Genomic DNA, 55,452 nt, shown 5'->3' on the forward strand with positions numbered 1-55,452 from the left:
ACTGAGCCCTGTAGAGTACAGAGCCCGTTCCGCTGTAGCCTAGACAATTACTGTCCAACTTTTGGGGCGCACTTCACTCCGCTATCGGGGGCAAGCCCCCTCCCACAGGGGTTGTAACAGGATCTCGGGGGTTATTTACCGGTCCACTCGGCTACGCGCTCAGGGTGTTTGGCAACCCAATCCTTGGCTGCGGCGTCAGGCTTGGCGCCCTCTTGGATAGCGAGCATGACTTCGCCGATTTCGTCCTTGGAGGCCCACTGGAATTTTTTCAGGAAGGCCGCAACTTCCGGCGCCTTGGCTTCCAGGCCTTTGCTGCCGATGCTGTTGACGGTCTCAGCAGCGCCATAAACGCCTTTTGGATCTTCGAGGAAGCGCAGTTTCCACTTGGCGAACATCCAGTGCGGCACCCAACCGGTGACGGCGATGGATTCCTGTTTGTCTTCGGCACGGGTCAGCTCGGCAATCATCGCCGCACCCGAGCTGGCTTGCAGCTTGTAATCGAGGCCGTACTGCTTGATGGCTTCGTCGGTCTTGAGCATTACGCCCGAACCGGCGTCGATACCGACGATTTTGTTCTTGAAGGTGGTGTCAGTCTTGAGGTCTTCGATGGACTTGGCCTTGACGTACTCCGGCACGATCAAGCCAATCTTGGCATCCTTGAAGTTAGGACCGTAGTCGACAACCTTGTCTTTGTTCTTGGCCCAGTATTCACCGTGAGTCACGGGCAACCACGCCGAGAGCATGGCATCGAGCTTGCCGGTTGCTACGCCCTGCCACATGATCCCGGTGGCAACCGCCTGCAGTTTCACGTCATACCCGAGCTTTTCCTTGATCACCTCGGCCGCCACATGGGTGGTGGCTACGCTGTCGGACCAACCGTCCACGTAACCGATGCTCAGGGTTTTGCTGTCGGCGCTGGCCAGTGTAGAGCTCATCGCAACTACCAAAGTGGCAGCTGCGCCCAAGAGTCGTCGCATCTTCATCGTACTTCCCCGAAAGTGCTGCGCTCGGCGGATGCCGAGCGACGTCAACCTGTTGTTGTGTAGTGCACCGCGCCCCTTTCACGCGCATCGATCCAGCGGCTGCGACATCAGTGGAGTGCTGACCCTTGGATCATCGGCCTGCGCCGGCCTTCGACCTGCTCTGTCAGCGACCTCTTACAAGCAGGAAACGACATCACATAGCCAGCAGGGCGCTTAGCTGAACGAGCGTTCAAAAACCCGCCCGAACTTTGCATGTCAAAATCGTGCAACCACCCTTGAGCCACACAATTGCGGGTAAGATGCGCGCCTTTGCTTTCCAGATAAGCCGACCATGACCGCGACTGCCCGCTTCCCTGCCCTGCCCTATGTATTCGCCCTGATCCTTGGCCTGCTGGCCCTTGTCGGCTACTGGTACGGCCTCGGCCGACCGGTGGTGCTGCCGGACGTCGCCAGCGCCAGCCACAAGCTGCAATGTGCGTCCTACACGCCTTTCGACAAAGACCAATCCCCCTTCGACCAGCCGTTCACGCTGCGCCCGGCGCGCATGGACGCCGACCTGGCCTTGCTGGCTACCCGCTTCGAATGCATCCGCACCTACTCCATGACCGGCCTGGAAGGCTTGCCGGCCCTGGCGCGCAAGCACGGTTTGAAGCTGATGATCGGCGCGTGGGTCAGCGCCGACCCGGTAGCCACCGAAAAGGAAGTCGATCTGTTGATCGCCGCGGCCAACGCCAACCCGGATGTGGTCAGCGCTGTGATCGTCGGCAACGAGGCGCTGCTGCGCAAGGAAGTCACCGCCGGGCAACTGGTGAAGCTGATCCAGAAAGTCAAAAGCCAGATCCAGCAACCGGTCACCTACGCCGACGTCTGGGAATTCTGGCTGCAACACCCGGAAATCGCCCCAGCGGTGGATTTTCTGACCATTCACCTGCTGCCCTACTGGGAAGACGATCCGTCCGGCATCGACCAGGCGCTCAAACATGTGGGCGATGTACGACAGACCTTCGGCAACAAGTTCGCGCCCAAAGACGTGCTGATCGGCGAAACCGGCTGGCCCAGCGAAGGCCGCCAGCGCGAGACGGCGTTGCCGAGCCGGGTCAACGAAGCCAAGTTCATGCGCGGCTTCGTCGCCATGGCCGAGGCCAATGGCTGGCACTACAACCTGATTGAAGCCTTTGACCAGCCGTGGAAGCGCGCCAGCGAAGGCGCTGTGGGTGGTTATTGGGGCCTGTTTGATGCCGATCGTCAGGACAAAGGCATCCTCGCCGGCCTAGTGAGCAATGTGCCGTACTGGCCGTTGTGGCTGGGCGTCGGCGGCGTGATCCTGCTGGGCACGTTGGTGCTCGGCGGTCGCGTTCGCAGCCCCCGTGCCGCGCTGGCCCTGCCTTTACTGGGCGCTATCGCGGCATGCTCGATCGGCACCTGGGCCGAGCTGACCCGCCTGACTGCGCGCTTCAACGATGAGTGGGTGTGGGCTGGGCTGCTGCTGGCACTGAACCTGCTGGTGTTGGCCCATGCCGCGCTGGCCCTGAGCGCTCGCGAAGGGTGGCGCGGGCGCATGTTCAATTGGTTGGAACAACGCGCGGGCTGGCTGGTGGCATTCGCCGGCTTCGCGGGCGCGGTCATGATGCTGGCGCTGGTGTTCGATCCGCGCTATCGCAGTTTCCCCAGCGCCGCACTGGTATTGCCGGCGCTGGTGTACCTGGCACGCCCGGTAACCGGCCCACGTCGGGAGATTGCGCTGCTGACCTTCATCATCGGCGCCGGCATTGCGCCGCAGCTATTCCGTGAAGGCTTGCTGAACCAACAGGCGTGGGGTTGGGCAGTGGTCAGCGGGTTGATGGTGGTCGCGTTGTGGCGGTGCTTGCGGGTGCGCAGGGCTTAATACTGCCATCGGGGGCAAGCCCCCTCCCACACTTGATTGGGTTTACACATTTCCAATTGTGAATACCGGCGAATGTGGGAGAGGGCTTGCCCCCGATTGACCCGATCAAACGCCCCGAGGCTGTCTGACCAACCGCAACCCCGCAATCACCACCGCAAACACCGCAAAGGTTGTGTTGTACAACGCCAGCGCCGGCAGCCCGAACACCAGCCCCGCTACCGCGAGGCCCCACCCAGTGCGACCCGCTACAAAAAATGCGAGCACCGAGGTCACCAGCGCCGCCCAGCCCAGCACTTTGAAATGGATCATCAAACCCAGGTTCGAGCGCAGCTGGCATTCCCAGCGACTGGCCTCGTCGACGCAAATGCCGACCCACCGGCCGTCCTCCATAAAGCCATAACGCGCGGCATAGCTGGCAGCCAGCCAAAGTGGCAAGGCAATAAGCAGCAGAATCAATGGCAAACGACGGGACATGGAGCACTCCGAAAGGCAAAAACGGCGCTCAGCTTAATGCGCCAACGGCCGTTAGCAAGGTGCATACACACAATTAGTGTTCAGCAGGGGCTGGCAAAGTGTATCGTCTGGCTACTATTACCCCGAATCCGACGGTTTTTTACGACTTTTCGCACCGAGTGCTGGCACTTCGGTGGTACGGCGGTGGTCATAGCCTGCGAACTTCATTCAGCACGTTTCCTCTTAGGGATTAAGTCATGCTCCGTTCCTTGCGCTGTGCTGCCTTACTGGGCAGCCTTTTTTTGAGTGCGTCAGCACTGGCCGTCGATATCGACCAAGCCAGCTATGGCTACCCTTTGACCAACCCGTTCGAAGCGACCATCGCCACGACCCCGCCAGATCTTCGGCCTAAGCTGCCGACCGACGACGAAATCAACCAGTCCGACTACACCCTGAATATGCGCCCGGAGCGCGAGTTCAGCCTGCCGGACAATTTCTGGGCGGTGAAGAAACTCACCTACCGTATCGCCAAGCAAGACCGCGCCGCGCCGTTGATCTTCCTGATCGCCGGCACCGGCGCGCGCTATGACAGCAGCCTCAACGAGTACCTGAAAAAGCTGTACTACCAGGCCGGCTACCATGTGGTGCAACTGTCGTCGCCCACCAGCTTCGACTTCATCGCCTCGGCATCGCGCTTCGCCACCCCCGGCATCAGCCAGGAAGACGCCGAGGACATGTACCGCGTAATGCAAGCCGTACGCGCCCAGAACGCCTCGTTGCCGGTCACCGACTTCTACCTCACCGGCTACAGCCTCGGCGCTCTGGATGCGGCGTTCGTGAGCAAACTGGACGAGACCCGTCGCAGCTTCAATTTCAAGAAAGTGCTGCTGCTCAACCCGCCGGTGAACCTCTACACCTCGATCACCAACCTCGACAAATTGGTCCAGACCGAGGTCAAGGGCATCAACAACACCACCACCTTCTATGAACTGGTGTTGAACAAGTTGACCCGCTACTTCCAGCAAAAGGGCTACATCGACCTCAATGACGCCCTGCTCTACGACTTCCAGCAGTCCAAGCAGCACCTGACCAACGAACAGATGGCCATGCTGATCGGCACCTCGTTCCGCTTCTCGGCGGCCGATATCGCCTTCACTTCGGACCTGATCAACCGTCGCGGCCTGATCATCCCGCCGAAATACCCGATCACCGAAGGCACCAGCCTGACGCCGTTCCTCAAGCGCGCGCTGCAATGCGACTTCGATTGCTACCTCACTGAACAAGTGATTCCAATGTGGCGCGCCCGCTCCGACGGCGGCAGCCTGTTGCAACTGGTCGACCAGGTCAGCCTGTACGCGCTCAAGGACTACCTGCACGCCAGCCCGAAAATCGCCGTCATGCACAACGCCGACGACGTGATCCTGGGCCCGGGCGACCTGGGCTTCCTGCGTAAAACCTTCGGCGATCGCTTGACCGTCTACCCCCTGGGCGGCCACTGCGGCAACCTCAATTACCGCGTCAACGCCGACGCCATGCTGGAGTTCTTCCGTGGCTAAATATCTTCTGCTGCTCGCTGCCCTGATGTGCGCGGGCGTGGCCAATGCCGATAACAGCAAGGCTCACGAGCCGACGCAGCTGGGTGATGACGGTTTCAAGCAACCGCTGACCAAGCTTAAATTCAACCCCGGCCTGGACCAGCGCGAGTTCGAGCGCTCCTCGCTCACCGCCCTCAATGTGTATGACCCGCTGGAGTCCTGGAACCGTCGCGTCTACCACTTCAACTACCGTTTCGACCAATGGGTGTTCCTGCCCGTGGTCAACGGTTACACCTACGTGACCCCCAGTTTCCTGCGCACCGGCGTGAGTAACTTTTTCAACAATTTGGGCGATGTGCCCAACCTGTTGAACAGCCTGCTGCAACTCAAGGGCCACCGTTCCCTGGAAACCACCGGGCGTCTGCTGCTCAACACCACCGTCGGCATCGCTGGCCTGTGGGACCCGGCTACCGCCATGGGCCTGCCGCGCCAGAGCGAAGACTTCGGCCAGACCCTGGGTTTCTATGGCGTGCCTGGCGGCGCATACGTGGTACTGCCGATCTTCGGCCCGTCGAACCTGCGCGACACCGCTGGCTTGCTGGTGGATTACACCGCCGAGTCGCAGATCAACTTCCTCAACGTCTCCGAAGTCAGCTCCAACCACCCGGAAATCTGGGCCCTGCGCGCGGTGGACAAGCGCTACCAGACCAGCTTCCGCTACGGTCAGATGAATTCGCCGTTTGAGTATGAAAAGGTGCGCTACATCTACACCGAATCGCGCAAGTTGCAGATTGCCGAGTAAGTGACGCGCACAAAAAGGCCATTCGATTGAATGGCCTTTTTTTGTGTCCGACCGTGGCTGAAATGACATGGTTTGGAACCTTTCTTACCGATTCGCCACGCAAAGTCCGGTATCACGACCAGACAGGCCTGACAACTATCCGGCCGAGGCTCTATTACCAACCTTGAACTTTGCAGTGGACATTCCCTATGACGTTATCCGTTAACGCCCTCAGCACCTTCGCGCCAACCCCCTCCTTCGCACCGGCAACCGCCCCTGAGCCAGCAGCCCACATTGACGTGGGCACCCCACGAGGGGCTTATGGCCGGCCAGCCGGCGATAACCGCAGCGCGCAAGAGATTTTCAAAGACAACCCGATTCTGAAAGATGTGCTCAAACGAGACGGATCTTTCTCAAGCGATTTTCTCAACCAGCTCAAGCAACAGACTGGCGATTGGAGCTCCGCCAACACCAACCCCGAATCACGCGCGAATGCCGCCTATAACCTGGCCGAAGTGGTTAACTACGTCGACGGCCGCGAAGGACTCAAACGGCAGGACGCTTCGCAACAGCACGATCAACACCTGCAGGGGTTTGGCCAATTCGGCAGTGTTTCGGCAGGTTCCGAAGCGCAGCTATTCAAGGCATTCAGCGTAAAGGGTTACGCAGCGTTGAAATAACCTGACTCTGCAGCAAGCGTGTGGTGGGCGCTGAACTCATGCCTTCACGACTTGCCACAGCTTGCTTGCGGTCGACACCAGCGCCAGCACAATCGCCCCGGCAATAATCCCCGCAACCGCATTAAGCAGCGTCGGCATCAACCACGCCACGGCGCCCGTGCTCTGGCTGACCGTCTCGATCCAGTGATGCACCACCGGCACGCCATGGGTCAGGATGCCGCCGCCCACCATGAACATCGCCGCCGTGCCGATCACCGACAGGCTCTTCATCATGTACGGCGCCGCGCGCAGGATGGCGCCACCGACGCTGCGGGCCATCTGGCCGGGTTTCTGGCTCAGCCAAAGGCCCAGGTCGTCCAGCTTGACGATGCCCGCCACCAGCCCATAGACGCCGATGGTCATGACAATCGCAATGCCCGACAGCACGACCACCTGCTGCATCAATGGCGCAGCGGCCACGGCGCCCAGGGTGATCGCGATGATCTCGGCCGAAAGAATGAAGTCGGTACGCACCGCGCCTTTGATCTTGTCCTTTTCAAAGGCCACCAGGTCGGTGGCCGGGTCTGCAACGGCCTTCGTCAGTTGTTCGTGCTCGGCCTGGTCTTCGGCCTTGCTGTGCAGAAATTTATGCGCCAGTTTCTCGAAGCCCTCGAAACACAGAAAAGCACCGCCCAGCATCAACAAAGGGGTGACTGCCCAGGGGACGAAGGCGCTGATCAACAGCGCGGTGGGCACCAGGATCAATTTGTTGATAAACGAGCCCTTGGCCACCGCCCACACCACCGGGATTTCCCGCTCGGCGCGCACACCGGACACCTGCTGGGCATTGAGCGCCAGATCGTCGCCGAGCACGCCGACGGTTTTCTTCGCGGCCATCTTTGTCATCAGAGCGACATCGTCGAGTACCGTGGCGATATCGTCGATCAACGCCAGCAAACTGCTTCCTGCCATGAAACGCACTTCCGTAAGAGAAAAGATGACGCGAGCATAGCGCGGCGCAAGGCGTTGCGGACACATTGTTGAGGCTCGCGGATACCCGGTGCTACCATGCCCGACCGCCTGCACTGGCAAGGAAAACCCTGGTTTATGAGCACCATTCGCGAGCGCAACAAAGAAAAAATCCTGCGGGCGGCCAGCGAGGAGTTTGCCGACAAGGGCTTCGCCGCGACCAAAACCAGCGACATCGCCGCCAAGGCCGGGCTGCCCAAGCCCAACGTCTACTACTACTTCAAATCCAAGGACAACCTCTACCGCGAGGTGCTCGAAAGCATTATCGAGCCGATCCTGGCTGCGTCCACGCCGTTCAACCCCGAGGGTGAGCCGGCGGTGGTGCTGAGCAATTACATCCGCTCGAAAATACGCATCTCCCGCGACCTGCCCTTCGCCTCCAAGGTGTTCGCCAGTGAAATCATGCACGGCGCCCCGCACCTGAGCGCCGAACAGGTCGAGCAGCTCAACGCCCAGGCCAAGCACAATATCGACTGCATCCAGAGCTGGGTGGATCGCGGATTGATCGCGGCAATCGACCCCAACCACCTGATGTTCAGCATCTGGGCCGCAACGCAGACCTATGCCGATTTCGACTGGCAGATTTCCGCGGTGACCGGAAAAGCCAAGCTGGATGAGGCCGATTATGAAGCGGCGGCGCAGACCATTATCCGGTTGGTGCTCAAGGGCTGTGAGCCGGACTGATACACCGCAGAGCCGGTGCCCATCGGGGGCAAGCCCCCGATGAGGCCCTGAAAGTCACACACTGTTCAAGCCGACACCCCCGCATCCGCCATTAACCCCACCCCCTCGATCGCCGTGATCGCACACTGCTCGTCAATATCCGACGTATCCCCACTAATCCCGATCGCTCCCAGCACCCCACCGTCCTGACCGCGAATCAACACGCCACCCGGCGCCGGCACCACGCTGCCCTGCCCCAGGCTGTTCAGCGCAGCGATAAACGCCGGACGTTGTTGCGCGTCCAGCGCCAGCAGGCGCGAACCCTTGCCCAGCGCAATCGCGCCCCAAGCCTTGCCGATGGCGATCTGCGGGCGCAGCAGGCTGGCGCCGTCTTCGCGTTGCAGGGTGATCAAATGGCCGCCGCTGTCGAGCACTGCGATGGTCAGGGGCGCGGCGCCAATCATACGGCCCGCAGTAAGGGCCTGGCTGGCGAGTTGAGTGGCGGTTTTCAAGGTTAAAGCGCTCATGGTGCCGTCCTTCTTTTGTTATTGGGAAAGCGATGGAGGTCTGATTGATCAGATGCTCGATCATACAAATAGAACACAATGATTTACTATTTTGTATACAATATTTTCCCACAAACCCACCACACGTCGAAAAAAGGCGTTCCGCCGAGCATGATCGGTCACGAATAAAATGCGTTGACCTGCACAGCTCGCCGTGAATACACTTTGGACAGACACCACTTGTATACAATTACAAAACGCAAGAGGCACCAAAATCATGAGCAAAATGAGAGCAATCGAAGCCGCCGTCCTGGTGATGCGCCGTGAAGGTGTGGACACTGCCTTCGGTATCCCCGGCGCCGCGATCAACCCGCTGTATTCGGCTTTGCAGAAAGTGGGCGGCATCGATCACGTCCTTGCTCGCCACGTTGAAGGCGCCTCGCACATGGCCGAGGGTTACACCCGCACCAAGGCCGGCAATATCGGTGTGTGCATCGGCACGTCGGGCCCGGCGGGCACCGACATGGTCACCGGCCTCTACAGCGCCTCGGCCGACTCGATCCCGATCCTGTGCATCACCGGCCAAGCGCCCCGTGCCCGTATGCACAAGGAAGATTTCCAGGCCGTGGACATCACCAGCATCGTCAAGCCGGTGACCAAATGGGCGACCACCGTGCCCGAACCCGGCCAGGTGCCCTACGCGTTCCAGAAAGCTTTTTATGAAATGCGCTCCGGCCGCCCCGGCCCGGTATTGATCGACCTGCCGTTCGACGTGCAAATGGCTGAGATCGAGTTCGACATTGACGCTTATCAGCCACTGCCCCTGGCCAAGCCGCTGGCCACCCGCGTACAGGTGGAAAAAGCCCTGGCCCTGCTCGACCAGGCGGAACGCCCGCTGTTGGTCAGCGGTGGCGGCGTGATCAACGCCGACGCCAGCGAGCTGCTGGTGGAGTTCGCCGAACTGACCGGCATCCCGGTGATCCCGACCCTGATGGGTTGGGGCACGATCCCCGACGATCACCCGCTGATGGTGGGCATGGTCGGTCTGCAAACCTCGCACCGTTACGGCAACGCGACCATGCTCAAGTCCGACGTGGTGCTGGGCATCGGTAACCGCTGGGCTAACCGCCACACCGGTTCGGTCGAGGTATACACCGAAGGCCGTAAGTTCATCCACGTGGACATCGAGCCGACGCAGATTGGCCGCGTTTTCACACCGGACTTGGGCATCGTGTCCGACGCCGGTTCTGCCCTGACGATGTTCATTGAAGTGGCCCGCGAATGGAAAGCCGCCGGCAAGCTCAAAGACCGCAGCGCCTGGCTGCATGATTGCCAGCAACGCAAGGCCACCCTGCAGCGCAAGACTCACTTCGATGCGGTGCCGGTCAAGCCGCAACGGGTGTACGAAGAGATGAACCACGTGTTCGGCAAAGACACCTGCTACGTCAGCACCATCGGCCTGTCGCAGATTGCCGGCGCGCAGTTCCTGCACGTCTACAAGCCGCGCCATTGGATCAATTGCGGCCAGGCCGGCCCGCTGGGCTGGACGATTCCGGCTGCGCTGGGGGTGGTCAAGGCCGACCCGAGCCGCAAAGTAGTGGCGCTGTCCGGCGACTACGACTTCCAGTTCATGATCGAAGAACTGGCGGTGGGCGCGCAGTTCAAACTGCCGTACATCCATGTGGTGGTGAACAATTCCTACCTGGGTCTGATTCGCCAGGCCCAGCGTGGTTTTGAAATGGACTACTGCGTGCAGCTGTCTTTCGACAACCTCAACGCCCCGGAACTCAATGGCTATGGCGTGGACCACGTGGCCGTCGCCGAAGGCCTGGGTTGCAAGGCCCTGCGCGTGTTCGAACCCAGCCAGATCGCGCCGGCCTTGCGCCAGGCCGAGGCCATGATCGAAGAATTCAAGGTGCCGGTGATCGTTGAGATTATTCTGGAGCGGGTGACCAATATTTCCATGGGCACCGAGATCAACGCCGTCAACGAATTCGAAGACCTGGCCCTGGTCGGCAACGATGCGCCGACTGCCATTTCCCTGCTCGATTAAGGAGAACCCTATGCCGCGCTTTGCCGCCAACCTGTCCATGCTGTTCACCGAACAGGACTTTCTCGCTCGCTTCAAAGCGGCCGCCGATGCCGGCTTCCAGGGGGTGGAGTACCTGTTCCCTTACGAGTTCAGCTCTGCCGAGATCAAGGCGCAACTCGACGCCCATGGCCTGACTCAAGTGTTGTTCAACCTGCCGGCCGGTGACTGGGCCAACGGCGAGCGCGGCATGGCGTGCCATCCGGACCGGGTCGAGGAATTCCGCGCCGGGGTCACGTTGGCCATCGCCTACGCCGAGGTGCTGGGCAATACGCAAATCAACTGCCTGGCCGGTATTCGCCCCGCCGGTGTCGACGACCAACAGCTGGAAGACACCTTCGTCGCCAACCTCAAGTACGCCGCCGACAAACTGAAAGCGGCGGGCATCAAACTGGTGATGGAAGCGATCAACACCCGCGACATCCCGGGCTTCTACCTGAACAACACCGCTCAGGCCCTAGCGATCCGCGAGCGGGTGGGCAGTGACAATCTGTTCCTGCAATACGACATCTACCACATGCAGATCATGGAAGGTGACCTGGCCCGCACCATGGCCGCGCACCTGGGTGAGATCAATCACATCCAGCTGGCGGACAACCCGGGGCGCAACGAGCCGGGGACCGGGGAGATCAACTATCGCTTCCTGTTCGAGCACCTGGACCGGATCGGTTACACGGGTTGGGTCGGCTGTGAATACAAGCCGTTGACCACCACCGAAGCGGGTCTTGGCTGGCTCAAAACCCTGCGGGAGGAGGCTTGCACCCGATAGCGGCAGCTCAGTCAACACTGTTTTGCCTGGCACACCGTCATCGGGGGCAAGCCCCCTCCCACATAACAAGAGGATTTCATCATGGCTAAAATCGGCTTTATCGGCACCGGCATCATGGGCCAACCCATGGCCGCCAACCTGCAAAAAGCAGGTCATCAACTGTTCCTCTCCGAGCACCACGGCAAGGCCCCGCAAGCACTGATCGACGCCGGCGCCGTGGCGCTGGCCAGCCCGCAGCAAGTGGCTCAGGAGGCCGAGTTCATCATTGTCATGGTGCCGGACACTCCGCAGGTCGAGGACGTGCTGTTCCGTACCGACGGCGTGGCCGCCGGGCTGTCGCCGAACAAGGTGGTGATCGACATGAGTTCGATCTCGCCCACCGCCACCAAGTCCTTTGCCGCCAAGATCAACGAGCACGGCGCGCAGTACCTCGATGCGCCGGTGTCCGGCGGTGAAGTCGGCGCCAAGGCCGGTACTTTGAGCATCATGATCGGTGGCGAGCCACAGACTTTTGAGCGCGCCCTGCCGCTGTTCCAAGCCATGGGCAAGAACATCACGTTAGTGGGCGGTAATGGCGATGGCCAGACCGCTAAGGTCGCCAATCAGATCATCGTGGCGCTGAACATCCAGGCGGTGGCCGAAGCGTTGCTGTTCGCCGCCAAAAACGGTGCCGACCCAGCCAAGGTGCGCGAAGCGCTGATGGGCGGTTTTGCCTCGTCGAAAATCCTCGAAGTACACGGCGAACGCATGATCAAGGGCACCTTCGATCCGGGCTTCCGCATCAACCTGCACCAGAAGGATTTGAACCTGGCCCTGGCCGGCGCCAAAGAACTGGGGATCAACCTGCCGAACACTGCCGGTACTCAGCAGGTGTTCAGCACCTGTAATGCGCTGGGGGGCGGGAATTGGGACCATTCGGCGCTGATCAAGGGATTGGAGCATATGGCGAATTTCTCGATTCGCGATCAGTAATGCCTTGATCAAATGTGAGAGGGGGCTTGCTCCCGATAGCATGTCTTCTGTAGCTGATAGACCGCTATCGGGGGCAAGCCCCCTCCCACAGGTGGCTCCATTTCAAAGTAGGCCCCATTTCAAAGTAGGGCCTATTCCTAGGCCAAGGCTGAAATAGCTGCACGTCTAATAACAAAAATATCCGGGAGCCCGCTTATGTCGGTCGATCCGCAACACCTGCTTCGCGAGCTGTTTGCCACAGCCATCGACGCCGCCCACCCCCGGCAAGTCCTTGAACCCTATCTGCCCGCCGACCGTAGCGGCCGCGTGATCGTGATCGGTGCCGGCAAGGCGGCCGCCGCCATGGCGCTCGTGGTCGAAAACTGCTGGCAAGGCGAAGTCACCGGCCTGGTGGTCACCCGCTATGGCCACGGGGCTCCTTGCAAGAAAATCGAAGTGGTCGAAGCCGCGCACCCGGTGCCCGATGCCGCCGGCCTGGCGGTAGCCCAGCGCGTGCTGGCGTTGATCAGCAACCTCAGCGAAAACGATCGTGTGATCTTCCTGCTCTCCGGCGGCGGCTCAGCCTTGCTGGCTCTGCCCGCCGAAGGCATCAGCCTGGCCGACAAACAGGCCATCAACAAAGCCCTGCTCAAGTCCGGCGCGACCATCGGCGAGATGAACTGCGTGCGCAAGCACCTCTCGGCGATCAAGGGCGGGCGTCTGGCCAAGGCCGCGTGGCCGGCCACGGTGTACACCTACGCGATTTCCGATGTGCCGGGCGACCAGGCCACGGTGATCGCCTCCGGCCCCACCGTCGGCGACCCGAGCACGTCGCAACAGGCGCTGGCGATCCTCAAGCGCTACCGCATCGACGCGCCCGCCTCGGTGCGCAGCTGGTTGCAGAACCCGGCGTCGGAAACCGTCAAGCCCGGCGACCCGGTGCTTGCCCGCAGCCATTTCCAATTGATCGCCCGCCCGCAGCAATCCCTTGAAGCGGTGGCGGTGAAAGTGCGCCAGGCCGGTTTCAGCCCGCTGATCCTCGGCGATCTGGAAGGCGAAGCGCGGGACGTGGCCAAGGTGCATGCCGGTATCGCCCGGCAGATCGTGCAGCAAGGCCAGCCGCTGGCGGCGCCGTGCGTGATCCTGTCCGGCGGCGAAACCACAGTGACCGTACGCGGCGACGGCCGTGGCGGGCGCAACGCGGAGTTCCTGCTGAGCCTCACCGATAGCCTCAAGGGCCTGCCCGGCGTGTACGCGCTGGCCGGTGACACCGACGGCATCGACGGCTCCGAAGACAACGCCGGCGCGATCATGACCCCGTGCAGTTACGCGCGCGCCGAAGCCCTCGGCCTGTCGGCCAGCGACGAGTTGGATAACAACAACGGCTACGGCTATTTCGCCGCCCTCGACGGGTTGATCGTCACCGAGCCCACGCGCACCAACGTTAACGACTTTCGCGCCATCCTGATCCTTGAGACTGCCCACCATGACGCCTGACAAAAAGGTCAAAATCCTCGCCACCCTGGGCCCGGCCATCGACGGTATCGATGACATCCGCGAACTGGTGGAGGCCGGAGTGAATATCTTCCGCCTCAACTTCAGCCACGGCGAGCATGCCGATCACGCCCAGCGCTACCAGTGGATCCGTCAGGTGGAGCGCCAGCTCAACTATCCGTTGGGCATCCTCATGGACCTGCAAGGGCCGAAGCTGCGGGTCGGGCGTTTTGCCGACGGCTGCGTGCAACTGGTGCGCGGCCAGGCGCTGCGCCTGGACTTGGATGAAACCCCGGGGAATGAGCGCCGGGTCAACCTGCCCCACCCGGAAATCATCGCGGCCCTGGAACCGGGCATGGACCTGCTGCTCGACGACGGCAAACTGCGCCTGCGGGTAGTCAGCAAACACAAGGATGCCATCGACACCACGGTGCTGAACGGCGGCGAATTGTCCGACCGCAAAGGTGTGAACGTCCCACAAGCGCTGTTGGAACTGAGCCCCCTCACCGCCAAGGATCGCCGCGACCTGAGCTTCGGCCTGGAGCTGGGTGTGGACTGGGTGGCGCTGTCGTTCGTGCAGCGCCCGGAAGATATCCGTGAGGCCCGCGAGCTGATCGGTGATCGGGCGTTCTTGATGGCCAAGATCGAGAAACCCTCGGCCGTGCAGCACCTGCGGGAAATCGCCCACCTGAGCGATGCGATCATGGTGGCCCGGGGTGACTTGGGGGTGGAGGTGCCGGCCGAGAGCGTGCCGCAAATCCAGAAAACCATCATTCGCACCTGCCGCGAGTTGGGCAAACCGGTGGTGGTGGCCACGCAGATGCTCGAATCCATGCGTTTCTCCCCGGCGCCGACCCGCGCCGAAGTCACCGATGTGGCCAACGCCGTGGCCGAAGGCGCGGATGCGGTGATGCTGTCGGCGGAAACCGCGTCGGGCGACTACCCGTTGGAAGCCGTGCAGATGATGAGCAAGATCATCCGCCAAGTGGAAAACGGCCCGGACTACCAGACGCAACTGGAGGTCAACCGGCCCAAAGCGGAAGCCACGGTATCGGACGCCATCAGCTGCGCGATCCGCCGCATCAGCAACATCCTGCCGGTGGCGGTGCTGGTGAACTACAGCGAGTCCGGCAGCTCCACCCTGCGCGCGGCGCGGGAACGACCGGTGGCGCCGATCCTCAACCTGACGCCGAACCTGTCCACCGCGCGGCGCTTGAGCGTGGCATGGGGCGTGCATTCGGTGGTCAACGATCGGCTGCGTCAGGTCGATGAGGTGTGTTCGACGGCGCTGGAGATTGCCCAGGCCCAGGGTATGGCAGAGCGTGGGGATACGTTGGTGATTACTGCCGGGGTGCCGTTCGGGCAGCCGGGGTCGACCAACTCGCTGCGCATAGAGGTGTTGATCTAGCGTCTGTAGCGGCCCCATCGGGGGCAAGCCCCCTCCCACATTGGACTGCATTCACAGCTATGACTTTGTGAACCCAATCAAGTGTGGGAGGGGGCTGGCCCCCGATGGGTTTCACCCCAGCCCAACTGAATACCCACCATGCACAACCCAACCTGCCCCGACTGGGCCGAAGCGTTGCTCAACGGCTTCAGCCAGATTTTCCTGCAACGCCATCCCCTGTGCGGCCTGCTCTGCCTGCTGGCGATCCTGATCAGTGCCCCGGCGTTGTTGGGCGGTGCGTTACTCGGTGGCGTCGCCGGTTTGCTCACGGCCCAGCGCCGCGGCTATCCCAAAGCCGAGCGCCAGGCCGGTTTGTATAGCTACAACGGCGTGCTGCTGGGGTTGCTGATCAGCCAGCACTTGCCGTGGTCGGCGATGCTGCCGCCATTGATCCTGGCGGGCGGCGGCGTCAGCGCTATGCTCACGCGGCAATGGTTGAACCACGCCAGCCAGACCGATGACTTGCCGCCCTACACCGCGCCTTTTGTCGGTCTAGGTTGGCTGCTGCTGGGCCGCGCGACGCCCGGCGAGGCGGCCACGCTCAGCGCCGACGCCTTCGGCCTGTTCAGCGCGCCTTTCACCGGCCTGGCCCAGGTCATGTTGCTGGATCAGCCATTGGCCGGCGGCCTGATTGCATTGGGCCTGTGGCTGGCCAATCGGCGCGCCGTGTTATGGGCGTTCATCGGTGCCGGCAGCGGCGCATTGTTCGCCCTGGGGTTGGGTGAAACCACACACGCCCTGCTCGGCCTGCACAGCTACAACCCAGCGCTGGCGGCCCTGGCGTTAAGCCAGATCAGTCGTCGGGCCTGGCTGCCCCTGGCCGGTATCCTGCTGGCGATCCTGCTGACGCCAGGCTTCGCCGCCCTGCACCTGCCGGTACTGACCGCGCCGTTTATCCTCGCGTGCTGGCTGGTGCTCGCCAGCCGCAGGATGCTTCGGAAACCGCGCATGGACAGCCCCTTCGAATCCCCCTAGGCTTGCTCGAAAATCGACTCGGGCAGGATTTATGGACAGCAACAACGATTGGCGTCAGCGTCTCTACGTCATGGTTTTCCAAAGCGACACCGTGGCGGGGCGGCGGTTTGACGGGATCTTGCTGCTGATCATTCTGGCCAGCCTGGTGATCGTGATGCTCGACAGCATCGACCAGGTGCACCAGAACTACGCCGACGTGCTGGCCTATATCGAATGGGGCTTCACCCTGATCTTCGCCATCGAGTACGGCCTGCGCCTGTACTGCTCGCCCAAGCCGTTGCGCTATGCGTTCAGCTTTTATGGGTTGGTGGATTTGCTGGCCATCGTGCCTGGCATCCTTGCCCTGTATTACAGCGACGCGCAGTACCTGCTGATTATCCGCATCATCCGTATGTTGCGGATATTTCGTGTGCTCAAGCTCAGCCCCTACCTCAAGCAAGCCAATTACCTGATGTCGGCACTGCGCGGCAGCAAGCAGAAGATCGTGGTGTTCCTGGTCAGCGTGTGCACCCTGGTGACCGTGTTCGGCACCCTGATGTATGTGATCGAAGGCCCGGAACATGGGTTTACCAGCATTCCCAAGGGCATCTACTGGGCCATCGTGACCCTGACCACTGTCGGCTTTGGCGATATCGTGCCCAAGACCCCACTGGGTCAGGTGATTTCGTCGCTGGTGATGATCACCGGTTACTCAATCATCGCCGTGCCCACCGGGATTTTCACCGCCGAACTGGCCAGTGCCATGCGCGGCGAACAGCTGCAGACCGACTGCCCGGTGTGCCAGAAAAACACCCACGAACCCAATGCGGCATTCTGTTCGCGCTGTGGCAGCAATCTGTTTAAGAAAGTGGAATAAGCAAAGTTCTTTTTAATCTTTAAGCGACTATGCGGCCCCGGCTATAGTCGCTGGCATTGTGCCTGTCCCCTCTTCTCGAACAACAAGGAATGAGCAGTGAAAAAACGCCTTAGCGCCTCCCTCCTGGCCGCCGGAATTGCCCTGGCGAGTGCAGTGCAAGCCGCCCCCGTTACGCTGCTTAACGTGTCCTACGATGTGATGCGCGATTTCTACAAGGACTACAACGCGGCGTTCCAGAAACACTGGGACGCCGAGCACCCAGACGACAAGCTGACCTTGCAGATGTCCTTTGGCGGTTCAAGCAAACAGGCACGCTCGGTGATCGACGGCCTACCGGCTGACGTGATCACCATGAACATGGCCACCGACATCAATGCCCTGGCCGACAACGGCAAACTGGTGCCGGACAACTGGGTCACGCGCTTGCCGAACAACAGCGCGCCGTTCACCTCGGCCACGGTGTTTATCGTGCGCAAAGGCAACCCCAAAGCTTTGAAAGATTGGCCCGACCTGCTCAAGGACGGCGTGCAGGTGATCGTGCCCAACCCGAAAACCTCGGGCAACGGCCGCTACACCTACCTGTCGGCCTGGGGCTATGTACTCAAGAACGGCGGGGATGAAGAGAAAGCCAAGAGCTTTGTGGGCAAGCTGTTCAAACAAGCTCCCGTGCTGGACACCGGCGGCCGCGCCGCCACCACCACGTTCATGACCAACCAGATCGGCGATGTGCTGGTGACCTTTGAAAACGAAGCGGAAATGATCGCCCGCGAATTCGGCCGCGATCAGTTCGAAGTGATCTACCCAAGCGTATCCGCCGAAGCCGAGCCGCCGGTGTCGGTGGTGGACAAAGTGGTCGAGAAAAAAGGCACCCGCGCCGCCGCCGAGGACTATCTGAAGTACCTGTGGTCGCCGCAAGGCCAAGAAATCGCCGCGAACAACTACCTGCGCCCACGTGATCCGGCGGTGCTGGCCAAGTACACCGACCGCTTCCCCAAAGTCGATTTCCTGTCGGTGGAAAAAACCTTCGGTGACTGGCGCACGGTACAGAAAACCCACTTCAATGACGGCGGCATTTTTGACCAGATCTACTCCGGTCAATAACTAAACAAACGCACTAAAACTGTGGGAGGGGGCTTGCTGTGGCGAGCGGGCTTGCCCCCATCACCACAGCAAACCCACTCCCGCAGAGTTATTTCAGCCTTTGAGACTTGTGTAGCCCCCTACCACATTGGTTTTGCGCGGGGGCTGGGTAGATGTTTCTGAATGTATCATCAGCCGACATACGTACTATCATTCCAAGCGGCCTACCCGTCGCAAAGCCTTGCCTTTACCCTCGCAGGCCATCTTCCTTCGCTTTTATGAGAACACCATGAACGCTACCCCACACTCAACGAACACCATGACCCGAGGCATGGTGATGCTGTTTGCGTTTTGCTGCGGCGCCATCGTCGCCAATATCTACTATGCGCAGCCGATCATCGAACTGATCGCGCCGGATATTGGCCTCACCCCCGCCATGGCCAGCCTGATTGTGTCCCTTACGCAAATCGGCTACGCCTTGGGCCTGTTCTTTTTGGTGCCCCTGGGTGACTTGCTGGAAAACCGCAAACTGATGATCGCCACCACGGTGGTGGCCATTGCCAGCCTGCTGGGCGCGGCGGTTACAGAGCAACCGAACCTGTTCTTGCTGGTGTCGCTGTTGATCGGCTTCAGCTCGGTGTCGGTGCAGATCCTGATTCCCCTGGCCGCGCACCTGGCGCCCGCGGAATCCCGTGGTCGGGTGGTCGGCAGCATCATGGGCGGGCTGCTGTTGGGCATTTTGCTGGCGCGGCCGGTGTCCAGTGTGGTCGCCGATCACTTTGGCTGGCGCGCAATGTTTATGGCCGCAGCGGCGTTGATGGTGTTTATCAGCGTGGTGCTGATGCTGACCATCCCCAAACGCCAACCCGACCACAGCGCCAGCTATGGCCAACTGCTGCGCTCGCTGGGCACCTTGTTGCGTGAACAACCGCTGTTGCGCCAACGCGCCTTTTACCAGGGTTGCCTGTTCGCCACCTTCAGTTTGTTCTGGACCGCGGCCCCGCTGGAGTTGGTGCGCAACCATGGCTTGAGCCAGACCCAGATCGCGATTTTCGCGCTGGTCGGTGCCATCGGCGCCATCGCCGCGCCCATCGCCGGGCGCCTGGCCGATGCCGGTCACACCCATCGCGCATCGTTGCTGGCAATGCTATTCGCAGCGCTGAGCTTCCTGCCGGCCTTGGTGCATCCGCTGTACAGCGTGATCGGCCTGGCGGTCACCGGTGTGATTTTGGACTTCTGCGTGCAGATGAACATGGTCCTCGGCCAGCGGGCCATTTACGCGCTGGACGCCAACAGCCGCAGCCGCCTGAACGCGCTGTATATGACCAGCATCTTTATCGGCGGCGCCTTCGGCTCGGCGATTGCCAGCAGCGTGTACGAACACGGTGGCTGGCTGGCGGTGATGCTGGTGGGCAGCGCGTTTCCACTGGTGGCGCTGCTTCGGTTTCTCAGTGCGTCACGTCAGGCCCCGGCACGGGCTGCGGCCTGACGCGCAGCGGCTGACCCAGATTCAGATGCGCTGGCCAAGGGCGCCCGATGACTGAAGAAAGCTTTGCATCCATTGCATCAACAGCCCTTGAACTACACCCTTTGCCCATTAGCCGGGATACATCCGCTCAAACTACCGATGCCCTGCCGGCGTTCATGCACAGGCTGAATGCCCTTGCTCCAGGCAACACAGCAAACGCTCCACGGTATGTTCCAACGGGCCGGAGTTATCCAGCAGCAAAAGCCCCGCGCCGTCACCGGCCAGCATCTGCGCCGTGAACCGGGCATTACGCGCCAGGCGCTTTTCAATATCCGCCAGTGTTTCCCGTCCCCGTGCCACCAGACGCTCGCGTAACACCGCCTGATCCACGGTCAGCAATAACACCAGCAACGTTGGATAGCGCTCGCGGGTCAGCGCCAGGTGCGCGCGCGAACCATTGACCAGCACGTCCGCGCCCGCCGCCAGCCAGTCGTCGATCACCTTTGGAATGCCATAACACAACCCATTGGCCTGCCAGCTCAGCGCAAACGCCCCTTGCGCCTCCATTACGGCGAACTGTTCGGGGCTCACACCCTGCGCCGCCTCGCCCACCGCTTCCGCCGAGCGGGTAATCACGCGACGCACAATGCGGCAACCGCGCTCGGCCAGACGCGCACGCGCGGCCTCCAACAGGCTGTCCTTGCCCGAACCCGATGGGCCGATGAGATAGATCAACCTGCCTGCCATTGAAACAGCCTCTGCGTATATCTCCAGCCGTATTGAGCGGCTGGCAGCACCTGGGAAATTGTCGCGGGACAGTATAGAGGGTGCACAGAGACTCAAAGCAACGTATCAGTGTGAGGTGAGGTAGATACCTTGGGCCTCAAGCAATCGGATCCGCTGATAATCCGCAGCGATCACTGCTGGATCAGCATGTACCAGATACACCGTACCTGGCTGGCTGAATACATCTTGCGTCGCGCTCAGGGGTTGTCCCTCCTCAACGTAGAACACCGCCTCAAAGAATGACGCCAGCTTGAGCAGTTCCTCCACAAACCGCGCCTTGTGGAAGTAGCCTTCAGTGCGATTGATCAGGCACACATTGTAAGTACGCTGCAGGCGCTGATAATCGAAGTCCCTGGCCAGCAACTGCGCGAATGCCTCGGGTTCGGTGATGGACAACACCACCGCCTCGATCTGCCCCAGCCCGGTGGTCTGGCGGGATACGCCAGGACGAAGAATGCCATCGGTACGCGCGGCGATTTCCACCAGTTTCGGCCCTTCGTCGGTGAACATGACTTCCGCGTGGCTAGGGCCGTTGCGGATGCCAAGGCACTGCACCACGGCGCGGGTGTATTCCACCAACGGCAAGTAGAGTGGCGAGTCTGGCCCGATCAGTTCATCGATGTCATAAAGAATGCCGCCTCTCGGAGCGCGCTGTTTTTGATAGCGCACCACCTCGGTGACCAGTTGCTGGCCATCGACGGAAACCATGTTCACCACATACTCCAGGCCGGCCAGATACTCCTGAATCAACACCTGCGTATTGCGGCCGTTCAACCGGTTCACCGTGCCCAGCAGCGTTTGCACCGCCGCCTCGCAGGCCGGCAAATCCTCGCAGATAAACACCCCATCTGCCCCCGCGCTGTCGAGCGGCTTGACCACCACAGGAAAACGCCCGTGGGCGTTGATCCAAGCATGTGCAAGGGCCCAACTGCCGGCCACGCACTGTCGTGCTACGGGCAGTTGCGCCTGGGCGACCGTTTCGATCATGGCGAACTTGTTTCGACGGGCATGGGTGTTGTCGAAGTCATTGCGATACGGTAACTGAAGGCGCTCGTTCAACTGATCGGCGAGCAGCACACCGGTTTCGGCACCGGCGATGATGAACTGGGGCGCGAAATGCTCAACGCTGGCGAGCGTTACCTCAATATGGGTATTTGTGATCGTTTGGTCATACAGTGTTGGATCAAAACCTCTGTAATAATAACTGTCCAGACTGCCCGAGGAGGCCACGTGCATCAACACACACCCTTCCTCTTTCAATCGCTTCACGACAAATTTCCCGGATGAGAACCCATCAACGACGGCGATTCTGATCATAGTCTCTCTCTCCTCAATTCATATAAGGTCCGCCCCAAAAGCAAAAAAACGATGATACTTACGGCCAAGACACTGGCAACGGAAAACTCTATACGAGCATCAAAGTACTGAAGCAAAAGAACAAATACCGGGAGAGTCAATAGCACAAGCGACACATGGATGGGGGTGAGATAATAGATAGTTTTCTGGATCAGGTATATCGGTAGTAAATGACCCACCCCCACTAGAATTATCATGGGAATTAAAAGTTCTCTATCCAATGTAATACTCCCCCCTATTATTGAAACAACGAGAACGCAAAAACCAACCATCGCGATATTCCTAACGGCAAGAATTTCAAAAATAGACCAGTGCCGAGCAAACATTTGCTTTGAAAAAACTGTGTATATGACCGTTCCGAGCGCGCACAGCACCACACTGGCTATGCCCAACAACCGTTGCGCCGATGTTGTCGTAGCGATTCCACTATTCCCGGAAAAGGAATTGAAAAGCATGATTCCGACCGAAATTAGCACCAGGCAGGACACAAGTGCATCTGCGAAAGCAACCCTAGCGCTGCGCCTGTCAAAGAAAGAGATAAGTAAAGTTAGCGCTGGGCCGCAGGCTACAGCTGCCACTCCCACCACTGCTGGCTCAAGATACCGCAGGGCATAAAACAAACCACCCCAATTGAACAGCACAGCAAGATTAATAACAACGACCATTCCCCACTGCTCGCGCACTTTCGTAAAAAATGATCTCGAGTTACTCCAAAGCGCGCATACAACAAAAAAAGCTGTCGATACAATAAAACAATAAAAAACGACTAAAATCGTACTAACAGCTTGTGTCACAAAAGCAACATACACATCGAACGCCGCACTAATCAGACAAAATAAAAGCCCAAATAAAAAACCTTTACCCAGCATAATTTACACCACCAAGCAATTTAAAAATCCTCCCTAATTATACTCACACCCTTCTCATGAACGGATATCTTCATAAGCGTCTTTACAGAGACGCCCGTACTTCTATGAACATTATCAAAGCCATGATTCCCAACTTTTTCAACAGCACATAGAGCATCAACCAGCTCCGCCCCGCAGGCCCTTACAGCCTCTACTAATGCAATTACAGCCCCACCAGTACTTAATGTATCGTCAATAATAGCTACCCTATCGCCCGCTTTGATTCCATTGAGATACATCTTTCCTTGAAAGTACTCAGAGCTAATATCAACCACTTGCTCATTAGCATCTCCAAGATTATACGAATACCACCTTGCCATAGCCAACGGAATGCCTGTCAACAAGGAGATAGCAGTAGCCAATGCAGCACCTTTATCTTCCTCCGTTACAATTTTTGTGACACTTAAATCCATTAGCTTTATAATTCCATGAGCCACTTCCATTAGAACCGCAGGCCGTAGCGCAGGTATTTGATCAGTAAACTCATTCACTGTCGTTAAAGATTTTCCAGAGCTCACAACTTTTGCATTTCTATAAACCTCTTCGAGCAACATCATTGCACCTCGCTGTATTCCGGATAGTTCCCATCCCATCGACTTTTGTATTTCCAAGAGCTATCAAAAAACAAAGTAACAATATTCTTATTACTAAATGCAGCAGCGATTTCTTCACAAATAAGTATATTCGCTCCGCAAGTCGGACCGACTGCAAGTCGTTCTTCTGCTATAAACCTCTTCATTCGAGCCCAAGAGGCAGGACCATCAACCACTCTTATTTCATCAATAAGCGCGGACACAGTATTCGCCGATAGAACTCCAGCTCCAAGCCCCATGAGATTATGAGAGCAGTGTTTAAAAACCAGATCATTTCTTTTTGCATACAAAGGCGCTGAACTGTCAACCTCAATCCCAACAGTTTTTATATTCTTGTATTCGCGCTTTAATATTTCAGCAATACCGGAGAATGTGCCTCCAGTCCCTATAGAACATACGAAAAAATCAGGCACCACATCAAGCCCCTTCAGCGCTGCCACTATTTCCTTTCCACAGATATTCCAAGCCTCCCTATTTAAGATATTCTCGGACTGATCGAGAAAGTAGATACCACTTGAGAGATTTGTAGCGCGATAACTTTTAGCTCTTGCGACCGCTCCGGACAAAAACTCTTCTTTTGGAGTTTCAATTATTTGCGCCCCAAACGAGCGAATTTGCGTTTTTCTTTCTTCAGTCATCCCCTCAGGCATAAATATTTTTACACCGTAACCTTTAGCTCTACCTATCCAAGCAAGTGCCGCACCGCCATTCCCCGTGGAGCAGTCTACAAGGATCATACCCGGTTCAATTTCACCGCTTCGCTCCAACTCGCTAACAATATTCAAGTACGTTCTATCTTTATGGCTTCCTGAAGGATTTAGAAACTCACATTTGGAAAAAACTCTATTCCCGTTCAGAGAAATAGTCGCCAACTCGACAAACGGAGTATTACCGATATCTAGCAGATTCATCTGAAACCCCAAGACATTTGAATATCTTGAAGCTAACTGATTACTCACAGAAAAAATAGCTAGCCAAACAGATAGGTACTCAAGTGATTTCCACTACCCCATGTATAGGAATGGTCTGTCAGACCAAATATCGATAAACCACTTTAAAAACCAAGTCAAACTCTCACGACTTTTCTTACAAACTTGTTGGCTTACAGTTGCTATGAGGCATCGTTAGCCCTTAGCAATCGCAGCTCATCAGCGATCAGGCTTGGTTGCCTGGATTAGAATGGCGCATAGTGCCGCGAACGCGGCATTATCATTTTCGTGTAATGGCGAGCTGTGCTTGGGAGGGCTCACGCCCGGCGGGACTTCCATTCCCTGGTCGACCAACCTGAATACTGCTCGCCACTCTTCTGCATGGTCGCTGACGCGGTAAGCTCCAACTGAATGGAGATGTACTGCATGAAAAAGGTCACCCCCAATCCCCCCCGCCATCCGCTTCGAACGTGATTCCACAATCCACGCCGAATATGATCTTCACCCTCCACCTCGGCCTCAGCACCGAAGCGGCATTGAACAACCCCAGCGAGATGCTGGAATCCGCGACCGCCTGTGCCTACGATTGTGCCGAGAGCCTAGATGGCGCAAGTCGCAAGCGGGTGCTGGCGTTAGTGCAGATGGCTGAGAGCGCGTAGCTGTCGGTGAATGAAACACTGGAGCGGGAATATCCTGTGACTTGATGGCTGAGAAAACCTCTAGTGGTTGGGCAAGTTGAATCTTCGCAGCGCCCCTCCCGCACATGCTCTCCATGTTTCGAGGAATGGGTTTCAGGATGAAAAAGGCAACCCGAACATACGGTGTGAACAATTAACAATCTGCGCGGCGCTCAAAGAAATGCTCCGTATCGAAAGGTACGGAGCATTTTTCGTTATGGCCGACATCCAAGGAGAGCGAATGCTGGCGCATCCAGCAATGATGACCGCTCGGAGATCCATCGTTGCGCATCCGCTCGGCAACCTTGAGCAGCGGTTGTTTGGCAATGCTCGCCTCCTGCTGCGACAGCTTGAGGGTACAAGAGCCGAAATGGCGTTGGCCTTTTTCCGCTTGCTGTCTGCACAAAAGCAAACGCCCCGAGCAAGTCGGGGCGTTTGCTTGGAACCACCATCAGTGCGTTTTCACACAGTCTGCGAAGGTCGCCTTTTGTCACTGCGCGTATTGCTTACTCAATCCCGGCGGCACGCCGTGCACGTCCGTCTCCTCCCATGGCCCGTTGGGGCTGATGGAGCGGCTCCAGCCGTTGCTCCAGCGGTAGTAGGTGCGCTGGCGGTAGAAGGTATCGGGTTGTTCGTCCAGCACATACACCTGCATCTTGCCGTCCCAGTGGCTGGCGGCGCCCGGTGGTGGGGCGAAGGTCGGGGACTTGGTTGGCAGCGGCTTTGGCGGCGGGGTTACCGGGCCGGACGGTTTGGTGCTGGGCTGGGTCGATGGGCCCGACGGCGGGATGGTCGGGCCGGTCGGCGCAGGCGGTGGCCGGTGGACCGCACAAGCGCTCAGGCCCAATACCAGGCTGAGCAAGGTGATACGTGCGAATGCGGTCATGGCGTTTCCTCGAATTACTTGTCCGGACTGTCGATGGTCAGCTGCTGCAACGCAGTGGTGGAGCTGGCCAGGGGTTGGCTGCGGCCGATCCACTCGCCGGCGGTCGGTTGACCAGCCCGGGATATGCGCGCAACCAGTTGGACTTCGGGGAAGTTGGACAGTTTCAACTGCGGCATCATCGCGTCGGCATCGCCCAGTTCGACGGTGATCGGCAACTCGGCCACGGTGACGCGCTTGGCCGCCAACGGTGCCGGCGGGCCACTCACGGCACGGGCGAAGATAAACACGCTGTCGCCTGGCAGGGCCTTGGCCTTTACGTCAGCGGACACATCCACGCGCACTTTCAAGGTTGCCGCCTTAGCCGCCTGGGCGACGGTGCCGCCACTTTCCTTGAGTTTTTGCGCGGCGCGGTCGATGCCGCCTTGCAGCGCGACGCGGGAATTGTCTTCCGGCGGCAGTTGCGCGAGTAGACGCCCCCAGTAGTCGATAGCGTCCTGATAGCGCTCGCCTTCAAACGCGGCAATGCCGAGCAAGCCGAGGCTGGTGACTTCTTTCGGGTCGAGCTTCAACGCCTCGTCCGTCAATGCCTGGATCTTCGGCGACCATTGTTTGTTGTCGGCAAAATACTGGGCCTGGGCCCACTGGCCGATCAGTTCCGGCTGGCGACCGGCCAGGGCCACGGCGCGCTCGAAGACCTTGGCCGCATCGGCGGAGCGATCCTGGGCCATGTAGGCGCGACCGAGGAAGTACAGGCCTTCGGCCGAATCCGGCTGGGCGGCGGCGGCGCGTTCCAAACGCTGGGTCATGTCTTGCAGCGACACCGGCGGCTGGGAGAATTCGCGGGTCAGTTCCACCTTGTCGCTGGCACCAAAGTGCAGGTACAAGCCCAGGCCCAGCACCGGCACCAGAAACGCGGCCAGCAACGGCAGCGGTTTACCCAGACGCGATTCGCGGGGGGCTTCCACACCTTCGGTGTCGGCCAGCAATTCGCGGGCGGCTTCGGCGCGGCCGGTGTCAAGTTGCGCGGCGTCGAGCACGCCTTCGGCCTGCTGGGTTTGCAGTTCGGCCACGCGCTCTTGGTAGAGCGCCACATTCAGTGCGGTGCGATCCTCCTCGCGCTGGGCACGGCGGCCACGTAACACAGGGATCAACAGAAAACTCAGGGCAACCAAAAGCAGCAAGCCTGCTGCGAGCCAGAAATCAATCATCAGAGGTTTTGTCCAGCAAGTGGTCGAGACGTTGGCGCTCTTGAGGGGATAGCGCGTCGGAGCCATCGGTGGGCGCGGCGCGGCGGCGGCGGACGATCACAGCCATTACCACCACACCGGTGAGCAACAGCGCGGCGGGGCCAAACCAGAGCAACGCGGTCTTGCCGGTCAGCGCCGGTTTGTAACGCACAAAGTCACCGTAGCGGTCGACCATGAAGTCGATGATCTGCTGGTTGTCCTTGCCCTCCCCCAACATGCGGAAGATCTCTTTGCGCAGGTCAGCGGCGATGGGCGCGTTGGAGTCGGCAATGTCCTGGTTCTGGCATTTGGGGCAGCGCAGTTCTTTGGTCAGGTCGCGAAAGCGCTCGCGCTCGGCGTCATTGGCGAACTCATAGGTGTCGATGGCGGCGTGGGCCACGCCGGCCAAGCCCAGTGCCAGTACGGCAGCGGCTAACAAGCGCTTCATGGCTTGGCCTCATCAACCAGCGCCTGGTACTTGGCGGCCAATTGCTCGCGCCATACCACTTCGTCGATCACCCCGACGTACTTGTCGCGGATCACGCCCTTGGCATCGATGAAGAAGGTTTCCGGAGCGCCGTAGACGCCCAGGTTCAGGCCGAGATTGCCGTCTTCGTCGCGGATGTCCAATTGGTATGGGTTGTGGAACTCGGCCAGCCATTTAAGCGCCGCCGCGTTGTCGTCCTTATAGTTGATGCCGTAGATCACCACGCCGCGCTCGGCCAGTTTGTTCAGCACCGGATGTTCCACGCGGCATGAGATGCACCAGGTGCCCCACACGTTGACCAGCGCCGGCTTACCCAGCAGGTCGGCACGGGTCAGGGTTTTATCGCCCTGCACGGTAGGCAGGGAAAATTCCGGGAACGGCTTGCCAATCATCGCCGAGGGCAGTTCGGCCGGGTCCAGGTACAAGCCGCGATACAGGAAGACCGCCACCACCAGAAACGCCGCCAGCGGCAACACCATTAACCAACGCTTCATACCGCCGCTCCTTGCAGGCCGAGCGCTTCACGCACGCGGCTTTTGACCTTGACTCGATAGCGCCGGTCCAGTGCTGCCAGCAAACCACCGAAACCGGTGAGCAGGCCGCCGAACCAGATCCAGCGCACGAACGGCTTGACGTGCACGCGCACCGCCCACGCCCCCTCGCCCAGCGGCTCACCCAGGGCCACGTAGAGGTCGCGGGTGAAACCGGCGTCGATACCAGCCTCGGTCATCATCGAACTCTGCACGGTGTAGAGGCGTTTTTCCGGGTGCAGCACGGCGATTTCCTTGCCGTTTCGTACGACGCGCACGGTGCCTTTGTCTGACGTGAAGTTCGGCCCTTCGAAGTGCTTGGCGCCTTCGAAAATAAAGTGGTAACCGGCCAGGTCCATGGACTCGCCCGGTGCCAGACGCAAGTCGCGCTCGGCGCTGTTCTGGCTGGAAAGCACTACGCCGAGGGCGCACACGGCAATGCCCAGGTGCGCGATCTGCATGCCCCAGTAGCTGCGGGTCAACGTCGGCAACCCTTTGATCAGGCCTTTGTGGCGGGTTTTGTCGACGATGTCGCGCACGCCGGCCAGCAGCACCCAGGCTGCCAGCAGGAACGTGGCCAGCACCGCCCAGTTGAAGTCGCCGTAGGCGATACCCGCGATCACGGCGAGGGCCACGCTGCCCAGCAACACCGGCATCAACATGCCGAGCAACCATTTCACCGGGGTGTCCTTCCAGCGCACCAGTACGCCGACCGCCATCACCACCATCAACAAGCCCATCAACGGAATAAACAAGGCGTTGAAATACGGTGGGCCCACGGACAGCTTGGCGCCGCTCAACGCATCCAGCACCAGCGGATACAACGTGCCGAGCAGGATCATCGACGCGGCCACCACCAGCACCAAGTTATTGCCCAGCAGCAGGGTTTCCCGCGACCACAGGTTGAAGCCCACCTGGCTCTTGACCACCGGCGCGCGCAGGGCGAACAGGGTCAGCGAACCACCGACCACGAACAGCAGGAATATCAGGATGAAGATGCCGCGCGCCGGGTCGGAGGCAAACGCGTGCACCGAAGTCAGTACGCCCGAACGCACAAGGAAGGTGCCCAGCAGGCTGAGGGAAAAGGCCGCGATGGCCAGCAGCACGGTCCAGCTCTTGAACACGCCGCGTTTTTCGGTGACCGCCAGGGAGTGAATCAGCGCGGTGCCCACCAGCCATGGCATGAACGAGGCGTTTTCCACCGGGTCCCAGAACCACCAGCCGCCCCAGCCAAGTTCGTAGTAGGCCCACCACGAACCAAGGGTGATGCCAATGCCGAGGAAAGCCCAAGCGACGATGGTCCACGGCCGCGACCAGCGTGCCCACGCCGCATCCAACCGCCCGCCGAGCAAGGCGGCGATGGCAAAGGCGAAGGCCACGGAGAACCCCACGTAGCCCATGTAGAGCATCGGTGGGTGCACGATCAGGCCGATGTCCTGCAACAACGGGTTGAGGTCACGACCGTCGGCCGGAACCTGCGGCAGGATACGGCTGAACGGGTTGGAGGTGATGATCAGGAACAGCAGGAAGCCGATGCTGATCATGCCCATCACGGCCAGCACGCGGGCCAGCATGATTTGCGGTAACTGGCGGGAAAACACCGACACCGCGAAGGTCCAGGCGCCGAGGATCAGCGCCCACAGCAGCAATGAACCTTCGTGGGCGCCCCACACGGCGCTGAACTTGTAGTACCAAGGCAGTGCGCTGTTGGAGTTATTGGCGACATAGGCGACGGAAAAATCGTCGGTCATAAAGGCGTACGTCAGGCAACCGAAGGCGAACAGCAGGAACGCAAACTGCCCCCAGGCAGCCGGCTGCGCCAGGCTCATCCACAGTCGATCACCGCGCCAGGCACCGAGCAACGGCACCACGGCCTGAACAATCGCCAGGCACAGCGCGAGGATCATCGCCAACTGGCCCAGCTCGGGAATAAACAGTGCGGACGTCATGGCTTAGCCCTCCTTCGCGGGTGCTGGGGCGGACTGGCCGCTGTCTTTCAAGGCTTTGGTGACTTCCGGCGGCATGTACTTTTCGTCGTGCTTGGCCAGCACTTCATCGGCCACTACCACGCCGTCGGCGTTGAGTTTGCCCAGGGCGACGATGCCCTGGCCTTCGCGGAACAGGTCCGGGAGGATGCCGCGGTAGGTGATGGTCACGGCCTTGTTGAAGTCGGTGACCACGAAGGTGACGTCCAGGGAATCGCCGGAACGCTTCAGCGAGCCTTTCTCCACCATTCCGCCGGCACGGATGCGTGTGTCCAGCGGCGCTTCGCCATTGGCGATCTGGGTCGGCGTGTAAAACAGGTTGATGTTCTGCTGCAAGGCGCTCAAGGCCAGGCCCACGGCAATGCCGACGCCCACCAGGATGGCAAGGATGATCAACAGACGCTTTCTACGCAGCGGATTCACTTATCGGTCTCCCGGCGCAGACGACGCGCCTCTTGTTGCAGGTAACGCTTGCGCGCCAGGATCGGCGCGACGACGTTGAGGGCCAGCACCGCCAGGCAGATGCCATAGGCCGTCCAGACATACAGGCCGTGATGGCCCATGGCGAGAAAATCGCCGAAAGAACTGAAACTCATCCCCGCGCCCCCAGGCAGCTTTGCACTTCGGCCTTGACCCAACTGGCGCGGGCCTCGCGCTTGAGCACTTCAAGGCGCATGCGCATCAGCAGCACCGCGCCGAAGAAACAATAGAACCCCAGCACCATCAACAGCAGCGGCGCCCACATTTCCACGGGCATCGCCGGTTTTTCCGTGAGGGTGAAGGTGGCGCCCTGGTGCAGGGTGTTCCACCACTCCACCGAGTACTTGATGATCGGAATATTGATCACACCGACGATGGCCAGTACCGCGCAGGCCTTGGCGGCGCTGTCACGATTGCTGATCGCATTGCCCAGCGCAATCAGACCGAAGTACAGAAACAGCAGGATCAACATAGACGTCAGTCGTGCATCCCACACCCACCACGAGCCCCAGGTGGGTTTGCCCCAGATGGCGCCGGTGACCAGCGCCACGGCGGTCATCCACGCGCCGATGGGCGCGGCGCATTGTAGGGCCACGTCGGCCAGTTTCATCTTCCACACCAGCCCGACAATGCCGCACACCGCCAGCATCACGTAGCAGGACTGGGCCAGCAGCGCGGTGGGCACGTGGATATAGATGATCCGGAAGCTATTGCCTTGCTGGTAGTCCGGCGGCGCGAAGGCCAGGCCCCAGACCAGGCCGATGCCGATCAGCGCTGCGGCGAAGAGGCTCAACCACGGCAGCAATTTACCGCTGATGCCATAAAACCATTTGGGCGAGCCGAGCTTGTGAAACCAGGTCCAGTTCATTGCTGTTTCCGTCACGGTTACCGCTTGTCGTGGCAAGCAGCTTAGGGTCTTTACTGGCGAAGGCATAACGCCCGGCCAGACCTCATTATTCGCCGACGCTGATCTTCAGGCCGGCGGCTATCGCAAAAGGTGTCAGGGTTACCGCCAGGGCGGTCAGGCTGCCAAGCCACAGCAGGTAACCGGTTGCCGGCATGCCCATGAGCGCGGCTTGCAAGGCACCGCTGCCGAGGATCAATACCGGGATGTACAACGGCAGGATCAATAGCGCCAGCAACAGCCCGCCGCGCTTCAAACCTACTGTCAGCGCCGCGCCCACCGCCCCCAGCAGGCTGAGGACCGGCGTACCGAGCAACAGGCTCAGCAGCAGGATCGGCAGGCATTCGACGGGCAAACCCAGCATCATCGCCAGCAGCGGCGAGAGCAAGACTAGCGCCAAGCCGGAAAAAGCCCAGTGTGCCAGTACCTTGGCCAACACCAGAAGTGGCAGGGGGTGCGACGAAAGGACCCACTGTTCCAGAGAACCGTCCTCGAAATCACTGCGAAACAGCCCGTCCAGCGAGAGCAGGACGGACAAAAGCGCCGCTACCCACACCAGTCCCGGCGACAAGGTTTGCAACAGTTTAGTCTCGGGACCGACCGCCAGCGGGAACAACGCAATCACGATGGCAAAGAACACCAGCGGGTTGGCCAATTCAGCTGGGCGGCGGCACAGCAAGCGCGCTTCGCGGGCGACCAGCAAGGCGAACACACTCATAGCGACCACCGCCCCAGGTCCAACTCACGGTAACCGGCGGGCACCCGCGTCAAACTGTGGTGCGTGGTGAGCAGCACCAGACCGCCCTGCTCGCAATGCCGGGCCAGGTGTTCTTCCAATTGGGCCACGCCTTGCTTATCCAGGGCAGTGAAGGGTTCATCGAGAACCCACAGCGGCGCGCCCGGCAAATACAGGCGCGCCAGAGCGACACGGCGCTGCTGGCCGGCGGACAAGGTGTGGCAAGGCACGTCTTCAAAGCCTTTAAGGCCGACAGCGGCCAGCGCCTGCCAGATCGCCTCGCGGGACGCGGGGTGATGCAGGGCGGTGAGCCAGCTGAGGTTTTCTTCGGGAGTGAGCACATCTTTGATACCGGCGGCATGGCCGATCCAGATCAGATTGCGCGCCAATTCGCCGCGCTGCTCGTTAAGAGGCTTGCCGTTGAGGCGCACTTCACCGGCCGTGGGTTGCATCAACCCGGCCAGCAGGCGCAGCAGGCTGGTCTTGCCACTGCCGTTGGGGCCACTGACCTGCACCATGTCGCCGGCCGCCAGCCGCAGTTCGAGGTGCTCGAACAGCAGGCGCAGGTCGCGTTCACAGGCAAGCGCTACGGCTTCAAGAAGAGGGCTGGTCAAAAGATCGCGGGCCTTTACGGTTCAAGTCGGCGGTGCAGCGGCCGTTAAAGAGAGATGCACAATAACGGCTTTGGCGACCGATTTTAGAGAGCTGGATCAAATAGTTGTGAGGTTTTTACCGCTCTCTTTGCAGACGGGCGGCATTATACATGCGATGCCCTACTCTAAAGAGGGCAATTTCCCCAGAGACGGCGCACGCAATGACCGGTGAGATCAACCTTCCTACGTTACCTGCCAGCCCGGCGAGTGGCGCTCCATCGCTGCCGGCGGCCGGCGCACTGCTTAAACTGCTGGAGCCGCAGACGGGGCTGATCGACCCGGGGAAAACCGCCAATGCGGAAGTCATCGCCCTCAAACAAGGCGGCGAGGCTTTCCAGTTGCTGCTCAAGCTGACCCTCGATGGCGGCCGCCAGACCCTGGTGCAAGCCAGCAGCCCACAGCCGTTGCCCCTGGGCAGCAATGTGGCGGTCAGTCAGACGGCTGCAGGCAACCTGACCTTGAGTCTGCAGCAAGCGTTGAGCGCCAACGTCGCCGCCCTGACGCGCATCGATACCAGCAAAATCCCCGAAGGCACGCTGCTGCAGGCCAAGGTGCTGACCACCCAGGTGTTGCCCCAGGGCACCACACAGCCGGCGATCTACCGCTCGCTGGTCACAGTGCTCAACAGCGCCATGGCCGGCGCGACGCTGACCGTGGAGAGCGCGCAGCCGTTGCGCGTCGGCAGCCTGCTCAGCGCGGTGGTGCAGAACGCGCAAACCTTGAATTTCGTGCCATTGAGCGGGCTCAAGGATCAGTTGGCCGTTACGCAACAGCTGGCGACCCAACAAAGCCGCCAAGGTTCGCTGGATGCAGTGTTCAACGCGTTGCAGAACTTACCGCGTGAGGGCAGTACCTCGGCGGACCTACGCGCCGCCGCCGACCGTCTGCTGGCCACCCTGCCGGACCTGGCCCAGGTGAGCAACCCGAAAGTGCTGGCCCAGGTGATTCAGAACAGCGGCGCGTTTTTGGAGGCCAAACTGCTGGCCGGCCAGAACCCGCAGGTACCGCCCCTGGATATGAAAGGTGCGCTGCTGCGGTTGGTCGCCGACCTGGTCCCCGCCCTGCCCGCCAATACCAACCTCAATGCCATCCTGGCCGCCAACACCCTGGCCCAGATGCTGCCGAACTTTGTGCGCAGCCCGCTGAATACCTTGGGGCAAGTCAGCGCACGCCAGGCACCGGTGAGCTTCCCTCTGCCCGAGCGCCTGATGGGCAAGCTGGAGGGCGAAGGCGATCTGGAAAACCTGCTGCGCCTGGCCGCCGGGGCGATCTCGCGCTTGCAGAGCCATCAGTTGTCGAGCCTGGAACAAACCGGCACTACGGCCGATGGCCGCCTGCAAACCACTTGGCAGTTGGAAATCCCCATGCGCACCCTGCAGGACATCGTGCCGTTGCAGGTCAAGTTCCAGCGTGAAGAACCGGCGCCGGACAAGGATCAGCCCGAACGCAAAGCCAATAAGGACGCCAAGCAGATGCTCTGGCGCGTTGAGCTGGCCTTCGATATGGAACCCCTGGGCCCATTGCAGGTGCAGGCGCAGTTGAGCCAGGGCAAGTTGTCGAGCCAACTGTGGGCGACCCGACCGTTTACCGCGAGCCTGATCGAAAGCCATTTGGGCAGTCTGCGCGAGCGCCTGGTGACCTCGGGCCTCAACGTCGGCGACCTCGACTGCCACCTTGGCACGCCGCCACGGGGCCCCAAGACAGGCCTGGAACAACGCTGGGTGGACGAAACCGCATGAAGACCACCGAATCATCTCGCCAGGCGATTGCCCTCAAGTACGACGGCCAGCAGGCGCCGACGCTCACCGCCAAAGGCGATGATGCCCTGGCCGAAGCCATCCTCAAGCTGGCGCGGGAAAACGAAGTACCGATCTATGAAAACGCCGAGTTGGTAAAACTGCTGGCCCGCATGGAATTGGGCGACAGCATTCCCGAGGAGTTGTATCGCACCATTGCCGAGATCATTGCGTTTGCTTGGACATTGAAAGGCAAGTTCCCGGTGGGATTTGACCCGCATGCGGGACCGGTGGAGCGGGATGTGACCGAGCGCGGAGACGATTACTGAATAGCGAGCCGTCATCGGGGGCGAGCCCCCTCCCACATTTTGAGCCGGCTTTTCAGTTGATACCGGGGGAAGCAGTATGGTTTGCGCGGTGCTGCGCCGTATGATCCAGCCCAGGCAATGATTATCAAGGGTGGGAGGGGGCTTGCCCCCGATGGCAGTGATTCAGCCAGCCATTAGGTGACTGTTACTCCGCTATCAGTGTCCTCGCTCCCACACTCAGACTTTTTATTCAGTTGAGGACTTCGCTCAGCGGAATGAAGTTGACTCGATCCCCCACATTAAGCGTTGTGCCTTCCAACACCTCCACAAATCCCTCTGCCCACGCCGCGCTGCGCAGCACACCGGAACTCTGGTTGCGATAGATGACCGCGCGGCCCTGCTCGATACGCCCGCGCAGGTACTCGCGGCGGTTGCCCGGCTTGGGCCATTCGAAACCCACCGGAACCTCGAAGCGCAACGGTGTCACGTCGAGTACGCCTAGACGCCGCAGGATGTACGGGCGCGCCAAGAGCGCAAACGTCACCAGGGTAGACGCCGGGTTACCAGGCAGACCGATCACCGGCACACCGCGAAAATGGCCGACCGTCAGCGGCTTGCCTGGCTTGATCGCCAGCTTCCATAACGCCAGCTCGCCCTCTTCACGCAGGGCGACGCCGAGGAAGTCCGCCTCCCCCACCGACACGCCGCCGGTGGACAGGATCAGGTCAGCGCTGCCCAACCCGGCCAGACGCCCACGGGTCTGTTCCAGGTCGTCAGGCAGAATCCCGGCATCGATCACGTCACAGCCCATCCGCGCCAGCCAGCTGCACAGCACGCGGCGATTGCTGTTGTAGATCTGCCCCGGGCCGAGGGGCAAGCCCGGTTCGATCAGTTCGTCGCCGGTGGACAGCACCGCCACCCGCAGGCGACGCACCACGGCCAGGCCATCGCAGCCCAAGGACGCGGCTAAGCCGAGCTCGATGGGCCCCAGGCGCGTGCCCGCGTCGAGCACGGTTTCGCCGACGGTGGTTTCCTGGCCCTGGGGGCGGATGTTCTGGCCCGTGCGCAGGGGTTCGCTGAAGCTCACCCGTTCATCGGCGTGGACCACGGCGTTTTCTTGCATCTCCACGCAATCGGCGCCGGCGGGGACCGGCGCACCGGTGAAAATCCGCGCGCAGGTTCCTGCCGCCAGGGGCTGCGGCGCCTGACCGGCGAAGATACGTTGGCTAACCACCAGCGGCTCGCCGGTCCAGTCAGAGAGGCGCACGGCGTAGCCATCCATGGCACTGTTGGGCCAGGGCGGCAGGTCGAGGGTGGAGATCAGCGCATGCGCGAGTACGCGACCGTCGCAGCCGGCCAGGGGCAACGTCTCCTGCTCGCGAATCGGCGTGGCGTCGGCCAGGTCCAGCAGCTGTTGCAGCGCCTGCTCTACCGGCATGAGGGCGCCGGCCTTGCCGGGCTTACCCACGGGATTCACAAGGTTCAGCCAGTTTGAGGTGCGGGACGAAGTTGCACGGGCGATGGCGGTTGTCCAACTGCTCGGCGAGGATGCCGTCCCAACCGGTGCGCACCGCATTGGTGGAGCCCGGCAGGCAGCACACCAGGGTGCCGTTGGCCAGACCAGCCAGCGCGCGGGATTGCACGGTGGAGGTGCCGATATCAGCCACGGATATCTGGCGGAACAGCTCACCAAAGCCGTCGACCTGCTTGTCCAGCAGACAGCTCACCGCTTCGGGGGTGCTGTCGCGGCCGGTAAAGCCAGTGCCGCCGGTGATCAACACCACTTGCACCACGTCTTCGGCGATCCAGTGGGCAACCTGGGCGCGGATCTTGTAGAGATCGTCCTTGAGCAGCACGCGCTCGGCCAGGCGATGGCCGGCGGCGGTCAGACGGTCGACGAAGACTTGGCCCGAGGTGTCGGTATCCAGGGTGCGGGTGTCACTGACGGTCAATACAGCGATATTCAGGGGTACAAAAGGCGCATCAACCTTGGCTTTCATGGCACGGTCCGGTTGTCGAAGGAACAGCCCGGTGTTATATCACAGGCCCTCCTTTGCTTGCCGCTGCGGAACCACCATGTCCTTTGATTCGTGCCCTCTGCCCTGTTCGATTCTATTGCTGTCCGGTGGCCGCGGCCAACGCATGGGCGGCCAGGACAAAGGCTTGCTAACCTGGCGCGGCCAGCCGCTGATTGCGCACTTGCAGGGCTTGGTGCGCGGGCTGACCGACGACTTGATCATCTCCTGCAACCGCAACCAAGACCGTTACGCGGCATACGCCGATCACCTAGTAAACGACGACAGCGCGGACTTCCCCGGGCCGCTCGCCGGTATCCGCGCCGGCCTCGCCGCCGCGCGCCATGAGCACTTGCTGGTGTTGCCCTGCGATGTGCCGCATATCGACGCGCGCCTGCTCGCCGACCTGCGTGACACGGCCCGACGCACCCCGCAGTCGCCGGTGATGGTGCGCCATGGGGAATTCTGGGAACCCTTGATCTGCATCATCCCAACGCACCTCAGGAACGCGGTAGAACAAGCCTGGCACGCTGGCGAGCGCAGCCCGCGCAAGATCCTCCTGCAACTGGGTGGCGTGGGCCTGGAATGCCCGGCGAATGATCCACGCCTGGCCAACTTGAACACACCCGAACTGTTGCACCAGAAGTCTGACGTGTCAGAATGAACTTTCGTACAAGGAACTTTGGCGACGCCTTACGCGTCACAAGGTCAGCAATTTCAAAGAATTCTCTTGGAGACACACCCATGACTCAACGGACCATCGCCGCTTTCATGCTCGCCCTGGGCCTCGCTACCCTCGCCGGTTGCGCCTCGCCTACCGTGGTCACCCTGAATGACGGTCGTGAAATCCAGGCCGTCGACACCCCGAAATACGATGAAGATTCGGGCTTCTACGAATTCGAACAGCTGGACGGCAAGCACACCCGTATCAATAAAGACCAGGTTCGCACCGTTAAAGACCTGTAAGTCTTAAGCGTTTGCCCACAAGGCCCGCCTCGCGCGGGCCTTGTCGTTTCCGGGGCTTACCAATCGAGGGTGATGCGGCTGCGAAAGTCGCGCGTCTGGCCGGTAACCGGGTCGACAAAACGCACGCCCTGGGCCAGCAGTTTAAGTGGGTTGGCGTAGTCGTCCACGGCGTCCTTGAGCACGTCGGGGTAAAACGGGTCATTGCAGATACTCGCCCCCAGCGCGGTCATGTGCACGCGCAACTGGTGCTTCTTGCCGGTGACCGGGAACAGGCCGTAACGCCATAGCTCGCCATGTTTTTCGCGAACCTCCACCGCGGTTTCGGTGTTGCTGACACCGGGACCTTCCTGCATGCGAAAGAAGGGCTCACCGTCCACCAGACGACTTTTGTGTACCAAGGGAAAGGTGAGATCCGGCAGCGCGGGGGCAATGGCTTCGTAAAATTTATCGATCTTGCGCGTAGGAAACAGCTGCTGATACGCCGCGCGGCTGTGGGGGTTGGCCGAGAACAGCACCAGCCCCGCGGTGTGCCGGTCGATACGATGCAGGGGCACCAGCGACGGGTTGTCCAGGCGACGAATCAGGCGGCGCAACAGCGTCTGTTCGACGTATTCGCCGGCCGGCGTCACGGGTAGGAAGTGCGGTTTATCGGCCACCACCAAGTGTTCGTCGGCATACAGAATAGTTTCCTGCACCGGGATGACCTTTTCGTTGGGCACCTCGCGAAAATAGTAGATGCACAGGCCTTCCCTGTAGGCCAGATCTTGCTGGATGGGGTCGCCGTTGATGTCCAGCACGCGACCGCGAGCGATGCGGTCCAACCAGTGTTCGCGGCTGATCGCGGGGAAGTGCGTGCACAGACAGTCCAGCACCGTAGCCCAAGGGCCCGGTGGCAGATACAAGGTGCTGGCCTGGTGCTGGGACGCGGAAAAACCGGAAGTGGACATGAAGACGCTCGAAGCCTGGGAAAATCGGCGGGCATTATCCCGCATGGAGCGGGATCGAGCCTAGGGCGGATCTCAGGCCTTGGCTAATTCAGCGCGCAGGATCGGCGAGGCACTGGCCGCTTCGGTGAACTCCTTGAGCCAACGCAACACGTCCACCGCCTCCCAACGCCCCGGATCGTAGAGGGCGTACAGCAAGCCTTGGTAACCCACCACGTCCAACTGCTTGTGATAGCCGGCACGCTGAAACAGCGCTTCGATCTCGGCAAAGCAGGTATTGAAATGCACTTTGTTGAACGGCGTCTTACCTTCCGTGACCAGACCGTCCAGGCGCAGCTCGTTCACCGCATCGCGCACGATGTCGGCGGACATGCGATTGACGCTGCTTTTCAGTTGTTCAACATTCACCACGGGCGTTCCCTCTATTCCATCGCTGTACAAACATACAGTAGCGTAATATTTGGAAACCCGCCATCGCCATGACGTCAGAGAAGGAAGGCGACCACCTGGTCGGTGTCGAACGGCCAGTCCAGTTCCGCGCCCGTGTCTGCCCGTCGAAGCACCGGAATCCGTAGGCCGTAGACCTCGGTCAAGTCCTCGGGATCGGTGATATCCACCAACTCAACCTGCAACCCATGTTCGACGAGCGGCATGATTTCGGCTTCGGCAAACTCACACAGGTGGCAACCCAGGGTGCCGAACAGCTGGCATTCAGGAAGCATGACGAATGGGCCTGATCAGAATAAGGTGGGTCATTCTAAGCCTGCTTACCGAGGGTGGCGAGTTGTGCATGCCGCCCCAAAAAGACCTGACCCAAGTCACCATGGCCTATAACTGATTCAGCCATTCTCGCGGCTTTTTGTCCGCTGACCCTGTAACGGAGAGGTTTGTGTTCGCCAACCTGCTGATCATTCTGGCGTCATCCCTGGTGGTGATCGCCCTGTTTCGCCGGCTGCAATTGCCGCCCGTGTTGGGCTATCTGTGCGTAGGCCTGGCCGTGGGGCCCACCGCGCTGGATTGGGTGAACGATAGCGAAGAGCTGCCCGATCTCGCCGAGCTGGGGGTAGTGTTTCTGCTGTTTTCCCTGGGCCTGGAATTTTCCCTGAACAAGATGCTCGCCCTGCGCCATGTGGTGTTTGGCCTGGGCAGCTTGCAGGTACTGGGGTGCGGCGCGCTGCTGGGGGCCACATTGATGCTACTGGGGGTGGCGCCCGGAATTGCGCTGTTGCTCGGCGCGGGGTTGGCGCTGTCGTCCACGGCCATCGTCAGCAAGGAGTTGGGCAGCCTTGGCGAGATTTTCAGCAGCCATGGCCAGAATGCAATTGGCGTGTTGCTGTTTCAGGACGTGGTCGCAGTGTTACTGCTGACGCTGGTGCCGGTGTTCGCCGGCAGCAGCGATCAGGCCTGGTACCTGGCGTTGCCGCTGACCTTGGGCAAGACCGTAGTGCTGTTTATCGGCCTGCTGCTTGCCAGCCGCTGGCTGTTGCCGCGCCTGTTCCGTGAGGTCGCCGCGTCCCACTCGGCGGAGCTGTTTGTGTTGCTGGCCCTGGTGATTGTGCTACTGACCGCTTGGCTCACCCATTTGCTCGGCCTCTCCCCTGCCCTGGGCGCGTTCCTGGCCGGGATGTTGCTGGGTGAAAGCCATTACCGCCATCAGATCGAAGCGGATATCCGACCATTTCGCGACATCCTGCTGGGCTTGTTTTTCGTCAGCATCGGCATGCTGATCGACCTGCAATTGTTCCTCAGCCACAGCCTGTTGATCCTCGGCATGACCCTCACGCTGATGCTGATCAAGGGCTGCGTGGTCGCCGTGCTGGTCAAACTGCGCGGCAGCGACATGGAAACCGCCTGGCGCAGCGGCCTGGCCCTGGCTCAGGGCGGCGAGTTCTGCTTCGCCTTGATGGCACAGATGCAGCAGAGCCGGCTGATCCCGGATCAATTCAACGGCCTGCTGCTCGCCGCAACGTTTTGCTCGATGCTGCTCACCCCCCTGCTATTGCGCGCCGCGCCGGCCATCGCCCTGCGCCTGCATCGCAAACCCAATCAGCAGGTGCAACTGGAGACCATCACCGCGCTCAATGCGCAGCTGCGCAACCATGCGGTGATCTGCGGTTACGGGCGTGTCGGCCAGTCCATCGGGCGCTTTCTGCGTCGCGAGCAACAAGCATTCATCGCTCTGGATGATGACCCGGAACGGGTTCAGGAAGCGGCGACCGAAGACAGCAGCGTGCATTACGGCGACTGCCGGCGCGGCGCCCTGCTCAGCGCAGTGGGCATAGAGCGCGCGCGATTGGTGGTGATTGCTGTAGATAACAGCGATGTCGCGCTGGTGGTGCTTAAAGAGGCGCGCCGTATCAACGCCCAGGTGCCGATCCTGGTGCGCACCCGCGATGATAGCCAGTGGGCCGAACTGAAAGCAGCGGGCGCCACTGAAGTGGTGCCCGAGTTATTGGAGTCGAGCCTGATGCTCGCCTCCCACGCCTTGCTCCTGCTGGGCCTGCCGGATCAACAGGTGCAGGCGCGCGTTGATGAAGTGCGGCAAAACCGCTATCGCCTGCTGCACGGCTTTCACGCACCGCCCAGCGACAACGATGAGGCGCCGATCAATCCTGACTGACCGCACCGATCTTGTGGATCGACAGGTCCGCGCCGTAGTACTCCTGCTCCTGGCTCAGACGCAGCCCATGCACGCGCTTGATCACGCCGTACACCAACAGGCCGCCGCCGAACGCCACCGCCACACCGAGGGAGGTGCCGATCAACTGGCTGGTCAGGCTCACGCCGCCCAAACCGCCAAGGGCCGTCTGGCCAAAGACGCCGCAGGCAATTCCACCCCACACGCCGCACAGGCCATGCAACGGCCACACACCCAGCACGTCGTCGATCTTCCAGCGATCCTGGGCCGCGATAAAACACCACACGAACAAACCGCCGGCCACCACACCGGTGACCAATGCGCCCACCGGGTGCATCAGGTCGGAACCAGCACAGATCGCCACCAATCCGGCCAACGGCCCGTTATGCAGAAAACCAGGGTCGTTGCGACCGATCACCAGGGCAGCCACGGTGCCGCCGACCATCGCCATCAGCGAGTTGACCGCCACCAGACCGCTGACGCCGTTAAGGGTCTGCGCGCTCATCACGTTAAAGCCAAACCAGCCGACGATGAGAATCCACGAACCCAGCGCCAGGAACGGAATGCTCGACGGCGCGAACGCCACCAGCCGCCCCTCGCGATAGCGACCGTTGCGCGGGCCCAGCAGCAACACCGCCGCCAGCGCCAGCCAACCGCCCATGGCATGCACCACCACCGAGCCGGCAAAGTCATGGAAACCGGCACCGAAAGTGCTGAGCAACCAGGCCTGCAGACCGAAATTACCGTTCCACACCAACCCTTCGAAAAATGGGTAAATGAAGGCCACGATCAACGCGGTGGCGCACAACTGCGGCGCGAATTTCGCACGCTCGGCAATGCCCCCGGAGATGATCGCCGGAATTGCCGCGGCGAATGTCAGCAGGAAGAAGAACTTCACCAGACCGTAGCCATGATCGGCACTGATCACCGCCGCCGGCTGCATAAAGCTCACGCCGTAGGAGATCCAATAGCCTATAAAGAAGTAAGCCAGGGTCGAGATCGCGAAATCGCTGAGGATCTTCGACAGCGCGTTGACCTGGTTTTTCTGACGCACCGTACCGACTTCCAGAAACGCGAAGCCGGCGTGCATGGCCAGGACCATGACCGCGCCGATCAGAATAAACAGGGTGTTGGAGCTATGGACGAGGGTGTCCACCGCACTTTGTAGAGTGTCCATGGAAGCTGGCAGGCCTGTAGTCAGGGCAAAAAGCACCAAAGCGGTTCAAGCCAGAAATCCGCGCACTAAATTGGAACCGGCGGAACCACCCCTCTGTTGGGGGCATGAACCGCTTTAGCGCAGCGAACATCACAATAGGCCGTTGCCGACAGGGTTTTTCCGCGGGTTTAAGTGTTTTAGGGTAAGGTTTTTCAAGGCATTGGCCTCGACCGCCCGGATTCAGCGCAGGCCGTGGGGCCCGCGCACCAAGCCAAAGCAAAAGCTGTACCAGGCAATCGCAATGAACCTTCACCGACGCCGGTGACTCGAAACCACACGCACCGATCAGCCAATCACGGAGATACCCATGGCCAGAACCACTGCAAAGACTGCTCAAGAAATACTGATGGCGGATTTTCAAACCCTGGTCAGCGACACCGAAAAGTTGCTGGACGACACCGCTATCCTCGCCGGCGACCAGGCCGATGAACTGCGCAGCAAGATTCACGAGAGCCTGCTCAAGGCCCGTGAAACCCTGCAATTGACCGAAGACTCCCTGCGCGAACGCGGCCAGGCGGCGGTCACCGCAACGGAAGATTACGTGCAGGCCAACCCTTGGCAGTCCATCGGTATTGCCGCCGGCGTGGGCTTTCTGATCGGTCTGCTGGCTACAAGGCGCTAAATTATGTCTATCGGCGAAAGTGGCTCGTCTACGGGCGCAAGTTCTACCTCACGACGCCTGGGCGCTGCCGTTCTAGGCTTGCTGCACAGCCACGTCGAACTGTTCGGCATCGAGTTGCAGGAGCAGAAAGCCCGCACCGTCAGCCTGCTGCTGTTCGCAGGCCTGGCCCTGGTGTTCGCTTTGCTGTTGCTGGTGGGGTTGTCGACTCTGGTGATGATTCTGGTGTGGGACACCGGCTACCGCCTGACAGGGATCATCTGCCTCTGCGTGTTTTATAGCCTGGCCGCCGCGTTCTGCGGGGTACGCTTGAAAGCCGCGGTGTTCGATGAATCCACACCGTTCCATGCCACCCTCGAAGAGTTGGCCAATGACCGGGAGCGCCTGCTGCCATGAGCCTGACTGAAGTTCCGCAATCCACCACCCGGCGAGAAATGCGCAAGGCCTTGATCCGCCTGCGCATGGAAATGCACCGCCAGGAAATCCGCCACGAATCCCAGCAGTTGCTCACGCCCCTGCATAAGATGCGCGACATGCGGCATAACTGGCAGGAGAACCTGGGCATCAAGCACGCGCCGCTGTGGGGCGTGGCGGCGGTGACGCTGATGGGCTTCCTCACTGGCAAGGGCGCCAAGGGCGGCAGTATCAGCAGCGTGACGCGTCTGGTGCGCCTGGGTGCGGGTTTGATCCCGTTGATCAAACTGGCCATGCAAGGGCGTTCGCGCAAAGACTGAGCTGCGCCGGCCCTCGCTGGCTGCATTCTTGCTAACAGAATCGGCCCGGCCTCTTGTTCACGAGGGGCGGGCCTTTTTTTCGCCACCTCTCTTAAGGAGGCCTTGTGATCGACGGGCAACCGCTCGCCTGCTTCCAGCCTTTCATCGATACCGCCACCGGCCGCATTGCCGGCGTGGAAGCCTTGGGTCGCCTGCGCCTGGCTGACGGTCGCCTGCAGTCCGTAGGCCCGCTGTTCGCCGACCCGCGTACCTCCGGCGTAGCTCTGCGACGACTCGACCGGCAGCTGCGCGATAACGCCCTGAGCCGGTTGCATGAGGCGCCTGAAGACTGGTTCCTGAGCCTGAACATCTCACCGCGCTGGATCAACCGCCTGCGTCCGGGCCAGCCGTTGCCGAGCCTGAAACAGATCCACAGCCACGGCGTGGACCCGCAGCGCATCGTGTTCGAGATCACCGAACTGGGGGGCGACATCAGGCGCCTGGCAGAGGTTGTGGCGCGCTACCGTGAGGCGGGCGCGCGGATCGCAATCGATGACTTCGGCGCCGGCTATTCCCAGCTGGACCGGGTGCTCGCGTTGCAACCGGACATTCTCAAACTAGACATGCGTCTGTTTCAGGAGGCCGCGCGCGGCGGGCCAAGCAGCGAGGTGGTGCGCGCGTTGGCACAAATGGCGGAAAAGACCGGTTGCTGGATCATCGCCGAAGGCGTGGAAACTGAAGCGCAACTGAACTTCGCCCTGGAGTGCGGCGCCCGCTACGTACAAGGTTACTTGTTTGCCCAAGCCCAGTTGGACTGGTTCGCCACCGACGCCTTCGTGCCACGCTTTGCTCAACTGCGCACCGCATACGTCCAGCAGAAGTTGGCGGAACGCGGGCGCATCATGCAGTTGCGCCAGCAAATGGCCGAGCTGATGAGCATCCTGCAAAGCTGGGCCCAGGCCAAGGCACCGTTGAGCCAGTTACCGCAATTGCCCGCATTCCCCTGGCTGCTGCGCTTTTATCAGTGCGACCGCCACGGCACCCAACTGACGCCCAATTTCGAGTGGCGCCAGGACGCCTGGCAGAGTGATAGCCGCTACCTTGGCCACAACTGGTCGTGGCGGCCGTACTTTTATCATCTGCTCGCCGAAGGTTGGGAGGAGCGCCGCTTGACGCTGTCTTCGACCTACCGCGATGCCACCACCAACCAGTACTGCCTCACCGCCGGACAATTCTTCGATAACGGTCAGCGCTTACTGTTAATCGATATCGACGCCGCCGGCCTGTAGATTTTCGCTTGCCCCGCCGCGGCGGAACCGGGAAGCTGGGCGGGTCATTCACCGCACGGAGAGTACCCGCCTTGGATTGGCCCACCCTGCTGACCCGCGAACGTCTTGGAAAACCACTGCACAGCCCGGAAGAATTGGGCCGCAGCCCGTTCCATAAAGATCACGACCGCATTATTTTCTCCGGCGCGTTTCGTCGCCTGGGTCGCAAGACGCAAGTGCATCCCGTGTCGAGCAACGACCATATCCACACCCGTTTGACCCACTCGCTGGAAGTCAGCTGCGTCGGCCGCTCCCTGGGTATGCGCGTGGGCGAGACCCTGCGCAGCGCCCTGCCCGACTGGTGCGATCCCAGCGACCTGGGCATGGTGGTGCAGTCGGCCTGCCTGGCCCATGACATCGGTAACCCGCCGTTCGGGCACTCAGGCGAAGACGCTATCCGCCACTGGTTTCAACAAGCGGCCGGCCGCGGCTGGCTGGACGACATGAGCAGCGCCGAGCGCAATGACTTCCTCAACTTCGAAGGCAATGCCCAAGGCTTCCGCGTGCTCACTCAATTGGAATACCACCAGTTCGACGGCGGCACGCGGCTGACGTACGCCACCCTAGGCACCTACCTCAAATACCCCTGGACCGCCCGCCACGCCGACTCCCTGGGCTACAAGAAGCACAAGTTCGGCTGCTACCAGAGCGAGTTGCCGATTCTGGAACAGATCGCCCACAAACTCGGACTGCCGCAACTGGAGGACCAACGGTGGGCGCGTCACCCGCTGGTTTATCTGATGGAGGCCGCGGATGACATCTGCTACGCCTTGATCGACCTGGAAGACGGCCTGGAAATGGACTTGCTGGAGTACGCCGAAGTCGAGTCGTTGCTGCTCGATTTGGTGGGCGACGACCTGCCGCAAACCTACCGTCAATTGGGGCCGCAGGACTCACGCCGGCGCAAACTGGCGATCCTGCGCGGCAAGGCCATCGAGCACCTGACCAACGCCGCGGCGCGCGCGTTCGTCGATCAGCAGGATGCTTTGCTGGCCGGCACCCTGCCCGGCGATCTGGTCGAACATATGCACGGTCCTGCCAAACGCTGCGTGTTGGACGCCAAAGACATGGCGCGCAAGAAAATCTTCCAGGACAAGCGCAAGACGCTGCACGAAATCGGCGCTTACACCACCCTGGAAATTCTCCTGAATGCGTTCTGCGGCGCCGCACTGGAGCAACATGGCGGGCGCACGCCGTCCTTCAAGAACCGGCGCATTCTCGATTTGCTCGGCAACAACGCACCGGACCCGGCATGGCCGCTGCACACGTCGTTCCTGCGCATGATCGACTTCATCGCCGGCATGACCGACAGCTATGCCACTGAAATGGCACGAGAGATGACCGGTCGCTCCAGCCCTCAATAACCGCCCGATCAAGCCGCCTGCCGATTGAGCAGAATCTGCCTACACACGGAACAGAGCGGCCTGATCGAATTCGCACAGATACACGGGGAATAATCGCGCCCGCTCCGGGCACAGTCATCGAACAGCTCCTACATGCCCCCCTTCGACGCTTGACTCATCGTGTACTTTTTATGCCCAGTAACCCTCTTTGCATCCTGTTGGTGGAGGATCATCCTTTTCAACTGCTCGCCACTCAGTGTCTGCTTCGCAGCTTCGGCTTCGAGCGGCTGACACCATGCGAAAACGCCGCGCAGGCCGTCCATCTGATGACCCAGGCGCACATGCCTTTCGACATCCTTCTGTGTGATCAATGCCTACCCGATCTACCGGGGCTGGAGCTGATTGAAATCGCCAGCCGTCAACGCTTTATCAACGCCGCCATCCTGCTCAGCGGGCTGCCCATCGCAGAGCTGTCGGCGTTGCATGTTCAGGCACTGGAGCGTGGTTTGCCCATGCTCGGTTACTTGTCAAAGCCATTGAACAAAGAAGAACTTTCACAGTTGCTCTTTCCATTACCCGCCTTATAAAAACAAGTCTTGCAACCCTGTAGACCGACCAAGATCATGACACCTAGTCCTTCTAATCACCTGATGCCTGGATTAAACCGAAATAACAGCGAAACGTTGTCATCTCGCTTCACAAATCCTTAGCAACCAGTAGGCTTTTACCTTTTTTGATGTAGGAACTTTCCTGTTTTATATTTGCTCCCCCTCCACTTCATGCTCCTGCATCCGCTTCTGAGCTAATGTGCCCGCTTTATTTGCACTTGCACGGAAACGTAAACATGAACACCGTTTTTATAATTGATGATCATCCGGTTATAAGGCTCGCCATCCGAATGTTGTTGGAGCACGAGGGCTACAAAGTAGTGGGCGAAACCGATAATGGATGCGACGCCATACAAATGGTCCGTGAGTGCCAACCGGACCTGATCATTCTGGATATCAGCATTCCAAAACTCGACGGGCTTGAAGTGCTCTGCCGCTTCAATGCCATGAACACTTCAATGAAGACCTTGGTGCTGACGGCTCAATCCCCAACCCTGTTCGCCACCCGCTGCATGCGCTCGGGCGCCGATGGCTATGTGTGCAAAGAAGGGGATCTGAGCGAGTTGCTCAGCGCCATCCGTGCCGTGTTATCAGGTTACAACTACTTTCCCAGCCAGGCTTTGAATGCCAATGGGGCGGACACCACGGTTTCAAAGGAACTTGAACTATTCAAAGCGGTAAACGATCGCGAACTGATGGTATTGCAACTTTTTGCACAAGGGCGGACTAACAAGGAAATCGCCAAAGGTATGTTCTTGAGTAACAAAACAGTAAGCACCTATAAAAAGCGGCTCATGCAAAAACTTCAAGCCAAGTCCTTGGTAGAACTTATCGAGATGGCAAAACGAAACGCGCTAGTGTGAGAAAGCGGATGCCCAGGCGTATAAAGGACTATCTGATTTTATTGAGTGCCGGTTTGTGCTTCAGCATTGCCGTGCCTGCCGCCCCTCCAACGGGCCCGGAATATTTCAATTTATTGAGTCGTGCAGGCTCGGTACAACTGGAAACCCACCTGAACAAGGCTCAACGCCAATGGCTGCAGAACAAACGCGAACTGGTACTGGGCACTGCGGCCCCTGACTACCCCCCTTTTGATCTCACCTCCAGCGGCCGCGATTACGAGGGCCTCACCGCCGACTACGCCGGGCTGCTGGCCAAGGCGCTGGCATTGCCGATCAAAGTGGTGCGCTACCCCTCCCGAGAGGCGGCCATTCGCGCCCTTGAGTCCGGGGAGATCGACTTGCTGGGCTCTTCCAACGGGTTCGAAGCCGCCAACCCCAACCTCACCCTGTCAGAACCCTACGCGGTGGATCAACCGGTGCTGGTCACCCGCGAGGGCGAAACGCGCAGCCTCAGCGAGGGCTTGGCGGGGATGCGCCTGGCCCTGGTCTATCACTACTTGCCTCTGAGCGAAGTGGAAAAGCTCTACCCCAACGCGGTCATCCGCGCCTATCCCTCTTACCAGAATGCGTTGAATGCAGTGGCATTCGAACAGGCGGACGTGTTTCTCGGCGATACCATTTCCACCCATTACCTGATCAACAAGGGCTACCTGAAGAACGTGCGCATGGCCAATTTCGGTAAGCACGAAGCCTACGGCTTCAGCTTTGCCCTGCCGCAGCACCAGCACATCCTGCTGAGCATCGTCGACTCCGTCCTGATGGCTGTGCCCATCTCCGAGCGAGAAACCATTGCCAAGCGCTGGAGTGCCGGCAGTGACATTCTGTTGACCGATCAGAAGCTGCAACTGACCCCGCGCGAGGAGCGTTGGCTGAAAGACAACCCAGTGGTCAAAGTCATCGCGAACGAAACCTTCGCACCGCTGACATTCTTCGATGCAGACGGCAACTTCCGCGGCATCACCGCCGACCTGCTGGAACTGATTCGCCTGCGCACCGGCTTACGCTTCGAGATCCAGCGCGGACGCAATGTGAACGAGATGATCGAGCAGGTGGAGGCCGGCGAAGCAGATGTCATCGGCGCGATCGCCCCCAGCCTGCAACGCGAAGGACAGTTGAACTTTACCCGCCCCTACCTGGAAAACTCCTACGTCATGTTGACGCGCAAGGAAGACCAGGCGCCCACCAGTCTGGAGCAAATGGCTGGCAAACGCGTGGCGGTAACTCAAGGCAGCCCGCCGATCAAATTCCTGCGCGAGCACTTTCCGCAGATTCAACTGGTAGAAACGGGGGACACGTTCAAGGCAACCGAACTCCTTGCACAAGGCCATGTGGAGGGTGCGGTCAATACCCTGGTGGTCGCCAACTATTTCCTGTCTTCACCGATATTCCAAGATAAGGTCCAGACCAGTTTCAGCATTGGCACCACGCCGGCCACCTTTGCCTTGGCAACGTCCCGGGGGGCCACCGAACTCAGCTCGATTCTCGACAAGGCTCTGCTCAGCATCGCTCCGGACGAGCTGGGGGTGATCAACAGTCGCTGGCGCGGCTATACCGCCGCCTCCGACAGCTACTGGCGCAATTATCATCAATTGATTGCGCGCATCATCATCGGCACCGGCCTGTTGCTGCTGATTTCCCTGACCTGGAACGCCTACATGCAGCGCCAGATCAAGCACCGCAAAATGGCTGAGCGCGCTCTCAATGACCAGTTCGAATTCATGCGCGCCCTGGTCAACGAAACGCCGCACCCAATTTACGTGCGCGACCGCAAGGGCCTGCTGCAGACCTGCAACGACAGCTACCTGCAGGCGTTCGACGTCAAGCGCGAAGAGGTGATCGGCAGGAGTGCGATGCAGATCAGCACCGCCATGGCGGAAGAGGCCGCGCAATACCACGCCGATTATCAGCGTGTGGTGGCTGAGGGCAACCCGCTGATCCTGGATCGCGCCCTGCACATACGCGGCAAAAAACTCACGATCTATCACTGGATCTTGCCGTATCGCGATTCCGTGGGTGAAGTCCAGGGCATCATCGGCGGCTGGATCGACATCAGCGAGCGACGCCAATTGTTCGACGAACTGCGTGCCGCCAAAGAACGTGCGGACGAGGCCAATCGCGCCAAAAGTACGTTCCTGGCGACCATGAGCCATGAAATCCGCACGCCCATGAACGCAGTGATCGGCATGCTCGAATTGACGCTCAAGCGCGCGGACCAGGGCCACCTCGACCGCCCCGCCATCGAAGTGGCCTATAACTCGGCCAAGGACTTGCTGGAGTTGATCGGCGACATCCTCGATATCGCGCGGATCGAATCCGGCCGCCTGAGCCTGGCGCCGGAACGTGTAAACCTGCGGGAAGTGATCGAATCGGTGGTACGTGTGTTCGACGGCCTGGCCCGCCAGAAAACCCTCAGCCTGATACTGGAGTTCAAGACTGACCTGGACGACACCGAAGTGTTGATCGACCCGCTGCGCTTCAAGCAGGTGCTGTCGAACCTGATCAGTAACGCGATCAAGTTCACCGAGCGCGGTCAGGTCAAAATCAAGGTGGACGTGCTGCCCACCGATCTTGCCCAGCAAGTCGAGATGAAACTGGTAGTGGAAGACACCGGCATCGGCATCAGCCGCGACGATCAGATGCGCTTGTTCGAACCCTTTGCCCAAGCCGACAACTCTGGGCAACTGGCCAGGAGCGGCGCCGGCCTGGGTTTGGTGATCTGCCGCAGCCTGTGCGCCATGATGGGCGGGCAATTGAGCCTGAGCAGCGTGCCCATGGTCGGCACCCAGGTGCATGTGAACCTCAAGATGACACGCCTGCAGCCTGAGCTGGCCGAGGACGAACACCAACCCGAAAGGCCGACCACCGCGCCAGTGCTCAATGTGCTGGTGGTGGACGATCATCCGGCGAACCGCCTGTTGATGTGCCAGCAACTCGGCTATCTAGGCCATCAGTTCACCGCAGCGCAAAACGGCGCGGCGGGTTTCCAGGCCTGGCGTCAGGAGCGTTTCGACCTGGTGATCGCCGACTGCAATATGCCCATCATGAATGGCTATGAACTGAGTCGTTCGATCCGCGAGTACGAACAGCGTGAAGGCCTGACGCCCTGTGTGGTACTGGGCTTTACCGCCAACGCCCAGCCCGAGGAGAAGCAACGTTGCGCACAGGCAGGCATGAACGATTGCCTGTTCAAGCCCATCAGCCTCACGGCTCTGGAACGGCATTTGGCGCAGATCGGCACGCACCCTGCCGACCAGATCCTAGACCTCGGTAATTTCGAGGCCCTGACCGGCGGCGATCCACAGATGAGCCGACGCCTGCTGGAAGAACTGCTCAACAGCAGCCGCCAGGACCGTCAGGAGCTGATCGCCCTGATGAACGCGCAGGCCTCCTATGAGCAGATCACCGAACAGGCCCACAAGATCAAGGGCGCCGCCCGCATCGTTCAGGCCAATGCGCTGGCGTCACAGTGTGAAACCCTCGAACAGGCCTGCGGCCGCGATGATGATCGGTCTTCGATCGACGCCGGTGTGAAGGCCCTCGAAAAGCTGATGCTGGAGTTGGAGAGGATGCTGCAGGTGCAGCTTCACGCGCTGGATAACCCATAAGGGGGCGGGTCCGCCCCCTCTGGCATCAGCAGTCGGTCAAGCGCAGAAAAATCGCCGCCAATTGCTCGATGCCCTGCTGGTCCTGTTGGGTAAAACGGGCCATCAAAGGGCTGTCGAGGTCAAGAACACCAATCAATTGGCCGTTCTTGACCAGCGGGACCACCAGCTCACTGTTGGAGGCGCTGTCACAGGCAATATGCCCAGGGAAGGCATGCACATCCTCGACGCGCTGGGTTTGGCGCGAGGCTGCTGCTGCACCGCAGACGCCCTTCCCGAACGGAATACGCACACAGGCGATCTGCCCCTGGAACGGGCCGAGCACCAGTTCTTCATTGCGATTGAGGTAAAAACCAGCCCAGTTCAAGTCATCCAGTTGGTTGAACAGGAACGCAGAAAACTGGGCACTGTTGGCGATAAAGTCGCGCTCATCGGCTAACAGCGACTCCAGCTGCGCGCAGAGCATGGCATAGCCATCCAGGCCTGTACCGGCGTGTTGCAAATCGATCATGGTTGACGCTCCAACAATTTGAGGCCCACCCAGTAACGGGCGAATTGATACGCGCAACGTCCGTTGCGGTTGCCGCGCCCGGTGGCCCAGCGCACGGCGAGAATATCGAGCGCTTCGTCACGCTGCCATTGCAAACCGGCTTTGCTGGCCAGTTCGCCGATCCAATGCTCCACCACATCCAGGAAATGTTCCTGGGTGAACGGGTAGAACGACAGCCACAAGCCAAAGCGGTCGGACAAGGCAATCTTGTCCTCCACGGCTTCGCTGGGGTGCAGTTCGCCGTCCACGCGCTTCCAGTTATCGTTGTCGCTCTGGTTTTCCGGCACCAAATGGCGACGGTTGGAGGTGGCATAGAGCAGCACATTTTCCGGCGCCTGTTCCAGGGAACCGTCCAGCACGCTTTTAAGCACGCGGTAGTCGCCCTCTCCGGCCTCGAACGACAGATCATCACAGAACAGGATAAAGCGCTGCGGCAGTTTGAGCAGTTGCTCGACTACACGTGGCAGATCGGCCAAGTGATCACGCTCGATTTCGATCAGGCGCAAACCGGCGTTGGCATGCTGGGCCAGCAGGGCACGCACCATGGACGACTTGCCGGTGCCGCGCGAACCCCACAGCAGCGCATGGTTGGCGGGCAGGCCGTCGAGAAACTGCTGAGTATTGCGCGCCAGTTGCTCGCGCTGCTTGTCGACGCCGATCAAGTCGGACAGGCGCATGTCCAGACTGACCTCCAGCGGCAACAGAAACCCGGTGCGCCCCTCGCGTTGCCAGCGCGCGGCCAGGCACTGGTTCCAGTCGATGGCCTGTCGGGGCGCTGGCAGCAGGGGTTCCAGGCGGGCAAGTACTGCATCGGCCCGCTCAAGAAAGGCATTCAATCGAGAATCCACGATTATTCCTCTGGCAAGTTCTTGCAAAAGATGGCGTATTGGCAACCCTGCGACAGACCGCAAGGGGCTGCGTATAAAACGATTCATGCCGGGCAGGCCAGAGCCTGTGGATGTTCAGCTATGCTTGCCGGGCGAAGGGAAACGTGAAGTGGTTCAACACTCGATGGATATCAAGTTCGCCCACCGCTTGTCTTATAAACAAGCCCGATTGACTGTGCTGGTCGGTTTCGTCTTGGGAACCTTGCTCAGTCTGATCCAAATCGGCATTGATTATGCCAGCGAAGACGCATCCATCAACCGTGAAATTCGCTCGCTGATCGAAATCAGCCATAACCCGGCATCGCGTATTGCCTACAACATCGACGCCGAGCTGGCGCAGGAACTGACCTTGGGCCTGCTGCACTCCCCCGCCATCATTCGCGCGCAGTTGATCGACAACAACGGCCTGGTGCTGGCCGATGTAAAACGGCCGCGCAAGGAAAGCACCTACCGCGCCCTCAGCGACCTGATGTTTGGCGCCAATCGCCAATTTGAGGACCGGCTCTACCTGAGCCATATGCCCAACGACTCACTGGGTGTGCTGCGTCTGGACGTCGATACCTACGCTTTCGGCAGCCGCTTCCTGCGGCGCGCCGAGATCACACTGCTCAATGGCTTTGTGCGCAGCCTGCTGCTGACCGGCATCCTGTTGGGGCTGTTCTATGTGATGCTGACCAAACCACTGGTACGCATCATTGGTGAATTGAGCACGCGCAAACACACGCGTCTGGACTGCCCGCCCGGGCACGAAAATGACGAAATCGGCGTACTGGTCACCGTGGCCAACCAGCAATTCGAAAACATGCAGACTGAAATCCAGCAGCGCCGCCACGCCGAAGACCGGCTGACCGAATACCTGGGCCAACTGGAAGATATCGTCTCCGCTCGTACCCTGGAACTCAAGGCCAGTAACCAGCGGCTGAGCCAGTCCAACGACGAGTTGGAGGCGGCCAAAATGCATGCCCTGGGCATGGCTCAGGCCCGCGCGGCGTTCCTGGCGAACATGAGCCACGAGATCCGCACCCCGCTCAACGGCTTGCTGGGCATGATCGCGCTGTCGCTGGACAGCAGCTTGAACGCCGAGCAACGTCAGCAACTGTCCATCGCCCACGATTCGGGCAAAGTGCTGGTGGAGTTGCTCAACGATATCCTCGACCTGTCCAAATTCGATGCCGGCCAGTTGGAACTGGAGCGCATTCCATTCGATTTGGGCGCGCTGGTGGAAGACACCGCCAACCTGCTGTCGCAGAACGCCGCGCCAAGCGTGGAGCTGACCTGCCTGATCGACCCGAGGTTTCCGGCCCAAGTGCTGGGCGACCCGACGCGCGTGCGGCAGATCGTCAGCAACTTGCTGTCCAACGCCCTCAAGTTCACCCGCTTCGGGCGCGTAGATGTGCGTCTCAGCGTTCAGGAGGGCAAGGTCCACATTGAAGTCTGCGACACCGGCATCGGCATCGCGCAGGAAGCTCAGGTAAAAATTTTCCAACCGTTTACCCAGGCCGGCGCCGGCATCACTCGCCAGTTTGGCGGTACGGGCCTGGGCCTGGCACTGACGCGAAACCTGTGTGAAGCCATGCAGGGGCGCTTGAGCATCAGCTCGGAGGTCGGCTTTGGCAGCCAATTCTGCGCCGAGCTGCCGCTGCCGGCACATTTGCCGGCGGTGCAGCCGCCGCCGCTCAGCGGTGACGTAATCGCCATCACCAACGCCAGCAGCGGCCTCACAGAACTGCTGACCACGCTCCTGCCCTACTGGGGGCTGACGCCGCGCTGTTACGCCCAGGACCATGATTTGAGCGGAGAAACCCCGGACCTGCTGATCACTGACTGCCCGGAGTGCCTGTTCCGACTGCGGCCGGGCATTACCGCACCGATTCTGGTGGTAACGGCGTACGGCAACTTTATGCCCAGCGAAGAAGTGGCCGCACTCGCGCCGTTGCAGCAACAGGCCCGCCCCTTGAGCCGCAACGCGCTGTATCAGATTCTGCGACGCACCTTGCGCAGCGATGGGCACCTGATCCTCGATCCGATCCAAGTGGAAGCCTCGCCTGTAGCGCACCGCGCGCGCATCCTGTTGGTGGAGGACAATCCGGTCAACCAACTGGTGGCCAAGGGCATGCTCAGCAAGCTGGGCTGTGAGGTGGTCGTGGCCGGCCATGGTGGCGAAGCGCTTAAGTGCCTGGAAGAGCAACACTTCGACATGGTGCTGATGGATTGCAATATGCCGGTGATGGATGGCTACGAGGCCAGTCGGCAGATACGCAGCAGTGGACGCTGGCCGGACCTGCCGATCGTAGCGTTGACCGCCAATGCTATGTCAG

At 60.3% G+C, this 55,452-nt stretch carries 56 protein-coding genes and 1 pseudogene (1 of these 57 only partly in view); 30 read left to right on the forward strand and 27 right to left on the reverse strand.

All coding sequences use genetic code 11. The annotated features are described in order from the left end of the window. Window positions 1-131 precede the first annotated feature (131 nt). Window positions 132-983, reverse strand: a complete 852-nt coding sequence (locus ACFZPT_RS22405; protein ID WP_034096659.1) for a glycine betaine ABC transporter substrate-binding protein — start codon at window positions 981-983, stop codon at window positions 132-134. Window positions 984-1,314: 331 nt separating this feature from the next. Here ACFZPT_RS22405 and ACFZPT_RS22410 point away from each other — a divergent pair, with 331 nt between their 5' ends. Further along, on the forward strand, window positions 1,315-2,868 hold the full coding sequence (locus tag ACFZPT_RS22410) for a glycosyl hydrolase family 17 protein (RefSeq protein ID WP_034096658.1): 1,554 nt from the start codon (window positions 1,315-1,317) through the stop codon (window positions 2,866-2,868). A 105-nt stretch (window positions 2,869-2,973) separates the two neighbouring features. Here ACFZPT_RS22410 and ACFZPT_RS22415 read toward each other — a convergent pair whose 3' ends face one another. Continuing rightward, window positions 2,974-3,342: a hypothetical protein gene (locus ACFZPT_RS22415; protein ID WP_034096657.1), complete on the reverse strand. Its 369-nt coding sequence runs from the start codon at window positions 3,340-3,342 to the stop codon at window positions 2,974-2,976. A 236-nt stretch (window positions 3,343-3,578) separates the two neighbouring features. On the opposite strand from ACFZPT_RS22415, the gene ACFZPT_RS22420 reads away from it, so the two are divergent. The 3 genes from ACFZPT_RS22420 to ACFZPT_RS22430 all read left to right on the forward strand — a co-directional run bounded on the left by ACFZPT_RS22420 (window position 3,579) and on the right by ACFZPT_RS22430 (window position 6,317). After that, entirely contained in the window at window positions 3,579-4,877 is a 1,299-nt protein-coding gene (locus tag ACFZPT_RS22420; RefSeq protein WP_034096656.1) for a serine/threonine protein kinase, read from the forward strand. Then, a complete protein-coding gene (locus ACFZPT_RS22425; RefSeq protein WP_034096655.1) occupies window positions 4,870-5,658 on the forward strand; it encodes a VacJ family lipoprotein in 789 nt (262 codons plus the stop codon). The genes ACFZPT_RS22420 and ACFZPT_RS22425 overlap by 8 nt, the downstream gene beginning before the upstream one ends. Before the next feature lie 188 nt (window positions 5,659-5,846). Then, window positions 5,847-6,317, forward strand: coding sequence for a hypothetical protein (locus ACFZPT_RS22430; protein WP_099313118.1), 471 nt, complete (start codon window positions 5,847-5,849; stop codon window positions 6,315-6,317). Between the two features lie 36 nt (window positions 6,318-6,353). On the opposite strand, the gene ACFZPT_RS22435 is transcribed toward ACFZPT_RS22430, so the two are convergent. After that, on the reverse strand, window positions 6,354-7,268 hold the full coding sequence (locus tag ACFZPT_RS22435; protein WP_379555759.1) for a DUF808 domain-containing protein: 915 nt from the start codon (window positions 7,266-7,268) through the stop codon (window positions 6,354-6,356). Between the two features lie 135 nt (window positions 7,269-7,403). Here ACFZPT_RS22435 and ACFZPT_RS22440 point away from each other — a divergent pair, with 135 nt between their 5' ends. Further along, window positions 7,404-8,009, forward strand: coding sequence for a TetR/AcrR family transcriptional regulator (locus ACFZPT_RS22440; protein ID WP_040266283.1), 606 nt, complete (start codon window positions 7,404-7,406; stop codon window positions 8,007-8,009). Between the two features lie 65 nt (window positions 8,010-8,074). Here the strand turns inward: ACFZPT_RS22440 and ACFZPT_RS22445 are convergent, their stop codons facing one another. After that, window positions 8,075-8,515 (reverse strand): heme-binding protein, encoded by a 441-nt coding sequence (locus tag ACFZPT_RS22445; RefSeq protein WP_034096652.1) that lies wholly within the window; start codon window positions 8,513-8,515, stop codon window positions 8,075-8,077. A 256-nt stretch (window positions 8,516-8,771) separates the two neighbouring features. Here ACFZPT_RS22445 and gcl point away from each other — a divergent pair, with 256 nt between their 5' ends. The 9 genes from gcl (at window position 8,772) to ACFZPT_RS22490 (ending at window position 19,644) form a co-directional block, all read left to right on the forward strand. Then, a complete protein-coding gene (gene gcl / locus ACFZPT_RS22450; protein WP_379555757.1) occupies window positions 8,772-10,547 on the forward strand; it encodes a glyoxylate carboligase in 1,776 nt (591 codons plus the stop codon). Between the two features lie 10 nt (window positions 10,548-10,557). Further along, window positions 10,558-11,352: a hydroxypyruvate isomerase gene (gene hyi, locus ACFZPT_RS22455; protein ID WP_099313115.1), complete on the forward strand. Its 795-nt coding sequence runs from the start codon at window positions 10,558-10,560 to the stop codon at window positions 11,350-11,352. Window positions 11,353-11,433: 81 nt separating this feature from the next. Further along, window positions 11,434-12,324: a 2-hydroxy-3-oxopropionate reductase gene (locus ACFZPT_RS22460; protein WP_034096649.1), complete on the forward strand. Its 891-nt coding sequence runs from the start codon at window positions 11,434-11,436 to the stop codon at window positions 12,322-12,324. 195 nt (window positions 12,325-12,519) lie between these two features. Continuing rightward, on the forward strand, window positions 12,520-13,800 hold the full coding sequence (locus tag ACFZPT_RS22465) for a glycerate kinase (protein WP_099313114.1): 1,281 nt from the start codon (window positions 12,520-12,522) through the stop codon (window positions 13,798-13,800). Beyond that, window positions 13,790-15,205, forward strand: coding sequence for a pyruvate kinase (pyk, locus tag ACFZPT_RS22470; RefSeq protein ID WP_034137552.1), 1,416 nt, complete (start codon window positions 13,790-13,792; stop codon window positions 15,203-15,205). The genes ACFZPT_RS22465 and pyk overlap by 11 nt, the downstream gene beginning before the upstream one ends. Before the next feature lie 138 nt (window positions 15,206-15,343). After that, the gene (locus ACFZPT_RS22475) at window positions 15,344-16,219 is read left to right on the forward strand and encodes an urea transporter (protein WP_099313113.1); all 876 of its coding nucleotides are present in this window, start codon (window positions 15,344-15,346) and stop codon (window positions 16,217-16,219) included. A 31-nt stretch (window positions 16,220-16,250) separates the two neighbouring features. Continuing rightward, complete coding sequence (locus ACFZPT_RS22480; protein WP_034096645.1) at window positions 16,251-17,075, forward strand: ion transporter; 825 nt, start codon at window positions 16,251-16,253, stop codon at window positions 17,073-17,075. Between the two features lie 96 nt (window positions 17,076-17,171). After that, entirely contained in the window at window positions 17,172-18,176 is a 1,005-nt protein-coding gene (locus tag ACFZPT_RS22485) for a sulfate ABC transporter substrate-binding protein (protein ID WP_099313112.1), read from the forward strand. A gap of 268 nt (window positions 18,177-18,444) precedes the next feature. After that, complete coding sequence (locus ACFZPT_RS22490) at window positions 18,445-19,644, forward strand: MFS transporter (protein ID WP_099313111.1); 1,200 nt, start codon at window positions 18,445-18,447, stop codon at window positions 19,642-19,644. Between the two features lie 153 nt (window positions 19,645-19,797). Here the strand turns inward: ACFZPT_RS22490 and phnN are convergent, their stop codons facing one another. The 5 genes from phnN to ACFZPT_RS22515 form a co-directional block, all read right to left on the reverse strand. After that, window positions 19,798-20,370: a phosphonate metabolism protein/1,5-bisphosphokinase (PRPP-forming) PhnN gene (gene phnN / locus ACFZPT_RS22495; RefSeq protein WP_040266273.1), complete on the reverse strand. Its 573-nt coding sequence runs from the start codon at window positions 20,368-20,370 to the stop codon at window positions 19,798-19,800. A gap of 105 nt (window positions 20,371-20,475) precedes the next feature. Next, window positions 20,476-21,726 (reverse strand): ATP-grasp domain-containing protein, encoded by a 1,251-nt coding sequence (locus ACFZPT_RS22500; RefSeq protein ID WP_099313110.1) that lies wholly within the window; start codon window positions 21,724-21,726, stop codon window positions 20,476-20,478. Next, a complete protein-coding gene (locus ACFZPT_RS22505; protein ID WP_034112689.1) occupies window positions 21,723-22,634 on the reverse strand; it encodes a DMT family transporter in 912 nt (303 codons plus the stop codon). Before ACFZPT_RS22505 ends, ACFZPT_RS22500 begins: the two co-directional genes overlap by 4 nt. A 20-nt stretch (window positions 22,635-22,654) precedes the next feature. Further along, window positions 22,655-23,230, reverse strand: a complete 576-nt coding sequence (locus ACFZPT_RS22510; RefSeq protein ID WP_034112793.1) for a phosphoribosyltransferase family protein — start codon at window positions 23,228-23,230, stop codon at window positions 22,655-22,657. Further along, window positions 23,227-24,177 carry a cysteine synthase family protein gene (locus ACFZPT_RS22515; protein WP_047882251.1) on the reverse strand — a complete coding sequence of 317 codons (951 nt, stop codon included), beginning with the start codon at window positions 24,175-24,177 and terminating at the stop codon, window positions 23,227-23,229. Before ACFZPT_RS22515 ends, ACFZPT_RS22510 begins: the two co-directional genes overlap by 4 nt. 488 nt (window positions 24,178-24,665) lie before the next feature. On the opposite strand from ACFZPT_RS22515, the gene ACFZPT_RS22520 reads away from it, so the two are divergent. Both ACFZPT_RS22520 and ACFZPT_RS22525 read left to right on the forward strand, forming a co-directional pair. Further along, a complete protein-coding gene (locus ACFZPT_RS22520; protein WP_232925767.1) occupies window positions 24,666-24,854 on the forward strand; it encodes a DUF6124 family protein in 189 nt (62 codons plus the stop codon). A gap of 253 nt (window positions 24,855-25,107) precedes the next feature. After that, a pseudogene (locus ACFZPT_RS22525) lies at window positions 25,108-25,254 on the forward strand (IS5/IS1182 family transposase); the annotation flags it as partial. Window positions 25,255-25,362: 108 nt separating this feature from the next. On the opposite strand, the gene ACFZPT_RS22530 reads toward ACFZPT_RS22525, so the two are convergent. The 10 genes from ACFZPT_RS22530 to ccmA all read right to left on the reverse strand — a co-directional run bounded on the left by ACFZPT_RS22530 (window position 25,363) and on the right by ccmA (window position 32,720). Further along, window positions 25,363-25,758: a lipoprotein gene (locus tag ACFZPT_RS22530; RefSeq protein WP_040266271.1), complete on the reverse strand. Its 396-nt coding sequence runs from the start codon at window positions 25,756-25,758 to the stop codon at window positions 25,363-25,365. Window positions 25,759-25,772: 14 nt separating this feature from the next. Continuing rightward, the gene (gene ccmI, locus ACFZPT_RS22535) at window positions 25,773-26,966 is read right to left on the reverse strand and encodes a c-type cytochrome biogenesis protein CcmI (RefSeq protein ID WP_099313109.1); all 1,194 of its coding nucleotides are present in this window, start codon (window positions 26,964-26,966) and stop codon (window positions 25,773-25,775) included. Continuing rightward, the gene (locus ACFZPT_RS22540) at window positions 26,959-27,432 is read right to left on the reverse strand and encodes a cytochrome c-type biogenesis protein (RefSeq protein ID WP_034096635.1); all 474 of its coding nucleotides are present in this window, start codon (window positions 27,430-27,432) and stop codon (window positions 26,959-26,961) included. The genes ccmI and ACFZPT_RS22540 overlap by 8 nt, the downstream gene beginning before the upstream one ends. Further along, window positions 27,429-27,965, reverse strand: a complete 537-nt coding sequence (locus ACFZPT_RS22545; RefSeq protein WP_034096634.1) for a DsbE family thiol:disulfide interchange protein — start codon at window positions 27,963-27,965, stop codon at window positions 27,429-27,431. The genes ACFZPT_RS22540 and ACFZPT_RS22545 overlap by 4 nt, the downstream gene beginning before the upstream one ends. Further along, window positions 27,962-29,950: a heme lyase CcmF/NrfE family subunit gene (locus ACFZPT_RS22550; RefSeq protein WP_099313108.1), complete on the reverse strand. Its 1,989-nt coding sequence runs from the start codon at window positions 29,948-29,950 to the stop codon at window positions 27,962-27,964. Before ACFZPT_RS22550 ends, ACFZPT_RS22545 begins: the two co-directional genes overlap by 4 nt. A 3-nt stretch (window positions 29,951-29,953) precedes the next feature. Beyond that, a complete protein-coding gene (gene ccmE / locus ACFZPT_RS22555; RefSeq protein WP_034096632.1) occupies window positions 29,954-30,409 on the reverse strand; it encodes a cytochrome c maturation protein CcmE in 456 nt (151 codons plus the stop codon). Beyond that, on the reverse strand, window positions 30,406-30,582 hold the full coding sequence (ccmD, locus tag ACFZPT_RS22560) for a heme exporter protein CcmD (RefSeq protein WP_034096631.1): 177 nt from the start codon (window positions 30,580-30,582) through the stop codon (window positions 30,406-30,408). Before ccmD ends, ccmE begins: the two co-directional genes overlap by 4 nt. After that, window positions 30,579-31,334 (reverse strand): heme ABC transporter permease, encoded by a 756-nt coding sequence (locus tag ACFZPT_RS22565; RefSeq protein ID WP_034112681.1) that lies wholly within the window; start codon window positions 31,332-31,334, stop codon window positions 30,579-30,581. The genes ccmD and ACFZPT_RS22565 overlap by 4 nt, the downstream gene beginning before the upstream one ends. An 85-nt stretch (window positions 31,335-31,419) precedes the next feature. Further along, a complete protein-coding gene (gene ccmB, locus ACFZPT_RS22570) occupies window positions 31,420-32,088 on the reverse strand; it encodes a heme exporter protein CcmB (protein ID WP_034096629.1) in 669 nt (222 codons plus the stop codon). After that, a complete protein-coding gene (gene ccmA / locus ACFZPT_RS22575) occupies window positions 32,085-32,720 on the reverse strand; it encodes a cytochrome c biogenesis heme-transporting ATPase CcmA (RefSeq protein WP_034112678.1) in 636 nt (211 codons plus the stop codon). Before ccmA ends, ccmB begins: the two co-directional genes overlap by 4 nt. A 200-nt stretch (window positions 32,721-32,920) precedes the next feature. Here ccmA and ACFZPT_RS22580 point away from each other — a divergent pair, with 200 nt between their 5' ends. Next, the gene (locus ACFZPT_RS22580) at window positions 32,921-34,498 is read left to right on the forward strand and encodes a flagellar hook-length control protein FliK (protein ID WP_099313107.1); all 1,578 of its coding nucleotides are present in this window, start codon (window positions 32,921-32,923) and stop codon (window positions 34,496-34,498) included. After that, the gene (locus ACFZPT_RS22585; protein WP_034112674.1) at window positions 34,495-34,824 is read left to right on the forward strand and encodes an EscU/YscU/HrcU family type III secretion system export apparatus switch protein; all 330 of its coding nucleotides are present in this window, start codon (window positions 34,495-34,497) and stop codon (window positions 34,822-34,824) included. Before ACFZPT_RS22580 ends, ACFZPT_RS22585 begins: the two co-directional genes overlap by 4 nt. Before the next feature lie 229 nt (window positions 34,825-35,053). On the opposite strand, the gene glp is transcribed toward ACFZPT_RS22585, so the two are convergent. Both glp and moaB read right to left on the reverse strand, forming a co-directional pair. Continuing rightward, window positions 35,054-36,280, reverse strand: coding sequence for a gephyrin-like molybdotransferase Glp (glp, locus tag ACFZPT_RS22590; protein ID WP_099313106.1), 1,227 nt, complete (start codon window positions 36,278-36,280; stop codon window positions 35,054-35,056). After that, window positions 36,264-36,803 carry a molybdenum cofactor biosynthesis protein B gene (gene moaB, locus ACFZPT_RS22595; protein ID WP_034096624.1) on the reverse strand — a complete coding sequence of 180 codons (540 nt, stop codon included), beginning with the start codon at window positions 36,801-36,803 and terminating at the stop codon, window positions 36,264-36,266. The genes glp and moaB overlap by 17 nt, the downstream gene beginning before the upstream one ends. A 76-nt stretch (window positions 36,804-36,879) precedes the next feature. On the opposite strand from moaB, the gene mobA reads away from it, so the two are divergent. Together mobA and ACFZPT_RS22605 are read left to right on the forward strand one after the other, a co-directional pair. Further along, window positions 36,880-37,482 carry a molybdenum cofactor guanylyltransferase MobA gene (gene mobA, locus ACFZPT_RS22600; protein ID WP_034096623.1) on the forward strand — a complete coding sequence of 201 codons (603 nt, stop codon included), beginning with the start codon at window positions 36,880-36,882 and terminating at the stop codon, window positions 37,480-37,482. Between the two features lie 80 nt (window positions 37,483-37,562). Beyond that, the gene (locus tag ACFZPT_RS22605; protein WP_099313105.1) at window positions 37,563-37,784 is read left to right on the forward strand and encodes a YgdI/YgdR family lipoprotein; all 222 of its coding nucleotides are present in this window, start codon (window positions 37,563-37,565) and stop codon (window positions 37,782-37,784) included. A gap of 56 nt (window positions 37,785-37,840) precedes the next feature. On the opposite strand, the gene ACFZPT_RS22610 is transcribed toward ACFZPT_RS22605, so the two are convergent. The 3 genes from ACFZPT_RS22610 to ACFZPT_RS22620 form a co-directional block, all read right to left on the reverse strand. Further along, window positions 37,841-38,731: a pseudouridine synthase gene (locus ACFZPT_RS22610; protein WP_034096621.1), complete on the reverse strand. Its 891-nt coding sequence runs from the start codon at window positions 38,729-38,731 to the stop codon at window positions 37,841-37,843. 72 nt (window positions 38,732-38,803) lie between these two features. Then, window positions 38,804-39,139, reverse strand: a complete 336-nt coding sequence (locus ACFZPT_RS22615; RefSeq protein WP_034096620.1) for a hypothetical protein — start codon at window positions 39,137-39,139, stop codon at window positions 38,804-38,806. A gap of 74 nt (window positions 39,140-39,213) precedes the next feature. Beyond that, a complete protein-coding gene (locus ACFZPT_RS22620; protein WP_047882255.1) occupies window positions 39,214-39,450 on the reverse strand; it encodes a glutaredoxin family protein in 237 nt (78 codons plus the stop codon). A gap of 167 nt (window positions 39,451-39,617) precedes the next feature. On the opposite strand from ACFZPT_RS22620, the gene ACFZPT_RS22625 reads away from it, so the two are divergent. Next, entirely contained in the window at window positions 39,618-41,348 is a 1,731-nt protein-coding gene (locus ACFZPT_RS22625; protein WP_034096618.1) for a monovalent cation:proton antiporter-2 (CPA2) family protein, read from the forward strand. Here ACFZPT_RS22625 and ACFZPT_RS22630 read toward each other — a convergent pair. Continuing rightward, window positions 41,335-42,543 carry an ammonium transporter gene (locus ACFZPT_RS22630; RefSeq protein ID WP_034096617.1) on the reverse strand — a complete coding sequence of 403 codons (1,209 nt, stop codon included), beginning with the start codon at window positions 42,541-42,543 and terminating at the stop codon, window positions 41,335-41,337. The two genes, ACFZPT_RS22625 and ACFZPT_RS22630, sit on opposite strands and share 14 nt — an antisense overlap. 346 nt (window positions 42,544-42,889) lie before the next feature. Here ACFZPT_RS22630 and ACFZPT_RS22635 point away from each other — a divergent pair, with 346 nt between their 5' ends. From ACFZPT_RS22635 to ACFZPT_RS22670, 8 genes are all read left to right on the forward strand, one after another. Further along, the gene (locus ACFZPT_RS22635) at window positions 42,890-43,204 is read left to right on the forward strand and encodes a YqjD family protein (protein WP_034096616.1); all 315 of its coding nucleotides are present in this window, start codon (window positions 42,890-42,892) and stop codon (window positions 43,202-43,204) included. A 3-nt stretch (window positions 43,205-43,207) separates the two neighbouring features. Further along, window positions 43,208-43,597, forward strand: coding sequence for a phage holin family protein (locus tag ACFZPT_RS22640; protein ID WP_034096615.1), 390 nt, complete (start codon window positions 43,208-43,210; stop codon window positions 43,595-43,597). Then, window positions 43,594-43,935 (forward strand): hypothetical protein, encoded by a 342-nt coding sequence (locus tag ACFZPT_RS22645; RefSeq protein WP_034096614.1) that lies wholly within the window; start codon window positions 43,594-43,596, stop codon window positions 43,933-43,935. The genes ACFZPT_RS22640 and ACFZPT_RS22645 overlap by 4 nt, the downstream gene beginning before the upstream one ends. A gap of 104 nt (window positions 43,936-44,039) precedes the next feature. Further along, window positions 44,040-45,203: an EAL domain-containing protein gene (locus ACFZPT_RS22650; RefSeq protein ID WP_034096613.1), complete on the forward strand. Its 1,164-nt coding sequence runs from the start codon at window positions 44,040-44,042 to the stop codon at window positions 45,201-45,203. A gap of 71 nt (window positions 45,204-45,274) precedes the next feature. After that, window positions 45,275-46,606 carry a deoxyguanosinetriphosphate triphosphohydrolase gene (locus tag ACFZPT_RS22655; protein WP_034096612.1) on the forward strand — a complete coding sequence of 444 codons (1,332 nt, stop codon included), beginning with the start codon at window positions 45,275-45,277 and terminating at the stop codon, window positions 46,604-46,606. A 170-nt stretch (window positions 46,607-46,776) separates the two neighbouring features. Then, window positions 46,777-47,172, forward strand: coding sequence for a response regulator (locus tag ACFZPT_RS22660; protein ID WP_034096611.1), 396 nt, complete (start codon window positions 46,777-46,779; stop codon window positions 47,170-47,172). Between the two features lie 257 nt (window positions 47,173-47,429). Beyond that, window positions 47,430-48,056: a response regulator transcription factor gene (locus ACFZPT_RS22665; protein ID WP_034096610.1), complete on the forward strand. Its 627-nt coding sequence runs from the start codon at window positions 47,430-47,432 to the stop codon at window positions 48,054-48,056. 8 nt (window positions 48,057-48,064) lie between these two features. Beyond that, window positions 48,065-51,700 carry a transporter substrate-binding domain-containing protein gene (locus ACFZPT_RS22670; protein WP_099313104.1) on the forward strand — a complete coding sequence of 1,212 codons (3,636 nt, stop codon included), beginning with the start codon at window positions 48,065-48,067 and terminating at the stop codon, window positions 51,698-51,700. Window positions 51,701-51,725: 25 nt separating this feature from the next. Here ACFZPT_RS22670 and ACFZPT_RS22675 read toward each other — a convergent pair whose 3' ends face one another. Then, the gene (locus ACFZPT_RS22675) at window positions 51,726-52,208 is read right to left on the reverse strand and encodes a GAF domain-containing protein (protein WP_034096608.1); all 483 of its coding nucleotides are present in this window, start codon (window positions 52,206-52,208) and stop codon (window positions 51,726-51,728) included. Next, window positions 52,205-53,095: an ATP-binding protein gene (locus ACFZPT_RS22680; RefSeq protein WP_034096607.1), complete on the reverse strand. Its 891-nt coding sequence runs from the start codon at window positions 53,093-53,095 to the stop codon at window positions 52,205-52,207. The genes ACFZPT_RS22675 and ACFZPT_RS22680 overlap by 4 nt, the downstream gene beginning before the upstream one ends. A 163-nt stretch (window positions 53,096-53,258) precedes the next feature. Between ACFZPT_RS22680 and ACFZPT_RS22685 the strand changes: the two genes are divergently transcribed. Then, window positions 53,259-55,452: the 5' portion of a response regulator gene (locus tag ACFZPT_RS22685; RefSeq protein WP_099313103.1), read on the forward strand. The gene runs 116 nt beyond the window's last position; 2,194 of the gene's 2,310 nt are visible here — the first part of the coding sequence; it begins with the start codon at window positions 53,259-53,261; its stop codon lies beyond the right edge, outside the window.

This window comes from Pseudomonas sp. MD330_10 (genome assembly GCF_042610415.1).
In the GTDB taxonomy this organism is placed as follows: domain Bacteria; phylum Pseudomonadota; class Gammaproteobacteria; order Pseudomonadales; family Pseudomonadaceae; genus Aquipseudomonas; species Aquipseudomonas rhodesiae.

Excerpts from the sequence above, each read along its gene's own strand:
- ACFZPT_RS22405 (WP_034096659.1), bottom strand. The coding sequence starts at position 983 with ATGAAGATGCGACGACTCTTGGGCGCAGCTGCCACTTTGGTAGTTGCG.
- ACFZPT_RS22410 (WP_034096658.1), top strand. The coding sequence starts at position 1,315 with ATGACCGCGACTGCCCGCTTCCCTGCCCTGCCCTATGTATTCGCCCTG.
- ACFZPT_RS22415 (WP_034096657.1), bottom strand. The coding sequence starts at position 3,342 with ATGTCCCGTCGTTTGCCATTGATTCTGCTGCTTATTGCCTTGCCACTT.
- ACFZPT_RS22420 (WP_034096656.1), top strand. The coding sequence starts at position 3,579 with ATGCTCCGTTCCTTGCGCTGTGCTGCCTTACTGGGCAGCCTTTTTTTG.
- ACFZPT_RS22430 (WP_099313118.1), top strand. The coding sequence starts at position 5,847 with ATGACGTTATCCGTTAACGCCCTCAGCACCTTCGCGCCAACCCCCTCC.
- ACFZPT_RS22435 (WP_379555759.1), bottom strand. The coding sequence starts at position 7,268 with ATGGCAGGAAGCAGTTTGCTGGCGTTGATCGACGATATCGCCACGGTA.
- ACFZPT_RS22440 (WP_040266283.1), top strand. The coding sequence starts at position 7,404 with ATGAGCACCATTCGCGAGCGCAACAAAGAAAAAATCCTGCGGGCGGCC.
- ACFZPT_RS22445 (WP_034096652.1), bottom strand. The coding sequence starts at position 8,515 with ATGAGCGCTTTAACCTTGAAAACCGCCACTCAACTCGCCAGCCAGGCC.
- gcl (WP_379555757.1), top strand. The coding sequence starts at position 8,772 with ATGAGCAAAATGAGAGCAATCGAAGCCGCCGTCCTGGTGATGCGCCGT.
- hyi (WP_099313115.1), top strand. The coding sequence starts at position 10,558 with ATGCCGCGCTTTGCCGCCAACCTGTCCATGCTGTTCACCGAACAGGAC.
- ACFZPT_RS22460 (WP_034096649.1), top strand. The coding sequence starts at position 11,434 with ATGGCTAAAATCGGCTTTATCGGCACCGGCATCATGGGCCAACCCATG.
- ACFZPT_RS22465 (WP_099313114.1), top strand. The coding sequence starts at position 12,520 with ATGTCGGTCGATCCGCAACACCTGCTTCGCGAGCTGTTTGCCACAGCC.
- pyk (WP_034137552.1), top strand. The coding sequence starts at position 13,790 with ATGACGCCTGACAAAAAGGTCAAAATCCTCGCCACCCTGGGCCCGGCC.
- ACFZPT_RS22475 (WP_099313113.1), top strand. The coding sequence starts at position 15,344 with ATGCACAACCCAACCTGCCCCGACTGGGCCGAAGCGTTGCTCAACGGC.
- ACFZPT_RS22480 (WP_034096645.1), top strand. The coding sequence starts at position 16,251 with ATGGACAGCAACAACGATTGGCGTCAGCGTCTCTACGTCATGGTTTTC.
- ACFZPT_RS22490 (WP_099313111.1), top strand. The coding sequence starts at position 18,445 with ATGAACGCTACCCCACACTCAACGAACACCATGACCCGAGGCATGGTG.
- phnN (WP_040266273.1), bottom strand. The coding sequence starts at position 20,370 with ATGGCAGGCAGGTTGATCTATCTCATCGGCCCATCGGGTTCGGGCAAG.
- ACFZPT_RS22500 (WP_099313110.1), bottom strand. The coding sequence starts at position 21,726 with ATGATCAGAATCGCCGTCGTTGATGGGTTCTCATCCGGGAAATTTGTC.
- ACFZPT_RS22505 (WP_034112689.1), bottom strand. The coding sequence starts at position 22,634 with ATGCTGGGTAAAGGTTTTTTATTTGGGCTTTTATTTTGTCTGATTAGT.
- ACFZPT_RS22510 (WP_034112793.1), bottom strand. The coding sequence starts at position 23,230 with ATGATGTTGCTCGAAGAGGTTTATAGAAATGCAAAAGTTGTGAGCTCT.
- ACFZPT_RS22515 (WP_047882251.1), bottom strand. The coding sequence starts at position 24,177 with ATGAATCTGCTAGATATCGGTAATACTCCGTTTGTCGAGTTGGCGACT.
- ACFZPT_RS22530 (WP_040266271.1), bottom strand. The coding sequence starts at position 25,758 with ATGACCGCATTCGCACGTATCACCTTGCTCAGCCTGGTATTGGGCCTG.
- ccmI (WP_099313109.1), bottom strand. The coding sequence starts at position 26,966 with ATGATTGATTTCTGGCTCGCAGCAGGCTTGCTGCTTTTGGTTGCCCTG.
- ACFZPT_RS22540 (WP_034096635.1), bottom strand. The coding sequence starts at position 27,432 with ATGAAGCGCTTGTTAGCCGCTGCCGTACTGGCACTGGGCTTGGCCGGC.
- ACFZPT_RS22545 (WP_034096634.1), bottom strand. The coding sequence starts at position 27,965 with ATGAAGCGTTGGTTAATGGTGTTGCCGCTGGCGGCGTTTCTGGTGGTG.
- ACFZPT_RS22550 (WP_099313108.1), bottom strand. The coding sequence starts at position 29,950 with ATGACGTCCGCACTGTTTATTCCCGAGCTGGGCCAGTTGGCGATGATC.
- ccmD (WP_034096631.1), bottom strand. The coding sequence starts at position 30,582 with ATGAGTTTCAGTTCTTTCGGCGATTTTCTCGCCATGGGCCATCACGGC.
- ACFZPT_RS22565 (WP_034112681.1), bottom strand. The coding sequence starts at position 31,334 with ATGAACTGGACCTGGTTTCACAAGCTCGGCTCGCCCAAATGGTTTTAT.
- ccmB (WP_034096629.1), bottom strand. The coding sequence starts at position 32,088 with ATGAGTGTGTTCGCCTTGCTGGTCGCCCGCGAAGCGCGCTTGCTGTGC.
- ACFZPT_RS22580 (WP_099313107.1), top strand. The coding sequence starts at position 32,921 with ATGACCGGTGAGATCAACCTTCCTACGTTACCTGCCAGCCCGGCGAGT.
- ACFZPT_RS22585 (WP_034112674.1), top strand. The coding sequence starts at position 34,495 with ATGAAGACCACCGAATCATCTCGCCAGGCGATTGCCCTCAAGTACGAC.
- moaB (WP_034096624.1), bottom strand. The coding sequence starts at position 36,803 with ATGAAAGCCAAGGTTGATGCGCCTTTTGTACCCCTGAATATCGCTGTA.
- mobA (WP_034096623.1), top strand. The coding sequence starts at position 36,880 with ATGTCCTTTGATTCGTGCCCTCTGCCCTGTTCGATTCTATTGCTGTCC.
- ACFZPT_RS22605 (WP_099313105.1), top strand. The coding sequence starts at position 37,563 with ATGACTCAACGGACCATCGCCGCTTTCATGCTCGCCCTGGGCCTCGCT.
- ACFZPT_RS22610 (WP_034096621.1), bottom strand. The coding sequence starts at position 38,731 with ATGTCCACTTCCGGTTTTTCCGCGTCCCAGCACCAGGCCAGCACCTTG.
- ACFZPT_RS22620 (WP_047882255.1), bottom strand. The coding sequence starts at position 39,450 with ATGCTTCCTGAATGCCAGCTGTTCGGCACCCTGGGTTGCCACCTGTGT.
- ACFZPT_RS22630 (WP_034096617.1), bottom strand. The coding sequence starts at position 42,543 with ATGGACACTCTACAAAGTGCGGTGGACACCCTCGTCCATAGCTCCAAC.
- ACFZPT_RS22635 (WP_034096616.1), top strand. The coding sequence starts at position 42,890 with ATGGCCAGAACCACTGCAAAGACTGCTCAAGAAATACTGATGGCGGAT.
- ACFZPT_RS22640 (WP_034096615.1), top strand. The coding sequence starts at position 43,208 with ATGTCTATCGGCGAAAGTGGCTCGTCTACGGGCGCAAGTTCTACCTCA.
- ACFZPT_RS22645 (WP_034096614.1), top strand. The coding sequence starts at position 43,594 with ATGAGCCTGACTGAAGTTCCGCAATCCACCACCCGGCGAGAAATGCGC.
- ACFZPT_RS22660 (WP_034096611.1), top strand. The coding sequence starts at position 46,777 with ATGCCCAGTAACCCTCTTTGCATCCTGTTGGTGGAGGATCATCCTTTT.
- ACFZPT_RS22665 (WP_034096610.1), top strand. The coding sequence starts at position 47,430 with ATGAACACCGTTTTTATAATTGATGATCATCCGGTTATAAGGCTCGCC.
- ACFZPT_RS22670 (WP_099313104.1), top strand. The coding sequence starts at position 48,065 with ATGCCCAGGCGTATAAAGGACTATCTGATTTTATTGAGTGCCGGTTTG.
- ACFZPT_RS22675 (WP_034096608.1), bottom strand. The coding sequence starts at position 52,208 with ATGATCGATTTGCAACACGCCGGTACAGGCCTGGATGGCTATGCCATG.